48 protein-coding genes (2 of these 48 running past the window's edge) are annotated in these 57,671 nt (G+C 67.5%); 26 read left to right on the forward strand and 22 right to left on the reverse strand.

Annotated features, from left to right (window positions below; genetic code table 11):
* The 5 genes from FBR43_RS06165 to coxB all read right to left on the reverse strand — a co-directional run.
* Positions 1 to 106, reverse strand: partial view of a cytochrome c oxidase assembly protein gene (locus FBR43_RS06165; protein ID WP_136942333.1) — the start only. It extends 434 nt beyond the left edge of the window; the window shows 106 of its 540 coding nt (coding positions 1-106); it begins with the start codon at positions 104 to 106; its stop codon lies off the left edge, out of view.
* 4 nt (positions 107 to 110) lie between these two features.
* Positions 111 to 239, reverse strand: a complete 129-nt coding sequence (locus FBR43_RS16540; RefSeq protein ID WP_262708679.1) for a hypothetical protein — start codon at positions 237 to 239, stop codon at positions 111 to 113.
* The gene (locus FBR43_RS06170; RefSeq protein WP_136942334.1) at positions 236 to 1,147 is read right to left on the reverse strand and encodes a heme o synthase; all 912 of its coding nucleotides are present in this window, start codon (positions 1,145 to 1,147) and stop codon (positions 236 to 238) included. Before FBR43_RS06170 ends, FBR43_RS16540 begins: the two co-directional genes overlap by 4 nt.
* Before the next feature lie 124 nt (positions 1,148 to 1,271).
* Entirely contained in the window at positions 1,272 to 2,939 is a 1,668-nt protein-coding gene (gene ctaD, locus FBR43_RS06175) for a cytochrome c oxidase subunit I (RefSeq protein ID WP_136942335.1), read from the reverse strand.
* A 4-nt stretch (positions 2,940 to 2,943) separates the two neighbouring features.
* Positions 2,944 to 4,131, reverse strand: coding sequence for a cytochrome c oxidase subunit II (gene coxB, locus FBR43_RS06180; protein WP_136942336.1), 1,188 nt, complete (start codon positions 4,129 to 4,131; stop codon positions 2,944 to 2,946).
* Positions 4,132 to 4,316: 185 nt separating this feature from the next.
* Here coxB and pyrE point away from each other — a divergent pair, with 185 nt between their 5' ends.
* Genes pyrE through maiA form a run of 5 tightly spaced genes read left to right on the forward strand, consistent with a single transcriptional unit; the run spans position 4,317 to position 7,546 of the window.
* The gene (gene pyrE / locus FBR43_RS06185; protein WP_136942337.1) at positions 4,317 to 4,901 is read left to right on the forward strand and encodes an orotate phosphoribosyltransferase; all 585 of its coding nucleotides are present in this window, start codon (positions 4,317 to 4,319) and stop codon (positions 4,899 to 4,901) included.
* Positions 4,898 to 5,626: a pyridoxine 5'-phosphate synthase gene (locus FBR43_RS06190; protein ID WP_136942338.1), complete on the forward strand. Its 729-nt coding sequence runs from the start codon at positions 4,898 to 4,900 to the stop codon at positions 5,624 to 5,626. The genes pyrE and FBR43_RS06190 overlap by 4 nt, the downstream gene beginning before the upstream one ends.
* On the forward strand, positions 5,623 to 6,036 hold the full coding sequence (gene acpS / locus FBR43_RS06195; protein WP_136942339.1) for a holo-ACP synthase: 414 nt from the start codon (positions 5,623 to 5,625) through the stop codon (positions 6,034 to 6,036). The genes FBR43_RS06190 and acpS overlap by 4 nt, the downstream gene beginning before the upstream one ends.
* On the forward strand, positions 6,036 to 6,899 hold the full coding sequence (lepB, locus tag FBR43_RS06200) for a signal peptidase I (RefSeq protein ID WP_136942340.1): 864 nt from the start codon (positions 6,036 to 6,038) through the stop codon (positions 6,897 to 6,899). Before acpS ends, lepB begins: the two co-directional genes overlap by 1 nt.
* Entirely contained in the window at positions 6,896 to 7,546 is a 651-nt protein-coding gene (maiA, locus tag FBR43_RS06205) for a maleylacetoacetate isomerase (RefSeq protein ID WP_249276478.1), read from the forward strand. The genes lepB and maiA overlap by 4 nt, the downstream gene beginning before the upstream one ends.
* Here the strand turns inward: maiA and FBR43_RS06210 are convergent.
* A complete protein-coding gene (locus FBR43_RS06210; RefSeq protein WP_249276479.1) occupies positions 7,512 to 8,588 on the reverse strand; it encodes a glycosyltransferase in 1,077 nt (358 codons plus the stop codon). The genes maiA and FBR43_RS06210 overlap by 35 nt on opposite strands.
* A 184-nt stretch (positions 8,589 to 8,772) precedes the next feature.
* On the opposite strand from FBR43_RS06210, the gene FBR43_RS06215 reads away from it, so the two are divergent.
* From FBR43_RS06215 to FBR43_RS06225, 3 genes are read left to right on the forward strand one after another with little or no spacing between them, the layout of a single operon-like run.
* Positions 8,773 to 9,735 (forward strand): hypothetical protein, encoded by a 963-nt coding sequence (locus FBR43_RS06215; protein ID WP_317128315.1) that lies wholly within the window; start codon positions 8,773 to 8,775, stop codon positions 9,733 to 9,735.
* Positions 9,735 to 10,253, forward strand: coding sequence for a DUF2141 domain-containing protein (locus FBR43_RS06220; RefSeq protein ID WP_136942341.1), 519 nt, complete (start codon positions 9,735 to 9,737; stop codon positions 10,251 to 10,253). Before FBR43_RS06215 ends, FBR43_RS06220 begins: the two co-directional genes overlap by 1 nt.
* Positions 10,254 to 10,259: 6 nt before the next feature.
* The gene (locus FBR43_RS06225; protein ID WP_136942342.1) at positions 10,260 to 11,441 is read left to right on the forward strand and encodes a glycosyltransferase; all 1,182 of its coding nucleotides are present in this window, start codon (positions 10,260 to 10,262) and stop codon (positions 11,439 to 11,441) included.
* Here the strand turns inward: FBR43_RS06225 and FBR43_RS06230 are convergent.
* Together FBR43_RS06230 and FBR43_RS06235 are read right to left on the reverse strand one after the other, a co-directional pair.
* Positions 11,438 to 13,957, reverse strand: a complete 2,520-nt coding sequence (locus tag FBR43_RS06230) for an ABC transporter permease (RefSeq protein WP_136942343.1) — start codon at positions 13,955 to 13,957, stop codon at positions 11,438 to 11,440. The two genes, FBR43_RS06225 and FBR43_RS06230, sit on opposite strands and share 4 nt — an antisense overlap.
* Complete coding sequence (locus FBR43_RS06235) at positions 13,954 to 14,673, reverse strand: ABC transporter ATP-binding protein (protein ID WP_136942344.1); 720 nt, start codon at positions 14,671 to 14,673, stop codon at positions 13,954 to 13,956. Before FBR43_RS06235 ends, FBR43_RS06230 begins: the two co-directional genes overlap by 4 nt.
* Before the next feature lie 2 nt (positions 14,674 to 14,675).
* Here FBR43_RS06235 and FBR43_RS06240 point away from each other — a divergent pair, with 2 nt between their 5' ends.
* From FBR43_RS06240 to FBR43_RS06255, 4 genes are all read left to right on the forward strand, one after another.
* The gene (locus FBR43_RS06240) at positions 14,676 to 15,410 is read left to right on the forward strand and encodes an arylesterase (protein ID WP_136942345.1); all 735 of its coding nucleotides are present in this window, start codon (positions 14,676 to 14,678) and stop codon (positions 15,408 to 15,410) included.
* A gap of 369 nt (positions 15,411 to 15,779) precedes the next feature.
* Positions 15,780 to 17,030, forward strand: coding sequence for a lipoprotein-releasing ABC transporter permease subunit (locus FBR43_RS06245; RefSeq protein ID WP_136942346.1), 1,251 nt, complete (start codon positions 15,780 to 15,782; stop codon positions 17,028 to 17,030).
* Complete coding sequence (locus FBR43_RS06250; protein ID WP_136942347.1) at positions 17,023 to 17,697, forward strand: ABC transporter ATP-binding protein; 675 nt, start codon at positions 17,023 to 17,025, stop codon at positions 17,695 to 17,697. The genes FBR43_RS06245 and FBR43_RS06250 overlap by 8 nt, the downstream gene beginning before the upstream one ends.
* Positions 17,694 to 18,173: a glutathione peroxidase gene (locus FBR43_RS06255; protein ID WP_136942348.1), complete on the forward strand. Its 480-nt coding sequence runs from the start codon at positions 17,694 to 17,696 to the stop codon at positions 18,171 to 18,173. The genes FBR43_RS06250 and FBR43_RS06255 overlap by 4 nt, the downstream gene beginning before the upstream one ends.
* A gap of 73 nt (positions 18,174 to 18,246) precedes the next feature.
* Here FBR43_RS06255 and FBR43_RS06260 read toward each other — a convergent pair whose 3' ends face one another.
* The 3 genes from FBR43_RS06260 to FBR43_RS06270 form a co-directional block, all read right to left on the reverse strand.
* The gene (locus FBR43_RS06260; protein ID WP_212611899.1) at positions 18,247 to 21,234 is read right to left on the reverse strand and encodes a TonB-dependent receptor plug domain-containing protein; all 2,988 of its coding nucleotides are present in this window, start codon (positions 21,232 to 21,234) and stop codon (positions 18,247 to 18,249) included.
* A 242-nt stretch (positions 21,235 to 21,476) separates the two neighbouring features.
* The gene (ahcY, locus tag FBR43_RS06265) at positions 21,477 to 22,898 is read right to left on the reverse strand and encodes an adenosylhomocysteinase (RefSeq protein WP_136942350.1); all 1,422 of its coding nucleotides are present in this window, start codon (positions 22,896 to 22,898) and stop codon (positions 21,477 to 21,479) included.
* Between the two features lie 112 nt (positions 22,899 to 23,010).
* Positions 23,011 to 23,571 carry a YqgE/AlgH family protein gene (locus FBR43_RS06270; RefSeq protein ID WP_136942351.1) on the reverse strand — a complete coding sequence of 187 codons (561 nt, stop codon included), beginning with the start codon at positions 23,569 to 23,571 and terminating at the stop codon, positions 23,011 to 23,013.
* A 104-nt stretch (positions 23,572 to 23,675) separates the two neighbouring features.
* Between FBR43_RS06270 and FBR43_RS06275 the strand changes: the two genes are divergently transcribed.
* The 3 genes from FBR43_RS06275 (at position 23,676) to trxA (ending at position 25,001) form a co-directional block, all read left to right on the forward strand.
* A complete protein-coding gene (locus FBR43_RS06275) occupies positions 23,676 to 24,158 on the forward strand; it encodes a peroxiredoxin (RefSeq protein ID WP_136942352.1) in 483 nt (160 codons plus the stop codon).
* 73 nt (positions 24,159 to 24,231) lie between these two features.
* On the forward strand, positions 24,232 to 24,582 hold the full coding sequence (locus FBR43_RS06280) for a hypothetical protein (protein WP_136942353.1): 351 nt from the start codon (positions 24,232 to 24,234) through the stop codon (positions 24,580 to 24,582).
* 98 nt (positions 24,583 to 24,680) lie between these two features.
* The gene (gene trxA / locus FBR43_RS06285; RefSeq protein WP_136942354.1) at positions 24,681 to 25,001 is read left to right on the forward strand and encodes a thioredoxin TrxA; all 321 of its coding nucleotides are present in this window, start codon (positions 24,681 to 24,683) and stop codon (positions 24,999 to 25,001) included.
* Positions 25,002 to 25,071: 70 nt separating this feature from the next.
* Here trxA and argJ read toward each other — a convergent pair whose 3' ends face one another.
* From argJ to FBR43_RS06300, 3 genes are read right to left on the reverse strand one after another with little or no spacing between them, the layout of a single operon-like run.
* Positions 25,072 to 26,301, reverse strand: a complete 1,230-nt coding sequence (gene argJ / locus FBR43_RS06290; RefSeq protein WP_136942355.1) for a bifunctional glutamate N-acetyltransferase/amino-acid acetyltransferase ArgJ — start codon at positions 26,299 to 26,301, stop codon at positions 25,072 to 25,074.
* Between the two features lie 47 nt (positions 26,302 to 26,348).
* Positions 26,349 to 27,647: a hemolysin family protein gene (locus FBR43_RS06295; RefSeq protein WP_136942356.1), complete on the reverse strand. Its 1,299-nt coding sequence runs from the start codon at positions 27,645 to 27,647 to the stop codon at positions 26,349 to 26,351.
* Positions 27,644 to 28,927, reverse strand: coding sequence for a hemolysin family protein (locus FBR43_RS06300; protein ID WP_136942357.1), 1,284 nt, complete (start codon positions 28,925 to 28,927; stop codon positions 27,644 to 27,646). Before FBR43_RS06300 ends, FBR43_RS06295 begins: the two co-directional genes overlap by 4 nt.
* 180 nt (positions 28,928 to 29,107) lie before the next feature.
* Between FBR43_RS06300 and FBR43_RS06305 the strand changes: the two genes are divergently transcribed.
* On the forward strand, positions 29,108 to 30,268 hold the full coding sequence (locus tag FBR43_RS06305) for an acetyl-CoA C-acetyltransferase (protein WP_136942358.1): 1,161 nt from the start codon (positions 29,108 to 29,110) through the stop codon (positions 30,266 to 30,268).
* Positions 30,265 to 30,912: a hypothetical protein gene (locus tag FBR43_RS06310; protein WP_136942359.1), complete on the forward strand. Its 648-nt coding sequence runs from the start codon at positions 30,265 to 30,267 to the stop codon at positions 30,910 to 30,912. Before FBR43_RS06305 ends, FBR43_RS06310 begins: the two co-directional genes overlap by 4 nt.
* Here the strand turns inward: FBR43_RS06310 and FBR43_RS06315 are convergent.
* Complete coding sequence (locus FBR43_RS06315; RefSeq protein ID WP_136942360.1) at positions 30,909 to 31,319, reverse strand: DUF1810 domain-containing protein; 411 nt, start codon at positions 31,317 to 31,319, stop codon at positions 30,909 to 30,911. The genes FBR43_RS06310 and FBR43_RS06315 overlap by 4 nt on opposite strands.
* 91 nt (positions 31,320 to 31,410) lie before the next feature.
* Between FBR43_RS06315 and FBR43_RS06320 the strand changes: the two genes are divergently transcribed.
* Positions 31,411 to 34,749: an amidohydrolase family protein gene (locus tag FBR43_RS06320; RefSeq protein WP_136942361.1), complete on the forward strand. Its 3,339-nt coding sequence runs from the start codon at positions 31,411 to 31,413 to the stop codon at positions 34,747 to 34,749.
* 148 nt (positions 34,750 to 34,897) lie between these two features.
* A complete protein-coding gene (locus FBR43_RS06325; RefSeq protein ID WP_136942362.1) occupies positions 34,898 to 39,748 on the forward strand; it encodes an Ig-like domain-containing protein in 4,851 nt (1,616 codons plus the stop codon).
* 28 nt (positions 39,749 to 39,776) lie between these two features.
* Here FBR43_RS06325 and FBR43_RS06330 read toward each other — a convergent pair whose 3' ends face one another.
* Both FBR43_RS06330 and pepN read right to left on the reverse strand, forming a co-directional pair.
* Entirely contained in the window at positions 39,777 to 41,210 is a 1,434-nt protein-coding gene (locus tag FBR43_RS06330; RefSeq protein WP_136942363.1) for a DUF2029 domain-containing protein, read from the reverse strand.
* Positions 41,211 to 41,247: 37 nt separating this feature from the next.
* Positions 41,248 to 43,839: an aminopeptidase N gene (pepN, locus tag FBR43_RS06335; protein WP_136942364.1), complete on the reverse strand. Its 2,592-nt coding sequence runs from the start codon at positions 43,837 to 43,839 to the stop codon at positions 41,248 to 41,250.
* Positions 43,840 to 43,967: 128 nt separating this feature from the next.
* Here pepN and FBR43_RS06340 point away from each other — a divergent pair, with 128 nt between their 5' ends.
* From FBR43_RS06340 to FBR43_RS06350, 3 genes are read left to right on the forward strand one after another with little or no spacing between them, the layout of a single operon-like run.
* On the forward strand, positions 43,968 to 45,608 hold the full coding sequence (locus FBR43_RS06340; RefSeq protein WP_249276480.1) for a M28 family metallopeptidase: 1,641 nt from the start codon (positions 43,968 to 43,970) through the stop codon (positions 45,606 to 45,608).
* Entirely contained in the window at positions 45,605 to 47,194 is a 1,590-nt protein-coding gene (locus FBR43_RS06345; protein WP_249276481.1) for a M20/M25/M40 family metallo-hydrolase, read from the forward strand. The genes FBR43_RS06340 and FBR43_RS06345 overlap by 4 nt, the downstream gene beginning before the upstream one ends.
* Positions 47,195 to 47,206: 12 nt before the next feature.
* Positions 47,207 to 48,043 (forward strand): Rossmann-fold NAD(P)-binding domain-containing protein, encoded by an 837-nt coding sequence (locus FBR43_RS06350; protein WP_136942366.1) that lies wholly within the window; start codon positions 47,207 to 47,209, stop codon positions 48,041 to 48,043.
* On the opposite strand, the gene FBR43_RS06355 is transcribed toward FBR43_RS06350, so the two are convergent.
* The 4 genes from FBR43_RS06355 to FBR43_RS06370 form a co-directional block, all read right to left on the reverse strand.
* Positions 47,953 to 48,861, reverse strand: coding sequence for a DMT family transporter (locus tag FBR43_RS06355; RefSeq protein WP_249276482.1), 909 nt, complete (start codon positions 48,859 to 48,861; stop codon positions 47,953 to 47,955). The genes FBR43_RS06350 and FBR43_RS06355 overlap by 91 nt on opposite strands.
* Positions 48,862 to 49,007: 146 nt before the next feature.
* Complete coding sequence (locus FBR43_RS06360) at positions 49,008 to 50,009, reverse strand: threonine aldolase family protein (RefSeq protein WP_136942368.1); 1,002 nt, start codon at positions 50,007 to 50,009, stop codon at positions 49,008 to 49,010.
* 40 nt (positions 50,010 to 50,049) lie between these two features.
* Positions 50,050 to 52,143, reverse strand: a complete 2,094-nt coding sequence (locus tag FBR43_RS06365) for a transglycosylase domain-containing protein (protein WP_136942369.1) — start codon at positions 52,141 to 52,143, stop codon at positions 50,050 to 50,052.
* Between the two features lie 92 nt (positions 52,144 to 52,235).
* On the reverse strand, positions 52,236 to 53,132 hold the full coding sequence (locus FBR43_RS06370; RefSeq protein WP_136942370.1) for an MBL fold metallo-hydrolase: 897 nt from the start codon (positions 53,130 to 53,132) through the stop codon (positions 52,236 to 52,238).
* Positions 53,133 to 53,203: 71 nt separating this feature from the next.
* On the opposite strand from FBR43_RS06370, the gene FBR43_RS06375 reads away from it, so the two are divergent.
* From FBR43_RS06375 to FBR43_RS06385, 3 genes are read left to right on the forward strand one after another with little or no spacing between them, the layout of a single operon-like run.
* Positions 53,204 to 53,515, forward strand: a complete 312-nt coding sequence (locus FBR43_RS06375) for an ArsR/SmtB family transcription factor (protein ID WP_136942371.1) — start codon at positions 53,204 to 53,206, stop codon at positions 53,513 to 53,515.
* 4 nt (positions 53,516 to 53,519) lie between these two features.
* Complete coding sequence (locus FBR43_RS06380; protein ID WP_136942372.1) at positions 53,520 to 54,038, forward strand: rhodanese-like domain-containing protein; 519 nt, start codon at positions 53,520 to 53,522, stop codon at positions 54,036 to 54,038.
* Positions 54,039 to 54,045: 7 nt separating this feature from the next.
* Positions 54,046 to 54,825 (forward strand): sulfite exporter TauE/SafE family protein, encoded by a 780-nt coding sequence (locus FBR43_RS06385; protein WP_136942373.1) that lies wholly within the window; start codon positions 54,046 to 54,048, stop codon positions 54,823 to 54,825.
* A 28-nt stretch (positions 54,826 to 54,853) separates the two neighbouring features.
* On the opposite strand, the gene topA is transcribed toward FBR43_RS06385, so the two are convergent.
* Positions 54,854 to 57,394 carry a type I DNA topoisomerase gene (gene topA / locus FBR43_RS06390; protein ID WP_136942374.1) on the reverse strand — a complete coding sequence of 847 codons (2,541 nt, stop codon included), beginning with the start codon at positions 57,392 to 57,394 and terminating at the stop codon, positions 54,854 to 54,856.
* Positions 57,395 to 57,559: 165 nt separating this feature from the next.
* Between topA and FBR43_RS06395 the strand changes: the two genes are divergently transcribed.
* On the forward strand, positions 57,560 to 57,671 hold the 5' portion of the coding sequence (locus tag FBR43_RS06395; RefSeq protein WP_136942375.1) for a hemerythrin domain-containing protein. The gene runs 332 nt beyond the window's last position; 112 of the gene's 444 nt are visible here — the first part of the coding sequence; its start codon is at positions 57,560 to 57,562; the stop codon falls past the right edge of the window.

The following is a 57,671-nucleotide window of genomic DNA, read 5'->3' on the forward strand; positions in this document are numbered from 1 at the left end:
GACAGAACACGCGGTAGAGCGGCACGCTGGCGAAGCCGACGCCGGTCATGCCGAACACGGCGGCCGTGGCGAACAAGGCGGTGCGGACGTTGCGATCGATCGCCACGGCGTCAGTCTCCCGTCATCTTGATGATGCTGATCGCGTACATGAGCACGACGAACCCGCCGAGCAGCAGCGCAAGCACCAGCGCGCGGCTACGCTGCCGCTGTCGGACGATGCGCTCTTCCTCGGGCGTCATGCGAGCAGCATCCGATCGACAACGAGCGCGCCGAACAGCGCGAAGAGATAGAGGATCGAGAAAGCGAAGAGCCGCTTTTCGGGCTGCATGGCGTCGTCGGTGCCGGTCGTGCGCGTCGATACGCGCAGTGCGAGCCACGCGAACCACGCACTCGCCCCTACGGCGGTCAGACCGTAGATCCATCCCGCAAAGCCGAGCGGCCAGGGGGCGATGGCACAAGCCGCCATCGGCAGCGTGTACAGGCCGATCTGCTGGCGCGTGACACGTTCGCCGGCGACGACGGGCAGCATCGGCACGCCGGCATTGGCGTAATCGGTCTTCACGAACAGTGCGAGCGCCCAGAAGTGCGGCGGCGTCCACAGGAAGATCAGCGTGAACAGCAGTACGGGCATCAGCGTGACGTCGCCCGTCGCGGCGGCCCAGCCGATCATCGGTGGAAACGCACCGGCAGCGCCGCCGATGACGATGTTCTGCGGCGTACGGCGCTTGAGCCAGATCGTGTAGACGACGACGTAGAACAGGATCGACACCGCGAGGATGGCCGCGGCCACGAGGTTCACCGCCAGCCCCATCAGGATGACCGAGAACACGCCGAGGCCGACGCCGAACTGGAACGCGGTATCGCGATCCATGCGGCCGGCGGGGAGCGGGCGCTTGGCCGTGCGCTTCATCCGCGCGTCGAGATCGCTTTCATACCATTGATTGAGCGCGCCCGCGGCACCTGCCGCCATCGCGATGCAAAGGATCGCGGTGAAGCCGATGACGGGATGCACGCCGACGGGCGCAGCGAGCAGGCCGCATAGTCCCGTGAACACGACGAGCGTCAGGACGCGCGGCTTGGTTAGCGCGAGGAAGTCGCGCCAGTCGGCGGGGATGGCGGCGGGGGTGCCGATCGTCGTCGTGTTCATCACATCTAATCCAGCAGGGTTCGCGAACCCGATTGCGAGAGGGCGGCCCACCGCGTCGTCCGCGGCTGCCGCCCCCTTGTGGATGCTGCTGCCCCCTTCTGGCGGAGGGCTGGCTGCCCGGCGGTCAGTCGACCTTGGGCAGCGTCTCGAACTGGTGGAAGGGCGGGGGGCTCGACAAGGTCCATTCGAGCGTGGTGGCGCCTTCGCCCCAGGGGTTGTCCTCCGCGCGCCGACCGGCGGCAAGGCTAACGAACAGGTTGATGAAGAAGATCACCATGCCGGCGGCCATGATGACATAGCCGAAGCTCGCGATCTCGTTCCAGTGCGCATAGGCATCGGGATAATCGGGATAGCGGCGCGGCATGCCCTGCAGGCCCAGGAAGTGCATCGGGAAGAACAGGATGTTCACGCCGATGAAGAAGACCCAGAAGTGCAGCTGGCCGAGCAGCTCGTTGTACATCCGCCCCGACATCTTGGGGAACCAGTAATAGAAGCCGGCGAACAGGCCGAACACCGCACCCAGCGACAGCACGTAATGGAAGTGCGCCACGACGTAATAGGTGTCGTGCATATAGTCGTCGACGCCGCCATTGGCGAGCACCACACCCGTCACGCCGCCCACGGTAAACATGAAGATGAAGCCCAGCGCCCACACCATCGGCGTCTTGAAGCTCATCGATCCGCCCCACATCGTCGCGATCCACGAGAAGATCTTGATGCCCGTGGGCACCGCGATCACCATCGTCGCGGCGGTGAAGTACATCTTGGTGTTCACCGAGAGGCCCGTCGTGAACATGTGGTGCGCCCACACGACGAAGCCGACGACGCCTATCGCGACCATGGCATAGGCCATGCCGAGATAGCCGAACACCGGCTTGCGGCTGAACGTCGCGACGATCTGGCTGACGATGCCGAAGCCCGGCAGGATCATGATGTACACTTCGGGATGGCCGAAGAACCAGAACAAGTGCTGGTACAGCACCGGATCGCCGCCACCGGCGGGATCGTAGAAGGTGGTGCCGAAGTTACGGTCGGTCAGCAGCATCGTGATCGCCGCGGCGAGCACCGGCAGCGCCAGCAGCAGCAGGAACGCAGTGACCAGCACCGACCACACGAACAGCGGCATCTTGTGCAGCGTCATGCCCGGCGCGCGCATGTTGAAGATGGTGGTGATGAAGTTGATCGCACCGAGGATCGATGAGGCGCCGGCGATGTGCAGCGACAGGATCGCCATGTCGACCGCCGGACCTTGCGAGCCGTAGGTCGAAAGCGGGGCATAGACCGTCCAGCCGGTGCCCGCGCCCGATCCGAAGAAGGGCGAGGCGAGCAGCAGCGCGAAGGCGGGAATGAGCAGCCAGAACGACACGTTGTTCATGCGCGGGAACGCCATGTCGGGCGCGCCGATCATGATCGGCACGAACCAGTTTCCGAAGCCGCCGATCATCGCCGGCATCACCATGAAGAACACCATGATGAGGCCGTGCGCGGTGATGAGCACGTTCCAGAGATTCAGGCCCGCATCGAAGTTCTGCGGGCTGCCAGCCAGCCAGCTTGCCCAGGCAGGCAGATACTGGATGCCCGGTTCGGCCAGCTCCATGCGCATCAGCCCCGAGATCGCGCCGCCGATGATGCCGGCGACGATCGCGAAGATCAGATAGAGCGTGCCGATATCCTTGTGGTTGGTCGACATGAACCAACGCGCGAAGAATGCGGGCTTGTGATCGGCATCATGATGATGCGCGTGATCCGAATGGGCCTGGAAGGCGCTGGGATTGAGGGCTGTATCGGTCATGGCTTTACTGGCTCACCTGGCCAAGGCCGCCGTCGTTGCCGGTGGCGCCCTGGGTGGTCGTGGACGACTGGGTGGTGGCGGGCACGGTCGCGCCCGCGGTGGCGTTTGCGGGCGTCGCGGTGTCGTCGGCTGCATCGTCGCCCGGCTGCGTGGGCACGCTGCCCGATGCGCCGGCGGGCACGCCGGCGGCGGGCGTCGCGCCTTCGCCGGGCATCGTGCCGCCCTTCGAGCGGACCCACTGCGCGAACACTTCGGGCGCAACGGCCTCGATCGCGATCGGCATATAGGCGTGGCGCACGCCGCACAGTTCCGAGCACTGGCCGAAATAGACGCCCGGCTCGCGGATGGTGAAGCTCGTCTCGTTCAGCCGTCCGGGCACCGCGTCGAGCTTGGTCCAGAAGGCGGGCATCGCCCAGCTGTGGATCACGTCGTTGGCGGTGGTGATGAGACGGATCGGCGTGCCGACGGGCAGCACGATGCGGTTGTCGACCGCGAGCAGGCGCGGGCCATCGGCATCGGTACGCGCACGCTGGCCGGGTGCGAGCGAGGGATCGTCGGCGTCTTTGAGCATGTTCGACGTGATCGAGATGCCGCCGTGATCGGGATATTCGTGCGTCCAGTACCACTGGTTGCCGATCGCCTTGAGCGTGACGGCATTGTCGGGCGCGGGATCATATTGCTGCGCGAGCAGGCGGATCGAGGGGATCGCGATCAGCGCCAGGATGATGACGGGCGCCGCGGTCCAGATGATTTCGATCATCGTGTTGTGGCTGGTCTTGGACGGCGTTGGATTGGCGGCGCGGCGATAGCGGACCACCACCCACACCAGCAGCCCGAGCACGAACAACGAGATGAGCGTGATGACCGGCAGCAGGATGACGTTGTGGAACCACGCCGCCTGATCGCCGAGGTCGGTAGCCTGATACTGCACGCCCAGCGCGCGATCGGTGGGCTGGCCGACGCCATCGCGCGCCAGCAGTCGGCGGCTGCCGTCGGGGTTGAGTGTCGGATCGGCGACGGCGGGCGCAGCGGGTTGCGCGGCCGATGCTTCGGCCGCGGCGGGAGCTGCCGCCGGTGCTGGCGCCGCTTCGGCTGCCACCTGCGGCGCGGGCGCCGCCGTCTGAGCGATCGCCGGCGCGGCCAGTGCCAGGCCGGCGACGAGAACCAATGATTTCAACCCGTTGATCCGCATCTTGTCACGTCACCTTCGAGATTCGCGCACCGCGCGAACGCGCACCGACCGGCGCAATTGCAGCGGCCTATACGCAGGGATAGCCCAAGCCTCAAGCACCGCGACACCCGGTTTTTCGTCCGTGGTTGCCGTGAGGGCGCTGCGGCCATAAGCAGAACGGCGACAAGCATGGGCCTTACCACACGATGACCGACGACGAGATACTGGCGGAGTTCCGCGCCGCCGACGCGCTGCTGGAAGGGCATTTCATCCTGTCATCGGGGCTGCGCAGCCCGCGCTATCTGCAATGCGCGCGCGTGCTGATGAACCCCGAGCGCGGCGCGCGACTCGCTACCGCTCTGGTGTCCAAGCTGCCCGGCGAGGTGCGTGACGCCATCGACATCGTGGTCTCGCCGGCGATGGGCGGCGTGATCGCGGGCCATGAGATGGGCCGCGCGCTCGGCGTCGACGCGCTGTTCCTCGAGCGACCCGAGGGCGTGTTCGAACTGCGCCGCGGCTTTCGCCTCGAACCCGGCCAGCGGGTGCTGATGATGGAGGACGTGGTGACGACGGGGCTGTCGAGCCGCGAGGCGATCGCGGCGATCGGGCGGGCAGGGGGCGAGGTAGTGGCCGCCGCCAGCCTCGTCGATCGCTCGGGCGGGACTGCCGATCTCGGCGTCCCATTCTATCCGCTGATCCGCATCGACGTGCCGAGCTACGCCGCCGACGCGCTGCCGCCCGCACTTGCTGCGATCCCGGCGGTGAAGCCGGGCAGCCGGGCGGTCGCATGAGCCCGTATCTGCGCCTCGGCGTCAATATCGATCACGTGGCGACGGTGCGCAACGCGCGCGGATCGGGCTATCCCGATCCGGTGCGCGCGGCGCTGCTGGCGGCCGAAGCGGGGGCCGACGGCATCACCGCGCATCTGCGCGAGGACCGCCGCCACATCACCGACGACGATATCGCGCGGCTGGTGGCCGAACTGACGGTGCCGCTCAATCTGGAGATGGCGGCGACCGACGAGATGCTGGGCATCGCGCTCAGGCATCGTCCGCACGCCGTATGCATCGTGCCCGAAAAGCGCGAGGAACGCACGACCGAAGGTGGGCTCGATGCCGCCGGGCTCCACAATGTGCTGGCGCCGATGGTCGCGGCGCTGAGCGCCAACGGATCGCGCGTGTCGCTGTTCATCGAACCCGAGGCGCGGCAGATCGAGGCGGCGGTCCGCCTGCGCGCACCCGTCGTGGAACTGCATACCGGTCGCTATTGCGAGCTGGAAGGCGAAGCGCAGGCAGCCGAATTGAGGCGCATCGCCGATGCCGCGGCGCTTGCCGCCAAGAACGGTCTGGAGCCGCACGCCGGGCATGGCCTGACCTTCGACAATGTCGTGCCAATCGCCGCGATCCCGCAGCTTGCCGAACTCAATATCGGGCATTTCCTGGTGGGCGAGGCGATCTTCGACGGGCTGGGGCCGGTAGTGCGGCATATGCGCGCGTTGATGGACGAAGCGCGTTGATCGTCGGTCTCGGTTCGGACCTGTGCAACATCGAGCGCATCGAAGCGTCGATCGAGCGATTCGGGCAGCGCTTTCTCGATCGCTGCTTCACGCCCGTCGAGCAGGCCAAGGCGGCGCGGCGCCCGCTGTCGCGCGCCGGCACGCTCGCGAAACGATTCGCCGCCAAGGAGGCGTTCTCGAAGGCGGTGGGCACGGGCTTCAAGGCCGGCGTGTTCCTGCGCGACATCGGCGTGGTCAACGCGCCCTCGGGCGCGCCGACGCTGGCACTGACGGGAGGCGCCGCGGCGAGGCTTGACGCCATCACGCCCAAGGGCCACGTCGCGCGGGTACATCTGACGCTGACCGACGACCATCCCTGGGCACAGGCTTTCGTGGTGATCGAGGCGGTGCCCCTGGAGACGACCGACTGATGCCGGCCGACGACCTGACGCTTCGCAACCTGAACGCCGAACCCGCCGAGAAGAAGAAGGGCACCGATTGGTGGGCCGAGGCACGGGGCATCCTGTGGCTCGTGCTCGCGGTGATCGGCGTGCACAGCCTGATCGCCAAGCCCTTCTATATCCCGTCCGAATCGATGCTGCCGGCACTGCGCGTGGGCGACCGGCTGATCGTGAGCAAGTTTCCCTATGGCTGGTCGTTCATCAGCCCGACTTTCCATATCCTGCCGCCGATGAAGGGCCGGCTGATGGGATCGATGCCCGAGCGCGGCGACATCGTCATCCTCGTGCCCGACGGGCAGCGCGTCGACTGGATCAAGCGCGTCATCGGCCTGCCGGGCGACACCGTGGCGATGGACGACGGGCAGCTGGTGCTCAACGGTACGCCGGTGCCCAAGGTGTCGCTGGGCGAGCGGCTGATCCCGGTCGACGCCAATACGCGCTGCGATGCCATGCACTATCCCGGCATGTTCGTGCGTGCCGCCGATGGCAGCGCGGCGTGCCGCGTGCCGACGTTCCGCGAGACGTTGCCCGGCGGCGCAAGCTACGACGTACTCGACGTGCGCTATTCGGCGGGGATCGACGATTTTGGGCCGGTGCGCGTGCCCAAAGGCCATGTCTTCCTGATGGGCGACAATCGCGACAATTCGGCCGACAGCCGTATGCCCGCCAGCATGGGTGGCCTTGGCGGCCCGGTGGCATGGGAGAATATCGGCGGGCGCGCCGAGTTCATCACCTTCTCGCTCGACGGCACCGCCACGCTCAATCCGGTGACATGGTTCGGCTCGCTGCGCGGCGAGCGCACCGGCATGTCGCTGCATCCCGAGCGCCCATGATGGCGGGCCCCGTGGTGCCAGGCTATGTGCTGCACGACTATTTCCGTTCGTCAGCAAGCTACCGGGTGCGGATTGCGCTCAACCTGAAGCAGGTCGACTATCGGCGGCACGCGGTGTCACTCGTCGACAACGAGCAGCGCGCGCCCGAGCATCTCGCGCGTAATGCCCAGGGCTTCGTTCCCGCGCTCGAGCTGCCGGACGGCACGGTGCTGGGGCAGAGCCTTGCGATCATCGACTGGCTCGATCACGCGCATCCCGAGCCGCGGCTGATGCCCACCGAGCCGCTGGCGCGCGCGCGGGCGATGGAACGCGCGTTGCTGATTGCCTGCGACATTCATCCGCTCAATAATCTGCGCGTGCTGCGGCGGCTGGGCAGCCAGTTCGCGGCACCGCAGGAGGCGCGCGACGACTGGTATCGGCACTGGGTGGCCGAGGGGTTCGCCGCGCTCGAGGCGATGGCGCCGGAGGGCCCTTATCTGGGCGGCGAGGCGCCCGACGTCTCGGACGTGTGCCTTGTGCCGCAGATGTACAACGCGCGCCGCTTCGACTTCGACCTCGCGCCCTATCCGCGCCTCGTCGCCGCCGATGCGGCGATGCAGGCGCTCGACGCCGTCAAGGCTGCGCACCCCGACGCGGCGAAGCCGTAAGCCGCTCGAACAGCGCCAGATAGTCTGAGGCGGGATCGCCGGTCGGGCGAATAGGCGTCGGGCATCGGGCGTCGGGCGCCAGCCAGGCGGCGAGCGCGGCGACGAGACCCTCTGAGTCCTCGCGGCGGACGATCGTGCCGGCGGCGGGATCGGCCAGCAACTCGGCGATCGCGACGCTCGAATCGGTCGAGACGACGGGGGTGCCTTCGCCCAGAGCCTCGCGGATGACGCCGGGCACGCCTTCATGGTCCGAGGTCAGCGCGACGAGCGCGGCGCGGCGCATCGCCGGCAGCGGATCGGCGGCATGGCCCGGCAGATGCACTCTCGCCGCAATACCCAGAGCCCGCGCGTGCGCCTCGATCGCCACGCGCTCGGGGCCCTCGCCGAGGATCACGAGCGAAAGTGCGGGGTCGGGCAGGCGCGCGAATGCCGCGACGAGCCGGTCCCAGCGCTTCTGCGGCGCGAGCCGTCCGACGCCCAGCACGAAGCGGCCGGGCGGAAGCGCGACATCCGGCGCATCCGCGATGCTGCGAGCGGGCGGATTGGCGATCACGCTGATTCGCGACAACGGCATCCGCATGGCCCTTGCGGCCTCGGCTCCCATTGCCGGGCTCATCGCCACCAGATGATCGAGAAAGCGGGGGTGCAGTCGCAGCCAGGCGGCGTAGCCGAGGCCCGCGAGTCCGCGATGGACGCCCGAAAGCGCATTCGACAATTTGCCGACGATCGGCGCGGTCGTGCCTCCACGCGCTGCTAAACCGAGCGCCGAATAGTGATTGCCCGGCACGAAGACGATATCGGGCGCTCGGCGGGCGATGTCGCGCGCCGCGCCGAGCAGCGTGCGATAGCGACGATCGCCGAGCGGCACGAGCGCGATCCGCGTATCGCACTCGGACGCCAGCGGCCCGGCGGCATCGCCGAGCAGCAGCGTCACCTGCGCGCCGCGATCGAGCCAGCCGGCCGCCAGGCGCAACATCGCGCGCTCGACGCCGCCGCCGTCGAACGACTGCGCGAACGTGACGATATGCAGCGGCCTCGCCACGGCTCAGTCCCTTCGCAAACGGTACGATCTTGCACCTTGCCCCGGTGCATCCCAGATCGCGTCATCAAGAAACCGCATTTCGCTCCTCTAGAGGACGCGATAAGAGGCCGGCAATGTCTGCACGGCCCGCTAGCCCCCGCGACCTGCCCGGCAGGGTCGCCCGTTGGACCGGAACCCTCCTCTCGTGAAGCAACCAGATAACGGCATGTCGGTGAATGCGCGCGCGGTCGAAGCGCCGCCGCTCGCCGCGCTTCCGCGGCTTCCCGACATCGAGGCGCTCGAACCGATCGAGCGCATCAAGCGGCGGTGGCCGGCGGTGCTGGGCGCGCTGCTCAGCATCGCGATGGTGGTGGGCCTTGGGTTCGAGCTGTTCGGCGAGGGGCTGGCCGCGCTCGAGCAGTCGGCGCCGGTGCATCCGGGCTATTATATCGCGATCTTCCTGCTGTATCTCTCGCCCCCGACCTTCGACTTCGTCATCTTCCGCCGGCTGTGGGGCATTCCCTTCGAGGGGATGATCGCGCTGCACAAGAAGCGCATCGCGAACGAGGTGGTGTTCGGCTATTCGGGCGAGGCCTATTTCTACGCTTGGGCGCGCGAGCGGATGAAGCTGGTGGCCGCCCCCTTCGGTGCGGTGAAGGACGTGTCGATCCTGTCGGCGATCGCCGGCAACGCGATCACGCTGGCGATGATCGCGCTCGCGCTGCCCTTTGCCGCCACGCTGCTGCGCCCCGACGATTTCGAGGCGCTGGCATGGTCGACGGGTGCGATCCTCGCCCTGTCGCTGCCCTTCCTCATCTTCTCGCGGCGAGTGTTCTCGCTCGAACGTTCGACCTTGTGGTGGGTGTTCGGCGTGCACTGCCTGCGCCTGACCGTGGGTTCGACGCTGATCGCGCTCGCCTGGCATTTCGCGATGCCCGACGTGTCGATCGGCATGTGGCTTTTCCTGGCCGCCGGGCGGCTGCTGGTGTCGCGTCTGCCGCTGGTGCCGAACAAGGACCTTCTTTTCGCCAACTTCGCGATTATTCTTATCGGGCAGGGCGAGGCGCTTTCGGAACTGGTGGCATTCACCGCGGCGATCGCGCTGCTGCTGCACGTCGTGCTGATCGTCATTTTCGGGGCGCATGCATTGTTGAGGAAATCGGGTTGATGATTGCCAAGCTGCTGACGGCGGCGACGCTGGGCGCGATGGGCGGACTGCCCGCGCCGGCGCAGGCCGAGATACTGGGAAGCGACGCGCAGGCCTGTGCGGGCGGGCAGGGGCCGGCGATCCGCGTCAACGTGGCGGGACTGAAGGATCGCACCGGCCGCCTCAAGCTCGAGCTCTATCCCGCGAACGACGAGGATTTTCTGAAGGACGATCGCGATCTGGTGAAGGAGGGAAAGTTCTTCCGTCGCGTCTGGGCCGACATGCCGGCGAACGGCGCGGTGAGCCTTTGCATCAAGGCGCCGCGCGCGGGCCGCTATGCGCTGCTGTTCACGCATGATCGCGACGGCAAGAACAAGTTCAACTTCTGGCGCGACGGCGCGGGCTTTCCGAGCAACGAGAAGCTCGGGCGCAGCCGGCCCAAGCTGGCGCAGGCGGTGATCGCCGTGGGCGGCGGCGTGACGACGACCACGATCCGTGCGCAATATATGCGCGGGTTGAACGGCTTCGGTCCGGTCTGAACCGCGATGCGTATCGTCGACGTCAACGAATTCTATTCGCCGACGGGCGGCGGCGTGCGGACCTATATCGACCGCAAGATGAGCATCATGGCCGATCTCGGCCACGAATTGATCGTCATCGCCGCGACGACTGAGCCCGACTGGGTCGAGGAGCGGCCGGGCGGCGGGCGTATCCATTGGGTCAAGGCGCTGCCGCTCGTCGTCGACAAGAACTATTGCCTGTTCTGGGAAGCCGAGCCGATTACGCGGCTGCTCGACGAACTGGCGCCCGACGTGGTCGAGACGAGCTCGCCGTGGCGCCCCGCGTTCATCGTGGGCGAATGGCAGGGCGATGCGGTGAAGGTGTTCTTCGCGCACAACGACAACATGGCGGCCTATCCGCTGCGCTGGTTCGAGGGGCTGGCCAAGCCGCAGACGATCGAGCAGGCGTTCGGCTGGTACACGCGGCGCTACGAGCGCTTTCTGCCGATGTACGACGCCTTCGTCACCAACGGTCCGGCGCTGGCCAAGCGCAACGCCGCGCGCGGGCTGACGGTGCACGCATCGATGCCGCTCGGCATCCAGCGTGGCACCTTCTCGCCCGACCTGCGCGACGAGACGCTGCGTGCGGCACTGTTGGCGCAATGCGGCCTGCCGCCCGAGGGGCATCTGCTGCTGGGGCTGGGGCGGCATCATGGCGAAAAGCGCTGGCCGGTTGTGATCGACGCGGTTGAGCGCGCGGGCGCCGATCTTCCCGTTGGGCTCATTCTGCTGGGCGACGGGATCGAGCGGCGCGCGCTGCTCAAACGCGTCGAGGGCAGCCCGCATATCCGGCTGTTCCGCCCGGTCTATGATCGCGATCGCTTCACGCGCATCCTTGCGAGCGCCGACGCGCTGATCCACGGATCGGACGTCGAGCCGTTCGGACTGGTCGCTTCCGAGGCGCTGGCATCGGGCTTGCCGCTGATCGTGCCCGACGAGGGCGGTTGCTTCGAGATCGCCGAGCCCGCATTCGCCGAGACCTATCGCGCACGCGACGCTCGCTCGGCGGCCGAGGCGATCCGCCGCCTGTTCGCGCGCGAGCCGCGCATCCTGCGCGCGGCAACGCTGCATGCCGCCGCGCGCGTGCGCACCGATGTCGATCATGCGCGCGACATGATCGCCTATTACCAGACGCTGATCGACGCCCGAAGGGCGCGGGCGGCCTAGACGCGCCGCAGCGCCTGGGCGGGCCGCACCGAAAGGATCGGCCACGATCCGGCAAGACCGATGCCGAGCGTGAGCAGCGCGCCGCCCGCGAGCGTCGCCAGCACGATCCCCCAATCGGGCGCCCAGCCGAACTCGAACACCTGCGTGATGACGTACCACGCCGCACCGCCGCCAAGCGCCAGCGCGATTGCGGCGAGCAGCAGCGCCAGCAGCGCGTACTCGATCGCCTGCGCGCCGAGGATCTGCGTGCGCGTGGCGCCCAGCGTCTTGAGGATCACGCTGTCATAGGCGCGTGCCTGCCGGCTGGCGGCGATCGCCCCTACCAGCACCGCGATGCCGGCGAGGATCGCAACCGATGCCGCGAGCACGATCGCGGTCGCCATCTGGTCGAGAATGGTGCGCACCTGGCCGATCACCTCGTCGACGGCTATGATCGAGGCCGAGGGGAAGGCGGCGAGCAGCGCGCGCGCGACCGCGCCCTCGTTCGCCTTGTCGATCTGGATCGTCGCGGTGAGGCTATGCGGCGCGCTTTCGAGCGCGCTGGGCGAGAACACCATGATGTAGTTGAAGCCCAGCGTCTCCCAATGGATCTCGCGCAGCGATGCGATGCGCGCCGGAATCTCGCGGCCGAGGATGCTGACGGTCAGCGTGTCTCCCACCCCGACGCCCATGGCCACGGCCGCCTCGCGATCGAGCGAGACGAGCGGCGGGCCGGCGTAATCGGCGGGCCACCACGCGCCGTCGGTCAGGTCGCTGCCCTCTGGAAGCGTGGGCGAATAGGTGACGCCGCGCTCGCCGCGCAGGAACCAGGCGCCGTCGGGCAATTCCTCGAGATCGGCGACGCGCGTATCGCCGAACGCGACGATCGTGCCGCGCAGCGACGGCACGACGTTCATCTCGGCCTCGGGCGCGGCGCCGCGGACCACCGTATCGAAGCGCGCGCGCTGATCGGAGGGCACGTCGAGCACGAACTGGTTGGGCGCGCGATCAGGCACGGTGGTGCGGATCTCTTCGGCGAGGCTCGTCTGGATCGCCGCCAGGGTCACGAACAGCGTGAGCGCCAGACCGAGCGCGATCACCAGCGCGGCGGTCTGGGCGCCGGGGCGATGCAGATTGGCAATCGCCAACCGCCAGAGCGGGCGGCGCGGGCGGGGGACGTGCGCGGCGAACCGGCGTACGGCGCCGCCGAGCAACAGCAGCAGGGCCAGCGTCAGCGCGACGGCGCCGAGCACTGCGGCGGCGAACAGCGGATCGCGCGCGGTGGCGATCGCCAATACCAGTACCGCAATCGCGGCCACCGCGACGGCGATGACGGTACGCCGATCGGGCCGCGCGGCGCCTGCGACCAGCCCGCGAAACAGCGTTGCTGCCGGCAGCATCCGCGCGCGCGCCAAGGGCGGAAGCGCGAAGGCGATGGCGATGAGCAGGCCATAGGCGGCGCTTGTGGCTAGCGGGAGCGGATAGAGCGCGAAGCCGGGTCGGACGGGGAGCAGATCGCCAAGCGCTGCGACGATGGCAGGCGGCAGCAGCGCGCCGATCGCCAGCGCGAGTACAACGGCCAGCAACGCCACCGCGCCGATCTGAAGCAGATAAATGCGCGCAATATCGCGCGAGGATGCGCCGAGTACCTTGAGCGTGGCGATGCCGTCGCGCTTGCCCGCAAGATACGAGCCGACGCCGTTGCCGACGCCGATGCCGGCGATCACCAGCGCGGCGAGACCGATGAGTTGCAGGAATTGCCCCATGCGCTGGAAGAAGCGATCGGCGCCCGGCGCGGCGCGATCGCGCGTCTTGTATTCGAAGCTGCCGGCGGGAAAGCGCGCCTCGATGGCATCGACCGCCGCCTGGGGCTCGATGCCCGGCGGCAGCGCGACCCGCAGCTTGGTCTCGAACAGCGCGCCCGGCTGGATGAGCCCGGTACGCGCGAAGCCGGCGTTGGACACGATGGCTACGGGGCCGAGCGTGAAGCCTTCACCGACGCGATCGGGCTCGCTGGCTATCAGGTCGCGAACGGTGAAATCGGCGGTGCCGTAGCGCAGCGTGTCACCCGGCGACAGCAACAGGCGCTCGGCCAGCGCGCGGTCGATCAGCACCTCGCCGGGCGCGAGCGGCGCATAGGCTCGGCCGCTGGCCAGCGTGAGCGTACCGTAGAGCGGATAGGCGGCGTCGACGCCCTTGAGTTCGGTAAGCACCGCGCCAGGCGAATCCGCGCGCGCATCGGCCTGCGCCATGGCGCGCGTGCGGACGGTGTCGGACAGCGTGCCGAGCTGTGCGAGCACGCCGGTTTCGGCGGCGTCGGCGCGGCGCTGCATCATCGCGACTTCGATATCGCCGCCCAGGATGACGCGTCCGCGCGCGGCGAGTTCGGCGCTGATGCCCGCCGTCAGGCTGCCGATCGTCGCGAGCGTGGCGACGCCCAGCAACAGGCAGATGAACAGCAGCCGCAGGCCATGGAAGCCGCGATGCAGATCACGCCGCGCGATCCGCCAACTCGCTGCCCATCCGAGATCGCTCACGCGCGCACCGCCAGCGAATCGGAGGCGATGCGCCCGTCGCGCATCCTGAGCACGCGGTCGCAACGCTCGGCAAGCGACGGATCATGCGTGATGATGACGAGCGTCGCGCCCGCCGCGGCGCGGCGCTGGAACAACAGGTCGACGATGCCGGCGCTGGTGGTCTCGTCGAGATTGCCGGTGGGTTCGTCGGCGAACAGAATCGCGGGGCCGGGGGCCACGGCGCGCGCGATGGCGACGCGCTGTTGCTCGCCGCCCGAAAGCTGCGCGGGGTAATGCGTAACGCGGTGGCCAAGCCCTACCGCCTCCAACTCGGTACGCGCGCGATCGAACGCTGCGTCGAGTCCGGCGAGTTCGAGCGGCACCGCGACATTCTCGAGCGCGGTCATCGTGGGCAGCAGGTGGAAGGACTGGAGCACGATGCCGATCCGCCCGCGCCGCGCGCGCGCCAAAGCATCCTCGTTGCGTCCGGTATAGACCATGCCGGCGACCTCGACGTCGCCGCCCGTCGCGCGTTCGAGCCCCGACAGGATCGCCATGAGCGAGGACTTGCCCGATCCCGACGGCCCGAGGATCGCCAGCGACTGCCCGGTCGGTACATCGAGATCGATGCCGTGCAGGATTTCGGTCGGGGCAGCATCGGTGCCCAGCGTCAGCGTGACATTGCGCGCACGGATTGCGATATCGTCGATCGTCGTCGGTCGTATGGGAGAATGCATTCTTGTCCTCCAGGAGTATCCCCTATGGGGTCGCGCTGCTGCTTTCCCAAGCGCTGGTCGCCTGTTCGCCCGGTGAAAGCGTGCCCGCCAACGTCGCTGGCGTGTCCCCGACGGCTGCGGAGCCGGCGGACAGCGCGACGCCAGCCGCCGACACGCGGCTGGTCGTGGCGTTCGGTGACAGCCTGTACGCGGGCTATGGCGTACTGGCGCAGCAGAGCTTTCCGGCGGTGTTGCAGCGCGCGCTGGCCGACGCCGGCGTGCGCGCCGAAGTCCGCAATGCGGGCGTGTCGGGCGATACCAGCGCGGCGGGTCGCCGCCGCTTGGCGTTCGCGCTCGACGGGCTCGATCGCAAGCCCGATCTGGTAATCGTCGGGCTGGGCGGCAACGACATGCTGCGCGGCCTGCCGCCTGCCGAAACGCGCGCGAACCTGACCGCAATCCTCGACGAGCTGCGCCGCCGCGAGATACCCACGATGCTCACGGGCATGATCGCCGCGCCGAATATGGGTGCCGATTATGCGCGCGACTTCAACGCGATCTTCCCCGAACTCGCCGAGGAATATGGCATTCCGCTCGATCCGTTCTTCCTCGATGGCGTGGTGACCGACACTGCGCTGATGCTGCCCGACCGCATTCATCCCAATCCGCAGGGAATCGAACGCATCGTCGATCGCGTGACCCCGCGCGTGGCGACGGCGCTGCGGGCAAACGAAGGGGCGGGGGCATCGGAACAGTGAGGGGCGGTCCCAAGGCGACGCGCGCATCAGGGAGAGTCGTCCGCGTACGATAGAAAAGCAAACGCCCGGGCTGGTGGTCCAGCCCGGGCGCCTGCGTGACGATCACTCGTCAGCCCCCTAATCAGCTTCCGCCCGCACGCCCGTCGCTTGACGAACGGGGCTTGAAGCCTCCCCGAACCACGGCCATTGCCTGCGCTTCGATGGCCTTCGGTTAAGCGCATCGCGCTGCGATGTCATCGCCAAACCAAGCCGCTGCCACCGAATCGCTTAACCCTGTGTTCATTTGGCAACAGCGCTGATTGCACGCCCCGCCACGCTGTTCTAGGCGAAGGCGGCCATCGTTCCGGTCCCGTTTTTCAAAGGCAATCGATGATCCTTTCCCGTTACGAGCGCATGATCGCCCGGCGCTATCTGTTGCCCGGCCGGGGCGAGGCGTTCATCTTTCTCGTCGCCGGCATCAGCCTGGTGGCGGTGATGCTGGGCGTCGCCGCGCTTGTGATCGTGATGAGCGTGATGAACGGCTTCCGCGCCGAGCTGTTCGACAAGATCGTGGGGCTGAACGGTCATGCCGTGGTGCAGGGCTATGGCGGCCAGTTGCGCGACTGGCGCGATATCGTACGCGAGGCGCAGGCGACGCCGGGCGTGACGGGCGCGACGCCGCTGATCGAGCAGCCGCTGATGGCGGGCTTCAACGGTCGCGTCGAAGGCGTGCTGGTGCGCGGCATGCGCGTCGAGGACATCCGCTCGAACCCCACGATCGCCACCAACGTAGTGATCGGCAGCCTCGACCGGTTGCAGCCGGGAGCAGGCACCGTCGCGATCGGCTCGCGGCTGGCGCAGGCGCTGGGCGCCACGGTAGGTACCGAGATCTCGCTCATCAGTCCGCAAGGCCCCGCCACGCCGTTCGGCACGGTGCCGCGCATCGTCTCGTACCGTATCGGCGCGATCTTCGAGGTCGGCATCTTCGACTATGACAAGGCGTTCATCGTCATGCCGATGGAGGACGCGCAGACGCTGCTGCTGATGGGCGATTCGGTGGGGCTGGTCGAAATCGACACCGTCGATCCCGATCGCGTGGGCGAAATCCTGGCGCCCTTGGAAGCCAAAATAGGGGCATCGGGGGTGCTCGCCGACTGGCGGCGGCTCAATTCGGAGATATTCGAGGCGTTGCAGGTCGATAGGCTGGTGACCTTCACCGTATTGTCGATCCTGATCGTGGTGGCGGTTTTCAACATCCTCTCGTCGCTCATCATGCTGGTGCGCGCCAAGACGCGCGACATCGCGATCCTGCGCACGATGGGCGCCACGCGCGGCGGCCTGATCCGCATCTTCATGACGGTTGGCACGACGATCGGCAGCCTCGGCATTCTGGCGGGGCTGATCCTGGGGTTCGTACTCCTCTACTTCCGCGAGCAAGTGCTGGGCTTCGTGGGGCTGATCTCGGGCCAGCAGATATGGGATCCCTCGATGCGCTATCTCACCGAGTTGCCGGCGAAGACCGACCCGGTCGAGGTGGCGGGCATCGTGCTGATGGCATTCACCTTCAGCGTGCTCGCGACGCTGTACCCGGCCTTCAAGGCGGCGAGCACCGATCCGGTGCAGGTGCTGCGCTATGAGTGAGGCGGTACTTCAGACGACGGCGTTGAAGCGCAGCTTCACGCAGGGCGGCGAGACGATCGAGGTGCTGCGCGGCGTCGATCTGGCGGTGGCGCCGGGCGAGATCGTGGCACTTCTGGGGCCTTCGGGCTCGGGCAAGTCGACGCTGTTGCAGGCGGTGGGATTGCTCGAGGGTGGCTTCGAGGGATCGATCCGCGTCGCCGGCGAGGAAGTGGCGAAGCTGAACGGCGATCGGCGGACCGAGACGCGGCGTGATCGCATGGGGTTCATTTACCAGTTCCATCACCTTCTGCCCGATTTCACCGCGCAGGAGAATGTCGTGCTGCCGCAGCTGATCGGCGGCACTGAGCGCGATGTGGCCGAGGCGCGGGCGGCCGAGCTGCTGGGCGCGCTGGGGCTCGCGCGGCGGCTGACGCACCGGCCCAACCAGCTTTCGGGCGGTGAGCAGCAGCGCGTCGCAGTGGCGCGCGCGCTGGCCAACCGGCCCGCGCTGGTGCTCGCCGACGAGCCCACGGGAAACCTTGACGAGGCGACCGCCGACATCGTGTTCGCCGAGTTCCTGCGGCTAGTGCGCGGCGAGGGATCGGCGGCACTGGTGGCGACGCACAACGAACGGCTCGCAGCACGGATGGACCGCGTGGTGCGGCTGCATGACGGAGTGCTCGAATGACCGATATCCACGCGATCCCCGTGACGGCCGCCGACGGCAGCGCCACCGATCTATCGGCCTATCGCGGGCGAGTGTTGCTGATCGTCAACGTCGCGTCGAAATGCGGCTTCACCCCGCAATATGCCGGGCTCGAGGCGCTGTACCGGCGGCACCGCGATGCGGGCTTCGCGGTGCTGGCATTCCCGTGCAACCAGTTCGGCGCGCAGGAGCCGGGAGACGCTGCGGAGATCGCGCGCTTCTGCGCCACCAGCTATGATGTGAGCTTTCCGGTGTTCGGCAAGATCGACGTCAACGGCGCCGACGCCGCGCCCTTGTGGCAGCACCTGAAGGCGCAGGCGCCCGGCCTGCTGGGCAGCGAGGGCATCAAGTGGAACTTCACCAAGTTCCTGATCGACCGCGACGGCCGCGTCGTCGATCGCTACGCGCCGACGACAACGCCCGAGGCGATCGAGAAGGATATCGTGGCGCTGCTGTAGGCGCGACGGCCACTACGGACGCAAAAAAGGGCGGCGCCGCGAGGCACCGCCCTCTTTTTTTGCGTCACGTCGATCAGAACAGACGATCGATCGACATGCGTGCACCGGCATAGATGTAACGGCCGGTCGCAGCGACGGGATAGAAGGTCGAACCGATGTCGGGCTCCTGATTGAACACGTTGTTCACGCCCATGTAGAAGCTGAACCGATCGTTCGGAGCGATCGCCAGCTGCACATCGTGCGTGAACCGTTCGTCGAAGTACAGGAATTCGGGTGCGACGATATCGGGATCGGCGGCGATCTGCTCGTTGGTGAACCGCGACGTCTTGCTGAAATAGTTCATGCGGTACGTAACGAGATACTTGTCGATCGACCAGTTCACATTGGCGTTGACCTGCCACTCGGGAGCGTTGACGGTGCCCTTCGAGTTGATCGTGTTGCCGCCGGGAACGGCGATGAAGGTCAGGCGATCGAGATAGTTGCCGCGAATGCCGACACCGAACGTGCCGAGAGACGAGGTCGGCAGGCTGTAGGCCACGGTGAAGTCGATGCCGCGCGTCGTGAACTCGGCCACGTTCTGCGGCAGTAGCCGGAAGCCGCTGACGACACCCGGCGCGCTCGGGTTCGTACCGGGGTTGCGATCGATCGCGTCACAGAACTGGTTGTTCAGATCGGGCGCATCGACGCACAACTCGGCGACGCGATCGAGCGCGGGCGTCGAGATCGCGTCTTCGATCCGGACGTCGTAGAAATCGACCGAGACGTTGAGCCGCGGAATGAAGCTGGGCCGCAATACGACGCCGGCCGTCCAGGTCGTTGCCGTTTCCTCGCTCAGATCGGGGTTGCCACCGGCAAGCCCGGGCAGGCTCGAGCTGACGTCACCCGTGAAATCGGCGATCTGCTGCGCGTTGAGGCCGAGCTGCTGGAAGATCGCCTGGCAATTGGCAACGCGCGTGCTCGTGCCGTCGTTGATGTTCTGCGGAGCGCACGGATCCTCGATGAACGAGAAGGTCTGGTTCTGCGGACCGAAAAGCTCGCCGATATTGGGCGCACGGACCGCGCGCGCATAGGTGCCGCGGAAGCGGACGTCGCGGATTGGGGCATAGATACCGCCGATGCTGTACGTCGTTGCGGTGCCGATCGTGCTGTAGTCGGAGATGCGGACCGCGCCGTTGATCGACAGTTCCTCTGCAAAGGGTCGATTGCTGATGATCGGCACGTTGAGCTCGCCGAATGCCTCCCAGACATCGAACGATCCGGTCTCGGGAAACAGCGCGTTGCCGAAGGTGAGGCCGGTCGTGTTGACCGGGTCGGGGAAGGATTCGCTTTTTTCGAAGCGGTATTCACCACCTACCGCGAAGCCGATCGCGTCGCCCCACAAGCGAATATTGTCGCCAATGGTACCCGAGACGAAAGCGTTCACGACATGCTGCTGAATACGCGACGTGTCGACCGCGTCGGTCAGCAGGAAGTCGATGGCGCCGGGCGCCTGTTGATCGCTGAAGAGGTTGAAGGGCACGCAGCCGCTATTCGGACCGGGCGTGAACGACAGCTGCTGAGCGTCGAAATCGAACGGTGCGCTCTGGAAGTTGTAGAAAGGCTGGTTGCTGAGCGATGCCGGCGCGATGTTCGACCGGCATACGATGTTGCCGTTGGGCGTTCCATTGAGAACCTGGCCCTCGTCAACAGCGTCGATAGCCGCGAAGAAGCGATCGTTGAAGCGCGTGCGCGTCTGCAGCAGACGGGCATCCGAACGGCCATAAACGTATGACACGTCGAACTCGACATTGCTGGTGACGTCACCGCGGACGCCAACGACGCTGCGATAGGTCTCGCGCTTGTTGTTCTGGCCACGACGACCGATGTCGAGATTGTCGCGGTTGACCAGAACGCCGAAATTGCCCGCATCGGCGATCGCCTGCGCGCGAATATTGTCGGGCAGGAAGGCGTTGTCGAGCGGCGTGAGAATCGTGAAGTCGAACGTCGGCTGACCTTCCGAATCCGACTCGACCCGGGCATATTTACCCTGAACATAAGCCTTGATGTTCGGCAGCACTTCGTAGCTGAAAAGCAGGTTGCTCACGAAGCGCTCGATACGCGGAAGCAGTTCGCCGCCATAGGTGGCGACGGGCGTGCCGCTGCCGCCGCTCTGAAAGATGCCGCCGGCATAGGTGCCGGGATCGAACACGCTGCCATTGCCGATGAAATCGGGCGTGAAATCCAGATTGGTGTCGATGGCGCCGATGGGGTTCGAATCAAAATAGCGCACGTCATAATAGGGAATCTGGTCGGGGACGTTGGGATCGTCGTCCGGATCGTTCACGTTGTCGCTGAAGGTGGCGAAGTTCTCGGGACGCAGGCGCCGGCGCTGTTCGCGCAGGAAGCGGCTTTCCTGGCTGTACTCGAGCGACACGGCGATGTTGCCGCGCCCTCCGGCGAAGTTTTGACCGGCGGTGACGGCGAGGAACTGGTTGCCCGTATCACCTTCATCCGAGATGCCGCTCTGCACGCGTGCGGTAATGCCCTCGAAATCCTGGCGCAGCACGAAGTTCACGACGCCGCTGACCGCATCCGCGCCATAGATCGACGATGCGCCGCCGGTGACGATATCGGTGCGGACGACGAGATCGAGCGGGATCGTGTTGGTGTCGATCGATGCCGAACCCGGCACCGAGGACACGTGCCGCCGGCCATCCACGAGAACGAGCGTACGCTGCGTGCCGAGATTGCGCAGGTCGAGCAGATTGAGACCGACGCCGCCGATGCCGGCGTTCGAACCCGAGTTGTCGTTCGAATCCGACGAACCCGTCAGTGCAGGAAAGTCGGCGAGAAAGCCGGTGATGTTGGTGGCGCCCGTATTCTGGATCAGGTCGCCTGACACCGACACGACGGGATTGGGCTGATCGAACTGCTGCGAGCGGATACGCGTACCTGTAACGATGATCTGATCGGCGCTATCGGTTTCGGACAGTTCCTCGGGCGTCAGGATAGGAGACGAGGCCTGGTTGTCCTGCGCGCCCGCTGGCGGCACGTCCTGCGCCATCGCCGGTGCGGACAGCAAAGTCGCAAGAACGAGCGAGGACGCCCCAAAAATGCTGGTTCGAGCCATCTCATATTCCCCTTTTGTCTCTCAACGCCCAAAAGCGTGCAAATCACGTATGATTGCACGCCCTTAACAACGCGTGGGCTTGGAGTATCCCGAAACGGCACGCTGCCGAGAAATCTTGGGAAACTGTCGCAAAAAAGACACAAAAGGGCGTCGGCAGCGCCGACGCCCTTCAGGCTGTTGCAGTTTCGCAACAATCAGTAGCGGTAGTGATCGGGCTTGAACGGACCTTCGACCGCCACGCCGATATAGCCGGCCTGCTTGGGGGTGAGCTTCGACAGCTTCACGCCGAGCTTCTCGAGGTGCAATGCCGCGACCTTCTCGTCGAGATGCTTGGGCAGGACATAGACCTGGTTCTGATAGGCATCGCCATTGGTCCACAGCTCGATCTGCGCGAGTACCTGGTTGGTGAAGCTCGACGACATGACGAAGCTCGGGTGGCCGGTGGCGCAGCCGAGATTCACCAAGCGGCCCTTGGCGAGCACGATGATCTGCTTGCCGTCGGGGAACTCGACGAGATCGGTGCCGGGCTTGACCTCGGTCCACTTGTAGTTCGAGAGCGCGGCGATCTGGATCTCGCTGTCGAAATGGCCGATGTTGCACACGATCGACATCGGCTTCATCGCCTTCATGTGATCGGCGGTGATGACGTCGGCATTGCCCGTCGCGGTGCAGAAGATGTCTGCGCGGGTGACGGCTTCCTCCATCGTCACGACCTCGAAGCCTTCCATCGCCGCCTGCAGCGCGCAGATGGGATCGATCTCGGTAACCAGCACGCGCGCGCCGCCGTTGCGCAGCGACTGCGCCGAACCCTTGCCGACGTCACCGAAGCCCGCGACCACGGCGACCTTGCCGGCGAGCATCACGTCGGTGGCGCGGCGGATGGCGTCGACCAGCGATTCCTTGCAGCCATAGAGATTGTCGAACTTCGACTTGGTGACGCTGTCGTTGACGTTGATCGCGGGGAAGGGGAGCTCGCCCTTCTTGGCGATCTCGTACAGGCGGTGCACGCCGGTGGTGGTTTCCTCCGACACGCCCTTCAAGTTCTTGACGGTCTGCGTGAGATAGCCGGGCTTCTTGGCGATGAATGCCTTGAGCGCGCGCTGGAACTCGACTTCCTCGTCATTCTCGGGCTCGGGCAGCGTGGCGCCGGCTTCGAGCTTGGCGCCCCACAGCGCGAACATCGTGGCGTCGCCGCCATCGTCGAGGATGATGTTGGCGGTCTGGCCCTCGGCTTCATGGTCCCAGGTGAAGATGTCGCCGACATAGTCCCAATAGTCGGCAAGGCTCTCGCCCTTCACGGCGAACACCGGCACGCCGGTCGCGGCGATGGCGGCGGCGGCGTGGTCCTGCGTCGAGAAGATGTTGCACGTCGCCCAGCGGACGTCGGCGCCGAGCGCGGTAAGCGTCTCGATGAGCACCGCAGTCTGGATCGTCATGTGCAGCGAACCGGTAATGCGCGCGCCCTTGAGCGGCTGCCCGGCGCCATATTCGTCGCGCAGCGCCATCAGGCCGGGCATCTCGGTCTCGGCGATGCGAATCTCGGCGCGGCCGAAATCGGCGAGGCCGATATCCTTGATGACGTAATCGCTGCGGTCGAGCACGGGGGCGGTGGCCAAGTCTGGTCTCCTGAAACTGCATGGGGCGCGCACGGCAACAGCCGCTCGCAATCGCGCGCTCCCTACCGTGCCGATGACGCGAACGCAAATATAAAGATATCTTTATATGTCGTCAGGCAGTGCCGGCGCCGGTTGCCAGCATGGTGGGATCGATACCCGCCTCGGCGAATCCCGCGCGCCAGCGTGCTTCGGCCGTCGTGTCGAACAGCAGGTGCGTGCCGGCAGCGACGTTGAGCCACCCATGCTTCGTCATCTCGGCATCGAGCTGGCCTTCGCCCCAGCCGGCATAGCCGAGCGCCACGAGCCATCGCGACGGGCCGCTGCCATCGGCGATGGCGCGCAGGATATCGATCGTGCCCGACAACGCCCAGCGACCCGCCACGTCGATCGTGTCCTGACCGCCCCAGTCGGGCGTATGCAGCACGAACCCGCGCTGCGGCTCGACCGGGCCTCCGAAATGGACCGGCGTGTCGGCTACCGCGGCGCCTTCGATGTCGAACTGGCCGAGCACATCGCCCAGGGTAAGTCCCTCGATCGTCGCGCCGACACCGATGCCCAGCGCGCCATTCTCGTCATGCGCGCACATCGCGATGACGGCGCGCGAAAAGCGGGGATCGCCGATGCCGGGCATCGCGAGCAGATACTGGCCGGTGAGAAAGGGGGAAGCGTCCATCACGCCCTAACCATAAGTGGCGCCTATTCGATCCGCCACCGGTTGAAATCCGGGTGTCGGCCACGCACGTCGCGCCTGTCATCCACCCAGCCTAAGGATACAAAATGAGCATCAACGTTGGCGACCGCCTGCCCGAAGCCAGTTTCGTGAAGGCAACGGAGAACGGCCCCGAACAGATATCGGCTGCCGATTATTTCAAGGGCCGGCGCGTGGCGCTGTTCTCGGTGCCCGGCGCCTTCACGCCGACCTGTTCGGTCAAGCACCTGCCGGGCTATGTCGAGCGTGCCGACGAGTTGAAGGCCAAGGGCGTCGACGAGATCGCCTGCACCGCGGTGAACGACGCTTTCGTGCTCGGTGCCTGGAGCAAGGCCAACAACGCCGGCGAGACGGTGACGATGCTCGCCGACGGCAATGGCGAGTTCGCCCGCGCAATCGGGCTCGAGATGGATGGCAGCGCCTATGGCATGGGCCAGCGCAGCCAGCGTTATGCGATGATCGTCAACGACGGCGTGGTCGAGCAGCTGCATGTCGAGGCGCCGGGCGAGTTCAAGGTCAGCTCGGCCGACCACCTGATCGAGACGCTCTGAGGGCTGCGATCGTTACGGCTGCGGGAACAGACAGCGGCCGTAACGGTTTGCACTTGCGAAGGGAGTTTTCGACATGACCGCAGAAACGATCGACAAGACCGCATCCGATGCCGCTGACACCGCGGCCACCAAGCTGTCCAAGGCTGGCGATGCTGCCGCTCAGAAGCTGACCAAGGCGCGTGAAAGCACGTCGAAGGCGGCGTCGAAGGCGAAGGCCAAGATCGATGCTGCTACCGAAACGACGGTCGATTCGGCCAAGAAGCATCCAGTGGCGGCTGCTGCAATCGCGGCAGGCGCTGCTGCTGCCGTCGCCGGCGCGGCGTTCGGCGTGACCAAGCTGGTCGAGAAACGCAAGGCCGCGCCCAAGAAGCCGGCAGCGCGCAAGGCCGGCACGACCGGCGCGGGGACGACGACCAAGGCCTGACCCGACAAGCGCCGCTTCGCCTGCATAAAGGCGGAGCGGCGCTTGCGCTTCGATGTCGGCCGCATAGATTGCGGGCTGACATATCAGGAGATTATCGAATGGCTACCAAAGCCGTCACCGATGCCAGCTTCGCTTCCGACGTGCTGGGCGCCGACAAGCCCGTGCTCGTCGATTTCTGGGCGGAGTGGTGCGGTCCGTGCAAGATGATCGGCCCGAGCCTCGAGGAGCTGTCCGAGGAACTGGGTGAGCAGGTGACGATCACCAAGCTCAATATCGACGAGAATCCCGAGGCGCCGGGCAAGTACGGCGTGCGCGGCATCCCGACGATGATCCTGTTCAAGAACGGCCAACCCGCCGCCACCAAGGTTGGCGCCGAGCCGAAGGGCCGGTTGAAGGCGTGGCTCGAAGGCGAGCTCTGACCATTGATCGGCCGGCGCTTTCTCCGAGAAGGCGCCGGTCTCCTCTATCCTTGACTATTTGCTCGCCGCTTCAGCTTCGATAGTCGGCGTTGATTTCGATGTAGCCGTGCGTCAGGTCGCACGTCCAGACGGTCGCGCGGCCTTCGTCCAGGCCCAGATCGACCCCGATGTCGATCTCGCTGCCTTTGAGATGCGCGGCGACGGGCGCCTCGTCATAGCCTTCGACCACCAGGCCTTCGCGCGCGACCTCGATGCCGCCGAAGCTGATCGACAGTCGATCGCGCTCGGCGGGTTCGCCGGCCTTGCCGACTGCCATCACGACGCGCCCCCAATTGGCGTCCTCGCCGGCGATCGCGGTCTTCACCAGCGGCGAGTTGGCGATGCTCATTGCGATGCGGCGGGCGCTCGTGTCGCTTTCGGCGCCCGTCACGTCGATGCGGATGAACTTGCTGGCACCTTCGCCATCGCGCACCACGAGATGCGCGAGTTCGCGGCAGACATCGGCCAGGGCGGCGCGAAAGGCGTCGGCACCCGGATCGTCGGTTTCGGCAAGCGTGCGGTTGCCCGCCTTGCCGGTGGCGAAGGCGAGCACGGTATCGCTGGTCGATGTGTCGCCATCCACCGTGATGCACGAGAAGGTCTGCGCATTGGCGTCGTCGAGCGCCGCTTGCAGAAAGGCCGGGTCGACGGCGGCGTCGGTGAAGACGAAGCCGAGCATCGTCGCCATGTCGGGCGCGATCATGCCCGAGCCCTTGATGATGCCGGTGATGGTGATCGTTCGCCCGTCAACGATCGCGGTCGCCGTTGCGCCTTTTGTGAAGGTGTCGGTGGTCGCGATCGCGGCGGCGGCTTCCTCCCAGCCTGCGGCAGGCGCGGCGATGGCGGCGTCGAGCCCGGCTTCGGCGCGGTCGATCGGCAGCGGCACGCCGATGACGCCGGTGGAGGCCACGAACACGTCGGACGGCTGGCAGGCCAAATGGCCGGCAATGCGTGCGGCGATCGCTTCGACGGCGGCGCGGCCGCGATTGCCGGTGAAGGCGTTTGCGTTGCCGGCATTCACCACCAGCGCCCGCGCCTTGCCTAGAACGAGGGCCTTTCGGCACCACTCGACCTCGGGCGAGGGGCAGCGGCTGCGCGTGGTCACCCCGGCAACGGCAGTCCCCTCGTCGAGCAGGGCAAGCGTCAGGTCCGCCCTGTCCCAATCCTTGTAGCGCGCACGGGCGACGCGCAGCTCCAGTCCGGCGATCGGGGGCATTTCGGGAAAGCCGGCGGGCGCGAGCGGAGAGCGGACAGCGTGCATCGTTCAGGTCCTCAGAGAAACAGCATCACAGGCAATGGCGGCAAGGATCAGTCGCTGTCCTGACGTCGCAGCCGGACGCGCGTGATCTTGCGGCCCTGCATCTCCTCGGCAACGAGGCGCAGCTTGCCAAACGTCAACGTTTCGCCCTGTTCGGGCACGGTACCCGATTGCGCGAGGAACAGCCCCGCGACGGTCGTGACTTCGTCATTTGCGATGACGATATCGTGGTCCTCGGCGAGCTCGGTCAGCGTGACTTCGCCGTCGAGCAGGAGCGAACCATCGGGAAGCTTCCGGATCCAGTCGGGCGAGGGTCGTGCTTCGTCGTCGATCAGATCCTCGACGAGGTCGTCCATCGTGACGATACCGAGCGTGCCGCCGAACTCGTCGACTACCAGCGCGGCGTGCACGCGCTGCTTCTTGAACAGCGCCATCAACTCGATCGCCGACATGGTGGCCGCGACACGCGGCAGCGGACGGACGATCCGCTCGAGCGAAGTCAACCCGCCGCCCAGACGCGCGCGCACGAAATCCTTGACGTGCAGCACGCCGGCAATGTCATCGAGCGATGTACGATAGACGGGATAGCGCGCCTGCGTGCTCGTCGCGATCAGCCCGCTCACGTCATCGGGTGCCGCGTCGAGCGCCACGGCCTGCATCCGCGCGCGCGAGGTCATCAGCTCCTCGGCGGTGCGATCCTCCATCTCGAAGATATTGTCGATGAGGCGGCGCTGCGCAGCGTCGAGCTGACCGCTTTCGGCCACCTCCTCGGTCGCGATCTCGAGCTCCTTGGAGGTGTAGAGCATCGCCGTCTTGTCGGGATCGGGAATGCCGAGCAGGCGCATCAGCGCGAAGGCGATCTGGTTGAGCACGAACACCATCGGCCTGAACACGAAGCCGAAGACCCGCATGACCGGATTGATCGTGACGCTGACCGCTTCGGGCACCTGAAGCGCAAGCGCCTTGGGGATCATCTCGCCGAACACGACGTGCAGATAGGTGATGCCGCCAAGCGCGATGACGAAGCCCACTGCGTGGCTCTGCTCGTAGGTCAGCCCGGCGTCTTCGAGCGGCCCGTAGAGCCACGCCGCGACGGCGGGTTCGCCGTACATGCCAAGGCCGATGCTGGCGAGCGTGATGCCGAGCTGCGCGATCGCGATATAGGCGTCTTTCCCCGCATCGCGATCGAAGACGCGCAGCAGCCACCGTGCGGCGCCGCTGCCGTCGCGGGCCATCGCCTCGATCCGCGCGCGCCGGGCACCGACAAGCGCGAACTCGGCCGCCACGAACACGCCGTTCGCCACGATCAGTGCCGCGATCACCGCGATGGGAAAGAGGACCGCGCTCACAGCTCGCTCTCGGCTTCGTCGGGGGCGGTCGGCGTGTCGATCAGGCGGACGCGGCGCACCGCATAGCCTTCCATCGCCTCGATCCGCATGCGCCACTGCGTACCGGCGATGGGCCTCTCGTCGCCCACCAGCGGGAGCCTGCCGAATTCATGCCAGGCAAGGCCGCTGATCGTGTCGGCGCGGTCATCGGGCAGGACTACCGCATGGCGGTCCGCAAGCATCGATAGCGTCACGTCGCCGCGGACGCTGAGCTCGCCGTCCTGTTCGATGACGAGTTCCTCCTCGTCGTCGAACTCGTCCTGCACCTCGCCGAACACTTCCTCGAGCGCGTCCTCGAGCGTGACCAGGCCGGCGAAACTGCCATATTCGTTGATGACCATTGCGCTGCGCCGACCCTTGGCGCGCAGCGTTTCCCACAGCCGCGGCACCGACATGACGTCGGCAACGATCAGCGGCGCGCGCTGGATCGCCGCGACGAGCGTGGCGGGATCCTTCTCATAGGCCGCGAACAACGAACGCAGATGGACCACGCCGACCACATCGTCGCGGTTCTCGCCGGTCACGGGAAATCGCGAATAGGGCGTTTCGGCGACGCGCAGGATGGCGTCGCCCACCGTTTCGGAGGCTGCGACGGTCACCATTCGCGTCCGTGGCGTCATGATCGCGCGCACCAGCCGCTCGTCGACGTGCAGCGCGCCCGAGAGCATGTCGCGCTCGTCGGCGTCGATCAGGCCGCCGGCCGCGCTATCGCGGTACAGCGCTTCGAGCTCCTGCGGCGAATGGACGTGCATGTGGCTGTGATCGCCATTGAGGCGGAACAGCCGCATCAATGCGAATGCCGTGCCGTTGAACAGCCAGATCAGCGGCTTGAACACGACAAGGCTCGCGCGCATCGGCAGCATCGTGCCCATGGCGAGCCGCTCGGGATAGCGCAGCGCGATGGTCTTGGGCAGCAGTTCGCCGAACACCACCTGCACGACCGTGACGAAGATCAGCACGGCGACGACTGCCGCCGCCTGTCCGCCGATCGGGCCGAGCACGGGTGTCAGCAGCGGCGTGAGCGCGGCCTGGCCATAGGCGCCGGCTACCAGGCTGCTGACGGTGATGCCGATCTGGCAACCCGCGACATAATTGTCGAGCCGCTTGGGATCGCGCAGGATCGCGAGCAGCTTGGCGGCTGCGCGGTTGCCGCCTTCGGCGCTTTCCTGGACGCGCGACTTTCGCGAGCCGACCGTCGCGAACTCGGCCGCGACATATAGTGCATTCGCGGCGACCATCATCGCGATGACGGCGAGCGGTAGCAGGACGGTAAGAATGACGGGGCCGATCGCTGAGGGCGGGAGGCTGTCGCCACTATCACCGCATCCGATCGCGCACAATCGCCGGCGTTCGCGGTCGATTGACCGGGCAGGCGGGCGCGGTACAACCGTAGCAAAGAGCAACCGTTCAGGAGAGTTTGCATGGCCGAGGCCTATATCGTCGAAGCGGCGCGCACGCCGGGTGGCCGGCGCAAGGGTGGCCTCGCCAGCGTGCATCCTGCCGATCTGGGGGCGGTGGTACTGAACGCGCTGGTCGAGCGCAGCGGCGTCGATCCGGCTGCGATCGACGACGTGATCGTCGGCTGCGTCAGCCAGGTGGGCGAGCAGGCCTTTGCCTTTGGGCGCAACATGGTACTTGCCTCGAAGCTGCCGCAGACCGTGCCGGCAGTGACGATCGACCGGCAGTGCGGCTCATCGCAGCAGGCGCTCCATTTTGCCGCGCAAGCCGTCATGTCGGGCACGCAGGACCTGGTGATCGCGGCGGGTGCCGAACACATGACGCGCGTGCCGATGGGTTCCAATGTGCATCTGGCGCAGGCTGCGGGGCTGGGGGAGGGGCCGTTCAGCCGCGCCATTCTCGATCGCTTCGGCGTGAAGGGATTCAGCCAGTTCCACGGCGCGCAGGCGATCTCCGACAAATATGGGTTCAGCCGCGCGGAGATGGACGCCTTTGCGCTCGAAAGCCATCGCAAGGCGCGCGCGGCGATCGAGAGTGGGGCGTTTGCTGCTGAGATCGTGCCGGTGGAGACCGCCGACGGCGTCGTGTCGCAGGACGAAGGCGTGCGCTTCGATGCGTCGATCGAAGCGATCGGCGGCGTGCGCACGATCGCCGAAGGGGGCAGCATCACCGCCGCCAATGCCAGCCAGATCACCGATGGTGCGTCGGGCGTGCTGATCGCCAGCGAGACGGCGATCAAGCGCTTCGGGCTCAAACCGCTGGCACGGATCGTCAACCTCACCGTCACGGCGGGCGACCCCGTTATCATGCTCGAGGAACCCATTCCCGCCACCGCGCGCGCGCTCGAGCGGTCGGGGCTCAAGATCGACGATATCGACCTGTTCGAGGTCAACGAGGCGTTCGCATCGGTGCCGATGGCCTGGCTGAAGGCAACGGGCGCCGACGCCGCGAAGCTCAACGTCAATGGCGGCGCGATCGCGCTGGGGCATCCGCTGGGGGGAACGGGCACCAAGCTGATGACGACGCTGGTCCACGCGCTTCGCGCGCGCGGCGGGCGCTATGGGCTCCAGACGATGTGCGAAGGCGGCGGCATCGCCAATGTCACGATCGTGGAGGCGGTATGAGCACGCTCGCGGCAGCCTTGCTGCTGGCGGCGGCGCAAGCAGGGCCGACGCTTGCCGAAGTCGAGCGCATGGCGCCAGTCGATGCCGGTCGCGCGGTGCTGGCCGGTCGCGACCATCGCCCGATCGCGGCGATCGAAATCCTGCCGCCGGGTGGCCTGCAACCGCCCGCGACGATCGACGTCGATCTGCACGAGCGCCCGGTAAGGGTCGCCGGCGGATGCGAGCGGGGGACGTGGCGCGCGCTTTTCGCGCACCCGAACCAGCCGCGCGCGCAGGCGCGGCCGCAGCAGGTCTATCGCATGACGCGGGTCACGCTGGTGGCGGAAGGAGGCTGTCCCGATACGGGCTATGTGCACGTCAATCCGGGTCTCGATGCCGCGGCTGCGCTACGCGCGCTCTCGCGGCTGCCGGCGCTGGGCCAGACGCGTATCGCCTGTATCGACCGGACCGCGTCGGGTTTCTGCGATAGCGGCGACGACGCGCTTCGCGCCAAGTTGCTCGCGCTTGAGCCGCGCGTCGTCACGGCAAGCGGCGGCGATGTTCTCGTCTGGCTTGGCGAGGGCGCGACCTTTACTGAGGTTCGGTTGCCGCCCGATGCCGCGGGTGTCGTGCAGGTCGAGCGGCGGATACCGGCTCCGGCCTAGAGAAGGCGAAGCGTCGCCGCGTCGGGCGTGGCGAAGAAGCGATCGATCGCCTGCGCGAAGAGCGGGTCGTCGCTGGCAGCGTGAAACAGCGTCAGCGACGAGCGGAGCTTCATCGCGTCGACCGCGCCGAGGATCGCCTTGGCATCGGTCGTATCGAGCGCCAGCAGCGCTGCGACCGCCGCTCGATACCGCCCGCCGAGCAATGGGCGCGCCAGATAGGCGGCGGCCTCCTCGCGCGATGCGAGCGCGTAGCGGACGGCCATCGGGCTTCGGCCGAGACCGGCGATCTGCGGGAACACGAACCACATCCAGTGGCTGCGCTTGCGGCCGGCGCGCAGTTCGGCAAGCGCCTGCGGCCAGACACCTTCCTGCGCGGTGACGAAGCGGTCGAGATCGAAGGACGGCATCCGGGCTGAACGGGCGGGCTGTGGCTTTGCTCCGTTGTGCGGGCGCTTGGGGGCGCTTAGGGTCGCCGCAAATCGTATCAGGGGACACCATATGCTGCGCACCACCGCCTCGCTTGCCGCCATCGCGTTCCTGCTCGGCACTGCCCATGCGCAGCAGCAGAACCAGCCGCCGGTCGAAGCGACCGAAGCGCCCGAGGACCTGGCGCGTGACGCCGAGCAGCCCGATCCGCTGCCGCAGCCGCAGCCGCAGCCGCAGCCCACACCTGCTACCACACCGCCGGTGCCCGCTGCCGCTGTCGACAAGAAGGCCAAATGGGACGTGAATGCGCCCGCCGGAGCGGCCATCCGGCAGGTAAACATCGACGTCGACGAAGGCAGCTGGATGGACCTCGACGTCAGCCCCGACGGGCGGACGCTCGCTTTCACGCTGCTGGGCGACATCTACACGATGCCGATTACCGGCGGCACGCCGACGCGCATCGCCGAGGGGCTGGCATGGGAAGTCCATCCGCGTTTCTCGCCTGACGGCCGGCGCATCGCCTTCACCTCCGATCGTGCGGGCGGCGACAATATCTGGGTGATGAACGCCGACGGCAGCGACAAAAGGCAGGTGACGAAGGAGGATTTCCGCCTGCTCAACCAGCCGACCTGGTCGCCCGACGGGCGCTTCATCGTCGCCAAGAAGCATTTCACCACCGGCCGCAGCCTGGGTACGGGCGAGGTGTGGCTGTATCACGTCTCGGGCGGCACTGGCGTCAAGCTGGTCAAGCGCCCCAATGAGCAGCACCAGAAGGAACTGGGCGAGCCGATCTTCGCGCCCGATGGCCGCTACGTCTATTTCACGCGCAACGTCACGCCCGGCCCGATCTTCGAATATGCGCAGGATTCGAACACCAATCTGTTCAATATCGAGCGCTACGATCTGGAGACGGGCGAGACGACGACGGCGGTGTCGGGCAATGGCGGATCGGTGCGGCCTACGCCGTCACGCGACGGCAGCAAGATCGCCTTCGTACGGCGCGAGGCGACGCGATCGAAGCTCTATGTCCGCGATCTGGCGAGCGGGGTCGAGCGCAAGGTCTATGACGATCTCGACCAGGACGTGCAGGAAACCTGGGCTGTCACCGGGCTGTATCCCAACATGGCGTGGATGCCGGGCGATCGCGAAATCGTGCTGTGGGCCGGCGGCAAGCTTCGTCGCGTGGATGTCGAGAGCGGCGCGGCGACCGACATTCCGTTCCGCGTGCGCGACACGCGCGGCGTGGCGGCGGCACCGCATCCGCAGATCGCCGTGGCGCCCGAGCGGTTTGCCACGAAGATGCCGCGCTTCGCCAGTGTGTCGCCCGATGGCCGGCAGGTGGTGTTCGAGAGCCTGGGCAAGCTCTACGTCAAGCCTGCCGCGGGCGGCGCAGCGCGGCGGCTGACGCGGGGCGGGGAAGGGCGCGAACTGTTTCCGGCTTGGTCGCGCGATGGGCGCAGCATCGCCTATGTCGACTGGACCGACGCGGCTGCCGGACGCATCATGACGGTGCCGGCAAGCGGTGGAAATGCACAGGCGGTGACGCAGCGCGCCGGCCATTATGCCCGCCCGGCATGGTCGCCCGACGGGCGCACGATTGCCTTCGAGGCGCGCAGAAGCAGGGGAATCGTCACCCGCGCCTACGGCATGGACCCCGGCATCTACCGCGTGGCAACATCGGGCGGTGTGCCAACTTTGGTGATGCGCGGCGCGGGCAACCCCCAGTTCGGTGCGGCGAGCGACCGGCTGTTCATGACGACGCGCGCCGACGACAAGATGCAGCTCGTCAGCACCGATCTGGCGGGCGGCGCCAAGCGCACGCATTTCGCGGGCGAGCTGGTGAGCGGCTATGCGGTGGCGCCCGATGGGCGCAACTCCGCGTTCATCCAGAATTACGAGGCGCATGTGCTGCCGCTGATGCCGGGCGACCAGGCGCTCGACATCGACGCGACGGGCAAGGTGCTGCCGATCACGCGGGTGAGCGCCAGCGGCGCGAGCTACGTCAACTGGTCGATGGACGGTGCGCGGCTGCACTGGTCGATGGGGCCGACGCTGTACACCGCCGAGCGCGACCGCCTGTTTCCGTCCGCGCCGATGGACGAGAATGCTCCCAAGTTCGTGCCGCCCGCCACCGGCCTCGACCTGTCGATGCCCGTCGAGGCGGCGCAGCATGACGGCACCTATGCGCTGACGGGCGGGCGCATCGTGACGATGGCGGGCGCCGGGGGCGGCATCATCGACGATGGCGTGATCGTGGTGCGGGGCAACCGGATCGCTTCGGTCGGCGCGCGCGCGGCGACGACGCTGCCGGCGGGCATCCGCACGATCGACATGGCGGGCAAGACGATCGTGCCCGGCTATATCGACGCGCACGCGCACGGCCCGCAGGGCGAGGACGAGCTGGTACCGCAGCAGAACTGGTCGCTGCTCCAGAACCTCGCGCTGGGCACGACGACGATCCACGACCCGTCGTCGAGCGCGAGCGAGATCTTCGTTGCGGCCGAGATGCAGCGCGCGGGGCTGCTGACCGGCCCGCGCATCTTCTCGACCGGCGAGATCATCTACGGCGCGCGCGCCGCCGATGTGTATGCGAAGATCGACAGCTACGAGGATGCGCTGGCGCATGTCCGCCGGCTGAAGGCGCAGGGCGCGCATTCGGTGAAGAATTACAACCAGCCGCGCCGCGAGCAGCGCCAGATGGTGGTCGCCGCCGCGCGTGCCGAGAACATGCAGGTCGTGGCCGAGGGCGGATCGCTCTACGGCATGGACATGAACCTGATCGCCGACGGCAATTCGACGCTCGAGCACAATATCCCGCTCGAGACCTTCTACGCCGATGTGGTGCAGATGTTCGGCCAGTCGGACACCAACTACACGCCGACGTTGGTGGTGAGCTATGGCGGGCTGGCGGGCGATCCCTATTGGCGGCAGGCGACCAATGTTTGGGAGCATCCGCTGCTGGTCCACACGCCGACCGACACGCTGCTGGCGGCCACCGCACGCGTGACCAAGGCCCCCGAGAGCAACTTCGTCGACGACGACAATGCGCGCGAGGCGAAGAAGATAGCCGATGCGGGCAAGCTGGTGGCGATCGGCGCGCATGGCCAGCAGGCGGGCATCGGCACGCATTGGGAGCTGTGGAGCTTCGCGCGCGGCGGCATGAGCCCGGTGGAGGCGCTTGCCAAGGGCACGATCGACGCGGCGCGATCGCTGGGCATGGAACGCGACATCGGCTCGATCGAGCCGGGCAAGCTCGCCGATCTGGTCGTGCTCGACGCCGATCCCACGGCCGACATCCGCAATTCGGACAAGATCGCGCGCGTGGTGCTGGGCGGGCGCATGTACGACGCGCGCACGATGAACGAGGTCGAGACGGGCGACGCACGGCGGATGCCCTATTGGTGGCAATAGCTTGGTACGGTGGCGGCGCGATGGCGGCTTGTCATCGCGCCGTCATGCACGGTCCATAGGCCGGCCGCGTCTACTTGATTCGCTATCCGCTCCGCTCGCGCATCGGGCGCGGGCGCCGGGTTAGCGCGTGCTTATTGGGGAAGCGTCGATGGCCATCACGTATCACTCGCTCGCGTCGGGCAATTTCTTTCAGGACTGGTCGAACAGCGAGTTGCTGGTGACCGACGACGACTGGTCGCTGGTGCCTTCGATCATGGGATATCGCGGCGACGCGTTGACCGGCGGCACCGGCGTCGATCCGCGCACGGTGATCGGCAGCAGCGACGTGGTCGACATCAATGTCGACGAGACCAACCCCGACACGTTCACGAGCGGCGGACTGAGCGAGTTCAGCGGCCTTGCCGATCCGGTGGTGGCGTTCCAGGGATCGGGCACGGCGCGCGCGCCCTATCTGGTGATCCATGTCGATGCGACGGGCCGCGAGAACATCGTATTCACGACGCGGCTGCGCGACATCGACGGCGCGAGCACCGCCGTGCAGCCGGTGGCGATCCAGTATCGCGTGGGCGATACGGGTGACTGGATCAACATCGCCTATGTCGAGAACGCCAATGTGGGTGGCGACACGACGGTGAACGCCGAGCTTCCCGCCGAGGCCAATGGTCAGGCGCAGCTCCAGATCCGCGTACTCACCACCGACGCGGCGGGCTCCGACGCGCTGATCGGCATCGACGATATCGGCGTGACCAGCGACGCCGCCGCGCCGGTGCTGCCGTGGATCAACGAGTTTCATTACGACAATGTCGGCACCGACGTGGGCGAGGCGATCGAGATCGCGGGCGTCGCGGGCACCGACCTGAGCGGCTGGACGCTCGTGCTGTACAATGGCAGCAACGGGCAGAGCTACGGCACGATCGCGCTTTCGGGCGTGATCGCCGACCAGGCCGATGGCTATGGCGCGCTGTCGTTCGCTGCGCCGAACCTGCAGAATGGTGCTCCCGACGGCTTCGCGCTGATCGATCCCGACGGCATCGTCGTCGAGTTCCTGTCGTATGAAGGCGCGATGACCGCCACCAATGGACCGGCGGCAGGGCTGACGAGCACCGATGTCGGCGTCGAGCAGGGTAACGCCACCGAAGTCGGCACCTCGTTGCAGCGCAAGGGCACGGGCACCGAGGGCAGTGATTTCACCTGGGCCGAATCGAGCGACGACAGTTTCGGCGCGATCAACGACGGCCAGAGCTTCGGCACCGCGCCGCCGGCAGGCGCGGGCGAGCTTTCGATCGCCGATGTCAGCATGGCCGAGGGCAACGCGGGCGCGACCAACTTCATGTTCGCCGTATCGCGCAGCGGCGGCACTGCCGGCGCGGTATCGGCGACGTGGACGATCACACTCGATACCGCGAGCGCCGACGACCTCGGGATCACCGAGCTGACCGGCACGGTCGAGTTTGCCGACGGTGCGGACAGCGCGAGCATCCTCATCCCGGTGTTCGGCGACCTGGATTTCGAAGCCGACGAAACCTTCACCGTTACGCTGAGCGCGCCCACCGGCGGCGCGACCATCGGTGACGGCGTTGCGACGGGCACGATCCTCAACGACGATGCGGCGCCGCCCGCTGCCGACACCAATGTGTTCATCAACGAGCTGCACTATGACAATGGCGGCGTCGACGTGGGCGAGGCGGTGGAAGTGGCGGCAGCGGCCGGCACCGATCTCACCGGCTGGTCGCTAGTGCTCTACAATGGCGGCAACGGCGCTTCCTATGGCACCATTGCGCTTTCGGGCGTGGTGGCCGATCAGTCGAACGGGTTCGGCACGCTCTCATTCCTGACGCCGGGCCTTCAGAACGGCGCGCCCGACGGCATCGCGCTGGTCGATGCGAGCGGCAGCGTGGTGCAGTTCCTGTCGTACGAAGGCAGCTTCGTCGCGACGAACGGCCCCGCGGCGGGTATGACGAGCACCGATATCGGCGCGGCGCAGGAGCCGCCCGCCGGCGTCGGCCAGTCGCTTCAGCTGAAGGGCGTGGGTTCGACTGCCGACGATTTCGAATGGACCAGTTCGACTGCCGACAGCTTCGGCAGCGTCAATGACGGGCAGACCTTCATTGCGCCCACGGGCACCGGCCAGGTTTCGATCCGCGACGTGCGCGAGGCCGAGGGCGATGCGGGCACCACCGACTTCACCTTCGTGGTCCGCCGCGCGGGCGGCACGGGTACGGCGGCATCGGTCGACTACAATGTCGTGCTCGACGGCAATGCCGATCTCGCCGACTTCGCGTCGGGCGCGGTATTCGCCGGCACGGTGAATTTCGCGGTCGGCCAGTCGCAGGCGACGATCACCGTGGCGGTGCAGGGCGATACCGTGGGCGAGGGCAACGAGACGTTCAGCGTCGTGCTGTCGAACGCGCAGGGCAATATCGACCTGTTCGACGCCGAAGCGACAGGCACGATCGTCAACGACGATGTGGTGACGGTTTCGATCGGCGCGATCCAGGGCGAGGGCCATGTCTCGGCCTATGTCGACCAGCCGGTGCGCACGACGGGCATCGTCACCGCGGTCGATTCGAACGGCTATTACCTTCAGGACGCGGTGGGCGACGGCAATGCGCGCACCTCGGACGGCATCTTCGTGTTCACCGGCGGGGCGCCGACGGTGGCGGTGGGCGACGCACTCGAGGTGACGGGCACCGTTTCCGAGTTTCAGGCGGCGACTGCGGCGCTTTCGGTCACGCAGATCGAGCCGACATCGGTGACGCTGCTGTCGCAGAACAACGCGCTGCCCACGGCGGTGCGCATCGGCGAGGGCGGCGTGCTGCCGCCCAATGCGACGATCGATGACGACGGGCTGACGAGCTACGATCCCGAGAGCGACGGCATCGACTTCTGGGAATCGCTCGAAGGGATGCGGGTGACGATCGACGCGCCGATCGCGGTCGACAATACCAACGACTTCGGCGAGACCTTTGTCGTTGCCTCGGGCGGCAATGGCGCCACGGGCATCAACGATCGTGGCGGCATCACCATCGCCGATGGCGACTTCAATCCCGAGCGCATCCAGATCGATGACGATGCCGCGATCTTCGCCGGGTTCAACCCCAACTACAATACCGGCGACCGGCTGAGCGACGTCACCGGGGTGCTTAACTATGCCTTCAACTATTATGAGGTGCTCGTCACCGAAGCGGTGACGCTGGTCGAGGACACGACGCTGACGCGCGAAACCGCCGACTTCGCCGGCGATGCAGACAATCTGACGATCGCCAGCTACAATATCGAGGCGCTGGGCCCGAATTCGAGCGACTTCAACCTGTTCGCGCAGGACATCGTCTACAGCCTGCGCGCGCCCGACATCATCGGCGTGCAGGAGATCACCGGCGGCAGCGGTGACGTGCTGGCGACGAGCACCGCCGCGCTGCTGATCGCGGCGATCGAGGCCGAGGGCGGTCCGACCTATGCCTATGTCGAGGCGGCGAGCCAGTCGACCGGCGGATCGATCCGCAACGGCTTCTTCTACCGCGTCGATCGTGTCGACTATGTCGAGGGCAGCGCCTTCGCGCTCGAGGGCACGGCCTATCAGGGATCGCGCCAGCCGCAGATCGCCGACTTCGTGTTCAACGGCGAGATCGTGACGACGATCAACATTCACTCGACCTCGCGCATCGGCAGCGAGCCGCTGTTCGGCAATTCGCAGCCGCCGGTGAATGCGGGCGAGGCGGCACGCGCGGCACAGGCGGCGACCGTACTTGCTTATGTGAACGAACAGCTTGCGGGCGATCCTTCGAAGAACTTCGCACTGCTTGGCGACTTCAACGGCTTCTATTTCGAGCCCGAGCAGACGCAGCTGACCGATGGCGGTGTGTTCACCAATCTGGCGACGCTGCTGCCCGAGGAGGAGCGCTACAGCTATGTGTTCGAGGGCAACAGCCAGCTGCTCGACAACATTCTGGTGACGGGCGGACTGACGCTCAACGCGCGCTACGATTCGGTGCATATCAACGCCGAGTTCCGGCCCGCCGAGCGCAATTCGGACCATGATCCGCAGGTCGCCTCGCTGTTCATTCCGGGTGCGAACGTCGCGCCGGTCGCGAACGACGACGGGTTTACGATCGACGAGGGCGAAACGACGGGCAATCTGGTACCGACGCTGCTCGCCAACGACAGCGACGCCGACGGCAATGTGCTGACGATCGTCGCCGTCGATACGAGCGCCACGCGTGGCGACGTGTTCTTCGATGCCGAGACGCAGCAGCTGGTCTATGTCGCCGACGGCGATATCGACATCGACACGGGCGAGGTGTTGGCGGACAGCTTCAGCTATACCGTGAGCGACGGGCGCGGCGGTACGAGCACGGCGAGCGTGCTGATCGACGTGAACGGCATCGACGAGACGCCCGTCGCGGTGCCGGGCGGCAATCGCGACGATGTGGTGGTGGGCGGTGGCGCCGACGATCGCCTGAACGGCGGCAATGGCGACGATCAGGTGTTCGGCGGGCGCGGCGACGATCGGCTCGACGGCGGCAACGGTGACGACCGGCTTGATGGCGGCAGCGGCAACGACATCCTGTTCGGCGGCAACGGCAGCGACACGCTGTCGGGCGGCAGCGGCAACGACCAGCTGCTGGGCGGCAACGGCGATGACGTGCTGAACGGCGGCGCCGGCGACGACCGGCTGACCGGCGGGTTCGGCAACGACCGTTTCGTGTTCACCGAGACGGGCGGCGTCGACACGATCGTCGACCTCAACCGCGGCGGAGTCGAGACGATCGACCTGTCGGCGATCGATGCCAATACGGGCGTCGCGGGCGAGCAGGACTTCACCTGGGTGGGTGATGCGGCGTTCAGCGGCACAGCCGGCGAGTTGCGCTCGGCGTTCGAGAATGGCCGCTGGGAGCTGACCGGCGATGTCGATGGCGACGGGGTCGCCGATTTCACCATCGTCACGAATGTCGAGGTGATCGAGGCGCAGGTGCTGCTGGCGACGCCGGTAGTGATGTGAGGGCGGGCGGGGGCGCCTGCCGCCCCCGTCAGCGCGGCACGTAGAGACGAAAGCGAGGGCTGGTGAGCGCGACGCGCCGCCAGCCCTCTTTTTGTGCCCATGCCTCTAGTGGCCGGTCGAGCGCGGGGTCGCCCGCCGACCATTCGGCCTCGCCGCCGATGAGGATGGCAGCCGGCCCCCAGATGCCGCGCGGGCCGAACTGCGCCGCCAGCGTCGGCGGTGTCACGATCCGCCGCGCCTGCTGGTCGCGCGGAGACAGCAGCGCGGGACTGCGCCATGCGAACGGCCCGGCTGCGAAACGGCGATCGGGCGGGCGCCCCGAGGCGGCGAGATATTGCGGCGCGAGGCTGGCGACGGGGCCGCGCACGCCGGCGTCGTCGAGCGCGCGGGCGATGGCCGCACTGTCGCGCATCGCCCGCGGCATGGCAGGGCGCGAGCTCAGCATCGCCTCGATCGAGGGGGCCAGCCCGGCACAAGCGAAGACGATCGCGGCGATCCGCGCGCCGCGGCCGGGCGGGCGGTGCGTCCATGCGAGCGCCAGCCGCGCGAACAAGGGCGGCAGCGCGGGCAGCAGATATTGGCGCCATGTCGGCGTCGGCAGCAGCGCGGCGATCAGCCCGGCGACGACGAGCAGGTCGAGCAGCCGTGCCGCCGGTGTCGTCGTGCGATGCCGCGCGGCGAGGAGGATCGCGAGCAGCGCGGGGCCGAGCGCGAGGAACTTGACGGCATCGATCGCCTTTGCCGCGAGCGAGAGCTTCCACGGCCGCGCCACATAGAAATCGGCAGGCGCGCGCGCGGGGAAGTCGAACACGCCGAACGTGAAGCCCGCCGGCGACAGCGTCCAGGCGAAGGCGACGAGCAGTGTGGGGAGCAGCGCACCGAGCGCGATCCATCCGGGTGAGTGGCGGCGCGCGAACAGCGCGTGGATACCGAAGGCGATCGCCGGGAGCGCGAAGCTGACCTTGGCGGCGGCGGCGGCGGCGAACAGAAGTCCCGCGCCGAATGCGCTGCCTGCCGAAGCTCTGGGCGCGAGTGCCAGCGCGATGCCACCAGCGAGTAGCGCGCCGGGCAGCGCATCGTTGCGCGCCATCGCGCCGCTGAACAGCAGCGCATCGCAGCAGGCCAGCAGCGCGGCAGCGGCAAGAGCGGCGGGCCGGCTGGCACCTGCATGGATGGCGGCGAGCCAGGTGCATGCAACGGTCGCCGCGGCGAGCAGCGCGTTGACCAGCCGCAGCCCCGGCCATGCCCATTCGCCGAACAGGGCCGCGAGCGGCGCGAACAGCCAGGGCTGCAGCGGCGGCTGAAGGTACGCGAAGTCGCGATAGGGCAGCCAGTCGCGCGCGAGGATCGCGGCGGCGACATACTGGCTTTCGTCATGATCGACCGGCCGCGCCATCGCCAGCGCGGCGAACAGCGCGAAGAGGACGAGCAATGCGGGGAGGGGGCGCAAGCGGACGGCCATCGACGCGCTGTATCGAACGCCGTGCTCTCTCGCGATGCTATTCGAGGCTTTTCGACACCTGTTCGAACATGTCGCGGCTGATACCGGGTACCGCAAGGATGCGCTCGAGCGCGCCACGCATCGCCTGCGCCCGCTCGGCATCGAAGCGCCGCCAGCGGCCGAGTGCGGGAACCAGCTTGGCGGCGGTCTGTGGGTTGAGCTTGTCGAGCGCGATCAGCTGATCGGCAACGAAGGCATAGCCGCCGCCGCCCGCTGTGTGGAAGGCGCGCTGGTTGACGCTGAAAGCGCCTACGAGCGCGCGTGCGCGATTGGGGTTGGCGAGCGTGAAGTCACGATGCTGCGCCAGCTCGATCACGCGGTCGAGCGTGCCGTCGCGCGTGGCCAGCGCCTGAGTGGAGAACCATTTGTCGAGCACCAGCGCATTGTCCGAATAGCGATGGTAGAAGATGTCGAGCGCGGCCTCGCGGCAATCGGCATCCGAATTTACGAGCGCGGTGAGCGCGCCCTGCCGATCGGTCATGTTGTCGGCGGCTTCGAACTGGGCGAACGCGATCTCGGGTGCGTCGGGCGCGCCCGATGCCATGACATAGCCGAGCGACACGGTGCGCAGCCGTCGCGCACCCTTGGCGGCGGGCGAATATTCGAAGCGGTTCGCGTGCGCGCCTTCATAGGCGGCGCGCCAGTCGGCGGCAAGGCTCTGCGCCAGATCGCGCCGCAGCGCCTCGCGCACGCGATGGATCGCTTCGGGGTCGACCATGGCCATCTGGTCGCCGATGAAGCTTTCGGACGGCAGCAGCACCGCCTCGGCGATGAACGCGGCATCGAGCGCGCGGTCGCGCAGCGTGGCGCGCACCGCCGCGATGACCGCACCATGATCGGCGCGGCCCTGCGTGACGCCGAGCACCAGCGTATCGAGCATCAGCTGCTGGATCGCCTCGTAGCGCGCGAACGGATCGTCGTCATGCGCCGACAGGAATGCGAGGTCGGCGGCGGGGCGATTGGCATCCACGATCACCGGCGCCGAGAAGCCCCGGTTGATCGACAGCACGGGCCGCTCGCTCACGCCTTCGAACACGATCTCGGCGGTTTCGTCACGCAACTCGACGAGCTGCTCGGCGGCGAGCGGCGCGGCGGTTTCGGCGCCGAAGAGCTTGATGCGCAGCGGCAGCGCCATCGGTTGCTTGACGGGCTGGCCGGGCGTTGGCGGTACGCTCTGGCGCAGCGAGAGGCGCGCGCGGCCATCGCCGGGTTCATGCGACAGCAGCGCCTGCACGCGCGGCGTGCCCGCCTGGCTGTACCACAGGCGGAACTGGGCGAGATCGGCGCCCGAGGCATCTTCCATCGCGCGCACGAAATCCTCGACGGTGGCGGCAGTGCCGTCATGCCGGTCGAAATAGAGGTCGGCGCCCTGCCGGAAGCGCTCGGCCCCCAGCATTGTGTGCATCATGCGGATGACCTCGGCGCCCTTGTTGTAGATCGTCGCGGTGTAGAAGTTCGAGATTTCCTGATATTCGTCGGGGCGGACGGGATGCGCGAGCGGCCCGGCATCCTCGGGAAACTGCGCCGCGCGCAAGGAGCGCACGTCCTCGATCCGCTTGACCGCCGGCGATCCCTGATCGGCGGAGAATTGCTGGTCGCGCAGCACGGTGAAGCCCTCCTTGAGGCTCAGCTGGAACCAGTCGCGGCAGGTGACGCGGTTGCCCGACCAGTTGTGGAAATACTCGTGCGCGACGACGGCGGCGACGGCGTCGTAATCGTAATCGGTGGCGGTATCGGGGTCGGCGAGGATGTAGCGGCTGTTGAAGATGTTCAGCCCCTTGTTCTCCATCGCGCCGAAGTTGAAATCGTCGACCGCGACGATGTTGAATACGTCGAGGTCGTATTCGCGGCCATAGACCTGCTCGTCCCAGCGCATCGCGGTTTCGAGCGCGTGGAGCGCGTGGTCGGTCTTGGCGAGATCGGGGGCGCGCACCCAGATGGCGAGCGATACCTCGCGTCCCGAGCGCGTGACGAAGCCGGTGCGGTTGGCGACGAGATCGCCCGCCACCAGCGCGAACAGATAGGACGGCTTGGGGAAGGGATCGTGCCACTCGGCGAAATGGCGACCGCCGGCGAGGTCGCCCGAGGCCACAGGGTCGCCGTTCGACAGCAGGATGGGATAGCGCGCCTTGTCGGCCTCGAGGCGGACGCGGTAGCGCGTGAGGATGTCGGGCCGGTCGGGGAACCAGGTGATGCGGCGGAAGCCCTCGGCCTCGCATTGCGTGCACAGCAGTCCACCCGAGGCGTAGAGCCCCATGAGCTGCGTATTGCGCTCGGGCGCCAGCGCGACTTCGGTCTCGATCTCGTGCGCGTCGCCCGCGAGCGCGATCGAAAGCTGCTCGCCGGCAAATACGGGGTCGACCGCAGCACCATCGACCCGCAGGGCGAGAAGCTCGAGCCCGTCGCCATCGAGCAGCAGCGGGAGGTCGTGCGCGCCGTTGCGCTCGACCTTCAGCGTCGCGCGGACGATGGTGCGCGCGGGATCGAGCGTGAAATGCAGCGCGAGATCGGGCACCAGCCAGGCGGGCGGCGCATAATCGCCACGCCGGACGACACGGGGCTGGGCGGAGGCGGAAAGTGCATCGAGCATGGCTAGCGAGGTAGGCGGTATGGCGCCGCGCGGCAATGGCGCAGACGCGCGGTTGGCGGACGCGGCAAGCGATGCTAGGCCGGGTGGTGACACCTGATACGAAGAGGCGCCCGATGGTTCGCAAGTCGATGTTGTTGCTCGCAATTTCCTGCTCGTCGATGGCGCTGGCGCAGCAGGCGCCGCAACCGGCTGCGGTCGAGGCGACGGCGTTGCCACCCGAGCAGGCGGCGATGAAGGCGCATGTGATGTTCCTCGCCTCCGACGCGATGCAGGGACGCGAGGCCGGGACGTCGAGCTACGACGTCGCGGCGCAGTATGTGGCGTCGCAATTTTATTCGGCCGGACTGAAGCCGGCAGGCACCGATGGCAGCTATCTGCAGGACGTGCCGCTGCTGCGCTACAAGCCGGCGAGCGAGGGCAGTTTTGCCTATGCGCCGCGCGGCGGCGCGCCGACGGCGCTGCGCTTCGGCGCCGACTATATCCCCGGCGCCGATCCGACGCGCGCCGAGACGGTGGTCGATGCGCCGGTGGTGTTCGTCGGCTACGGGGTCGATGCGCCGCAGTTCAAGCGCGACGATTATGCGGGCGTCGACGTGAGGGGCAAGATCGTGGCGTTCTTCGCAGGGGCGCCGGCGAACCTGCCGGGCGAGGAGCGCGCGCATTTCGGCAATACCGCGAACAAGGCGGTTACGGCGCAGGCGAAGGGCGCGGTCGGCTATGTCGTGCTCGAATCGCCGACGAGCGCGAAGGTGCGTCCGTTCGCGCGGCAGGCCGAGAGCTATGCCGATGCGCGGATGACGTGGGCGCGGCCCGACGGCAGCGGCTTCTTCGCGGCGCCTGACACGCCGGGGCTGGGCAGCCTGAGCATGACGGGTGCCGAAAAGCTGTTCGCCGGTGCGCGCACGCCCTGGGCCGAGGTGGTGAAGACCGCCGAGAGCCCGCAGGCCGCGTTCCGCGCGGTCGAACTGCCGGGACGGCTTTCGGTGAAGCTCGCGACGACGACCGAGCCGGTGACGAGCTACAATGTCGCGGGGATGCTCGAAGGCAGCGATCCCAGGCTCAAGAACGAAGTCGTCGTGCTCACCGCGCATCTCGACCATGTCGGCGTCGGCACGCCAAAGGACGGCGATGCGATCTACAACGGCGCGATGGACAATGCTGTCGGCATCGCCGCGATGATCGAGGAAGCCAAGCGCTTCAAGGCATCGGGCCAGCCGCCGAAGCGCAGCATCCTGTTCCTGGCGGTCACCGCCGAGGAGAAGGGGCTGGTGGGCGCCGATTATTTCGCGCGCAATCCCTCGATCGCCAAGGAACGGCTGGTCGCCAACGTCAATCTCGACATGCCGATCATCACCTACAAGTTCGAGGACGTCATCGCCTTCGGCGCGCAGCGATCGACGCTGGGGCAATATGTGATGAACGCGGCGCAGAAGCTGGGCGTGACCTTCTCGCCCGATCCGATGCCCGAACAGGGGCTGTTCACGCGCAGCGACCATTATCGCTTCGTGCAGCAGGGCATCCCCTCGGTATTCCTGTGGCCGGGCACCAAGGGGCCGGGCAAGGCGGCGGTCGATGCGTTCTTCGCGCAGCATTATCACCAGCCCTCGGACGCGCTGGGGCAGAACCCGGCGATCGACTGGGAATCGGGCGCGCGCTTTATCGAGGCGAACTACATGATCGCGCGCGAGATCGCCGATGCGCCCGAGCGGCCGCGCTGGAACAAGGGCGACTTCTTCGGCACGCTGTATAACGGCCACGGCGCGCGGTGATCGCGCGCGCGATCGCCGGGCTCGCCGCGGCGGCGCTGCTCGCGGCGGGTGCGCGCGCCGACGACCGGCCGCTCGGCGCCGATGCGGCGGCGGTGCGCGCGCATGTGGCTGTGCTGGCCGACGACGCGCTGAAGGGCCGCGCGGCGGGCACGCCCGAATATGAGAAGGCCGCCGACTATGTGATCGCGCAGATGGCGGCGGCGGGTCTTTCGCCTGCCGGGACGAATGGCGACTGGCGCCAGCCGGTGACGCTGGTGGCGGCGCGAGCCACCGGCGGCGAGGGGTCGCTGCTGCGCGGCTCGCGTGCGACGCGCCTTGTTCCGGGCCACGACGTTGCGCTGCTGCCCCACTGGGAGATGGCCGAGCGCAAGACCGAGGGCGAGGTGGTGTTCGCCGGCCATGGCGTGATCGACCCGGCGCGCGGGGTCGACGACTATCGCGGGCTCGACGTGAAAGGGCGGATCGTCGCGATCCTGCTTGGCACGCCCAACGGGCTCGAGGACGATGTTGCGGCGCATTACGGCAATCGCGACGTCAGGGCCGAGCTGGCGGCGCGCAACGGTGCTGTGGGTATCCTATTCATCGAAGATGCGGGGCGCGAGGCGTTCGCCGCGACGGCGCGGGCAGCCACGGGACCGCGCGTGCGCTGGGCGCCGCCGGCGGGGGGAGGCGCCGCACCGATCCCGCAACTGGCGGTGCTGGGCGAGGCGGGGGCGGCAAAGCTGTTCGCCGGATCGCCGATCGCATGGGCGAAGGTCCGCGCCGCCGAGCGTGCGCGCACCGCGCTGCCGACGGGCGCGCTTGGAAGGACGGCGCGCTTCCGGCAGCTGAGCGAGCAGGCGCGCATCGCCAGCAACAATGTGGTGGGGCGGCTGGCGGGGAGCGATCCGGCGCTGGCCGGCGAGCATGTGGTGCTGACCGCGCATCTCGACCATGTCGGCGTCGGCGAACCGGTGGCGGGCGACGCGATCCACAACGGCGCGGTCGACAATGCGATCGGCGTCGGCGCGATGATCGAGGTGGCGCGCCGCTTCCAGCGCGAGGGCCGGCGCCCGCGCCGCAGCCTGTTGTTCGTCGCGCTCACCGCCGAGGAAGCGGGGCTGCTGGGGTCGGACTATTTCGCCAACCACCCGACGGTGCCGCGTGAGGGGCTGGTGGCGAACGTCAATATCGACATGCCGATCCTGACCTATGCCTTTCAGGACATCGTGGCGTTCGGCGCGGGGCGATCGAGCATCGGGCCGGTGCTGGCGCGCGTGGCGAAGGCGCAGGGCATCGCCGTCACTGCCGATCCGCAGCCCGAGGAAGCGTTCTTCGTGCGCAGCGACCATTACAGCTTCGTGCGCGCCGGCATCCCCTCGGTCGCGATCGACACCGGGCCGGCGGGGCCGGGGGCGGCGGCGACGGCAGTGTTTCTCGAGCGGCACTATCACCAGCCGTCGGACGAGATCGGCCTGCCGATCGACTGGGATGCTGCCGACCGCTTCGTCATGCTGCATCACGCGCTGGTGGCCGAGCTTGCCGACGGGCCGCGGCCGAAATGGAATGCGGGCGATTACTTCGGGACGGTCTATGGGCGGCAGTGAGGCCGGCGGACGATGCGGCTGCTGATCCTGGGCCTCGGCTACACCACCAGCCGCCTGTGCGAGCGGCTGCGCCCGCATGGCTGGCGCATCGCGGGCACGACGCGCGACGGGCGCGGCGACAGCATCGCCTTTGCCGATAGCGATCGCGTCCGCTTCGAGATCGGCGAGGCGACGCACATTCTCTCGTCGGTGCCGCCTGCCGACGACGACGACCCGGTGCTTGCCGCCTATGCCGATGCACTGGAAGCGAGCGGTGCGCGGCTCGCCTATCTCTCCTCGACCGGCGTCTATGGCGATGCCGGCGGAGCGTGGGTCGACGAGAGCGCGCCGACGGGCGGCGGGCGCCGTAGCGCGCGTGCCGATGCCGATGCGCGCTGGCTCGCGCTGGGTGCGCGGGTATTCCGGCTGCCCGGCATCTATGGCCCTGGCCGCTCACCGCTCGATCGTGTACTTGAGGGCAGGGCGCATCGGGTGGACTTGGCGGGGCAGGTGTTCAGCCGCGTGCATGTCGACGATATCGTCGAAGGCGTGGCCGCGGGGCTCGATGCGCCGGCGGGGGCATACAACCTGTCCGACGACCTGCCGTGCAGCCAGAACGTGGTGATCGAACATGCCGCAAGGCTGCTGGGGATGCCGCCACCGCCCTTAGTGCCGGTGGAGAGCCTGTCACCCATGGCGCGGGGCTTCTATGCCGAGAACCGGCGTGTCGCGAACGGCAAGGCGAAGCGCGTGCTCGGCTGGCGGCCGCGCTATCCCGATTACCGGTTGGGCCTGCGCGCTCTGAGCGCCACGACCAGCCCCGCGAGCACCAGTACGGCGCCGGCAGCGGCGAGCAGCGACCAGCGATAGCCTTCGAACAGCGTCGAAAGGCCCATCGCGATGACGGGGATGATGACGCTCGAATAGGCGGCCTTGGCAGGACCGATGACGCGGATGACGCCGAAATAGAGCGTGAAGGCGACCGCCGACGCCATGACGCCGAGATAGACCAGGCCGGCGATGTAGCTCGCGGTGAGCTCGAAGCGCGGCGGGCCGGCGACGGCGTAGCTAAAGATCGCATCGAACGCCGCGCCGATGAGCATCGCCCAGCCGAGCATCGGCGCCATCGGATAGGCGCGCGCGGTGCTCGTCGCCTGCATGACGTTGGCCGACGAGGCCGACAGCACGCCGAGCGCGGTGAGGCCGATGCCGATCAGCGTGGTGGTGCCGCCCGACGGATCGCGCCGGATCTCGTGCAGGAAGAGAAGCGCGATGCCGGCAATGGCGATCGCCGATCCGACGAGCAGTTGCCGACCCATGCGCTGGCCGAGAAAGATGCGCGCGAAGATCGCATTGGGCACCAGCAGCAGCGCGAACACCACGGCGACCAGCCCCGAGGTGACGTACATCTCGGCGCGGTAGACGAAGTTGAAGTTGAGCACGAACTGCGCAAGCGCCAGCGCCGCCGCGAAGCGCAAGCCCCGCGCGTCGAGGCGCAGCGACTGGCGTTTGTAGAGCGCCCAGCCGAGCATGGTGACGCCGCCCAGCGCGAAGCGATAGGTGACCGACCAGGAAGGCGGAACCTCGCCCAGCTGACCGGTGATGACGATCCATGTCGAGCCCCAGATCAGCGTGACGATGGCGAAGGGAATGAGAATGGCCAGCCGAGTGGATTGAGGGTCAGGCACATCCTCCCCGGCACGGGGAGGGGGACGGCCAGCCGCAGGCTGGTGGTGGAGGGGGGCTGCCGCAAACGATGCCGCCTGCGGCGATCCCCCTCCACCATGCTGCGCATGGTCCCCCTCCCCGTGCCGGGAAGGATGTGCTTCGGCGCTCACAGCGCGGCGATCGCCTGGGCGAGCGGCCGAACGGCCTCCTCGCCCTGATCCCATGCGGTGACGAAGCGCGCCTGCCCCTCGCCCCAGTCGTAAAAATCGAACCCCGCCGCGCGCAGCCGTGCCGCTTCGTCGGAGGTGAGGCGGACGAACACCTCGTTCGCCTCAACGGGCTCGACCAGCCGGTGCGGCGCGGCGGCGGCGATCAGCGCGGCGCCGGCGTTCGCCGCGCGCGCATTGTCGAGCCAGCGGTCGCCTTCGAGCATCGCGAGGATCTGGGCTGCGAGATAGCGGCCCTTCGATTGCAGATGCCCCGCGCGCTTGCGGCGATAGCGCGTGGCGGCGGCAAGGCCGGGGCGGAAGAATACCAGCGCCTCGGCCGACATGCCGCCATTCTTGACGAAGCCGAAGCTGAGCGCATCGACGCCGGCGCGCCAAGTGACATCGGCGGGCGCGCAGCCGAGCGCGGCGACGGCGTTGGCGAAGCGCGCGCCATCCATGTGCAGCGCGAGCCCGCGCCGCCGCGCGACCGCGCCGATCGCGGCTACCTCGTCGGGCGCATAGACGCGGCCGGCTTCGGTGGCGTTGGTGATCGAGATGGCGTGCGGCTGCACCTGATGCACATCGTCGCGGATCGCGGCGGCGGCGGCGTCGATCGTGTCGGGGGCGAGCTTGGCGCCTTCACCCTCGAGCAGCAACAGCTTGGCACCGTGCGTGTAGAATTCGGGCGCGCCGCCCTCGTCGCACTGGATATGCGCCTCGCGGTGGCAGAATATCGCGCCATGTGGCGGGCACAATGCGGCGAGCGCCAGCGCGTTGGCGGCGGTGCCGGTTGGCACCCACAGCGCCTCGACCGGGGTCTCGAACAGGTCGGAAAGCGCGCCGTCGAGCGTCTGCGACCAGCGATCGCCGTCATAGGCGGTGTCCTGCGCGTTGGCGGCGACGAGCGCCTCGATGACGGCGGGGCAGGCGGGGGCGGCGTTGTCGGAGAAGAAGCGCATGGTCCACGCCCTTGCGAGGCGCGGAAGGTGGCGTCAACGCCTAGAATTCGTCGCCCTCGGGGGGCATGTCGTCGGGCGCTTCTTCGCGCCGGCGCGCCGCGTCGGCATCGCGCGTACGCGTGCCGGGGCCGATCTCGATACCGCCATCGGGGCCGACGCGCAGGTTGATGCCCAGCCCCTCGAACTCGCCTTCGAAATCGACGGGCGGGATCGCGGGGACTGCGCCGTTGGCGAAATCGTCGATGATGTTGCCCGAGTCCTCGACGGCCTCGATCACGGCGGGCTCGGCGCGCGCAGCAGTCTGCGCGCCCGTCGCGCGCGTCATATAGTCGCGCCAGATGCGCGCGGGCACCCCGCCGCCCGACAGGCCGGCATTGGGGGTATTGTCGTCGTTGCCGACCCATACGCCGGTGACGATGCCGTCGGCATAGCCGACGAACAGCGCGTCGCGATTGTCCTGCGTGGTGCCCGTCTTGCCGAAGGCGGGGATCGACAGTGCCGCCTGGCGGCCGGTGCCGCGCTCGATCGAACCGGCGAGCATCGCGCGCATCGCGTCGAGCTGATCGGCCGGGATGGCGCTGCGATCGAGCCCGAGGCGATCGAGCCAGCTGCCCTCGACGGGCTGCGCCAGCCCGCGCGCGCGCACGGGCGCTTCGCCCGCGGCGATCGCGGCATAGGCGGCGGTGAGTTCGAGCAGCGAGACCGACGAGGTGCCGAGCGCGATCGTCGCTTCGGAGGGGATGGGCGTCGAGATGCCCAGATCGCGTGCGGCGCGGATCACTGCGCGCGGGCCGACCTGCTGCGTCAGCCGCGCGGCGGCGACGTTGCTCGACTGCGCGAAGGCCTGCGCGAGCGTGATCTCGCCGCGATAACGGCCGTCGGAGTTCTTCGGGCTCCAGTCGGCGATGGTGACGGGGCTGTCGTCCACCAGATCGTCGGGGTCCATGCCGGCGCGCAGTGCTGCCAGATAGACGAACAGCTTGAAGGTGGAGCCCGGCTGGCGTCGCGCCTGGGTGGCGCGGTTGAAGGGGCTCTTGGCGTAGTCCTTTCCACCGACCATCGCGATGATGCGCCCGTCGGGCCGCATCGAGACGATCGCGACCTGCGCCTGGCGGAGGCCCGCAGCGCGCACCGCGCGTTCGGCGGCGCGCTGGTGGCGCATCTCGAGCGTCGTCTGCACCGTCTGGTCGGCAGCGATGGCGCCGGCATTGTCGCGCGCTTGCGGCAGTACCCAGTCGGCGAAATAGGTGCCGGTAGGCAATCGCTTGATCCGTGCGACCTTGAGGCGGGCAGGGGCCACGTCGTCGGCCTCGGCGGCGGTGAGATAGCCCGCCGCCTCCATCGCGCCGACGACGACCGCCTGCCGATCGCGCGCGCCCTTGAGGTTCTGCGTCGGTGCGAGGCGGCTGGGCGCCTTGACCAGCCCCGCGAGCATCGCCGCCTGCGACACCGTAAGGTCATCGGCATCGCGGCTGAAATAATGGCGCGCGGCGGCGCTCAGGCCATAGACATTGTCGCCGAAGTAGACGTTCGAGAGATAGCGCGAGAGGATCTCGTCCTTGCTCAGCCATGCCTCGAGCCAGAAGGCGATCATCACTTCGCGCAGCTTGCGCGCCAGCGTGCGATCGGAGCTCAGGAACACATTCTTGGCGAGCTGCTGCGTGATGGTGCTGCCGCCCTGCGCCGAATTGTCGGTGAAGCTGTTGTTCCAGAACGCACGCGCGATGCCGCGCGGATCGATGCCCCAGTGCGAGCGGAAGCGCCGGTCCTCGATCGCGAGAAAGGCCCCCGTGACATGATCGGGCAGGCGCGTCGCGTCGACCGGGTCGCCGATCACGGCACCGTGCCGCGCGATCGGATCGCCTTCCGCCGACAACAGCGTGATCGAGGGCGGTACCGGCGGCTCGAGCGACTTTGAAAGCGGCGCGGTCACGGCAAGCCAGGCGACGAGGAGCACGAGCAGCACGATTGCCGCCGCCGCGCCCCGCGCCAGCCAGCGCATCGGGCTCGGACGCCATGCAGGCGGCAGCGGCTCCGGCACAGGCGCAGGAGGCGGCGCGGCAGGCGGATCGACGACGGCGGGGCCGCTGTCGGCAGGCGGCACGCGCCATGGGTCGAAGCTGTCGATACGCATGATGCTGGTTGCTGTATTACCGCGCTAATACGCAGGGGGCAAGCGAAGGATACTCCTGTCAGCGGGCGCGGTGCAAGCGGTGCCCGGTTACATCAGTCGGCGTGCGCTTCGCTCGATACCGGCCGATCGCGCCATTTCACCGGAATGCGTAGATAGGTGACGCCGTTCGCTTCGGCCTGATCGAAATGGCCTGCGCGGATGTTGACCTGGATCGACGGGAGCAGCAGCCTGGGTACCGACAGCCCGGCGTCGCGCTGCTCGCGCATGGCGACGAATTCGTCCTCGCTCACACCGTCATGCACGTGGACGCTCGACCGGCGCTGCTCGCCCACGGTGGTTTCCCAGCGATACTCGTCGCGGCCCGGCGCCTTGTAGTCGTGGCACAGGAACAGCCGCGTCGCGTCGGGCAGCGCGAGCAGACGGCGGATCGAACGGTAGAGCGTGCGCGCATCGCCGCCGGGGAAATCGGCGCGGGCAGTGCCATAGTCGGGCATGAACAGCGTATCGCCGACGAACGCGGCGTCGCCAATCAGATAGGCGATATCGGCTGGCGTATGCCCGGGAACGTGCAGCACCGCGACCTCCAGCACGCCGATCGCGAAGCGGTCGCCGTCGTCGAAAAGGCGGTCGAAATCCGAACCGTCGGTTTTCAGGTCGTCCATGGCGAATACGGGGCGGAAAATCTTCTGCACGTCGCGGATATGCGCGCCTATGCCGATCCATGCGCCGGTATGCGCCTTGATGAATGGCGCGGCCGAGAGGTGATCGGCATGGGCGTGGGTCTCGAGTACCATCGCGATCCGCCAGTCCTGCTCACGCGCGAACGCAACGATCCGCTCGGCCGAGCGCGTATCGGCGACGCCGCTCGCCATATCAAAATCGAGCACCGGATCGATCACCGCTGCCGTGCGCGTCGCGGGATCGCCGACGAGATAGCTGATCGTGTTCGTCGGCTCGTCGAAGAAGGCTTCGATGAAGGGCTGGGTCATGAATTCCTCCGTTAGCGCTTGCTAATATATTAGGTGATGCTACATAAGCAATACCTAATGGAGCGGTGTTGATGCTCAAGCCTATGGATTTGGCCACCTTCGAGGCGAAGGCCGGGCAGGTTGCCGACACGCTGAAGGCGATCGGCAACGCGCGCCGGCTGATGCTGCTGTGCAAGCTGGTCGAACACGGCGAAGTGACGGTCGGCGATCTGGCGCGCGATGTCGGCCTGTCGCAGTCCGCCTGTTCGCAGCACCTGGCGAAGATGCGTGACGAAGGCCTCGTCACCTACCGGCGCGAGAGCCAGACGCTCTGGTACGCCATTGCCGATGCGCGTGTCGAAACGCTGCTCGCCACCCTCTACCAGCTCTACTGCAAGGATTGATACGATGACGCTTGCAACGCTTTCCCCCGCCGAAGCCCGCGCCGCGATCGACGCCGGTGCGCGCCTGATCGATATTCGCGGCGCCGACGAACATGCCCGCGAGCGGATTCCCGGCGCAGTGAACGTGCCGCTCGACCAAATCGGCGAACTGCCGCGCGGCGATCGCCCGCTGGTGTTCCATTGCCGATCGGGTGCGCGCACGACTGCGCATGCCGCAAGGCTTCGCGACGTGGCGGGGAGCAGTCCCGCCTATGTTCTGGGCGGCGGCATCGATGCGTGGCGGCAGGCAGGACAGCCGGTGGTAGCCGACCGCTCGCAGCCATTGGAGATCATGCGGCAGGTGCAGATCGCCGCTGGCGCACTCGTGCTGACGGGCGTACTGCTCGGGCTGTTCGTCGCGCCCGGTTTCTTCGGATTGTCGGCATTCGTGGGCGCAGGACTGATGTTCGCGGGTACGACGGGCTGGTGCGGCATGGCCAGGCTGTTGCGCGTCATGCCGTGGAACCGGCGCGCGCTGGCCTGAAACTTCGATGGACGCGCACACGCTATTCGCGGCGCTTGCTTCGGGCGGTGCGGTCGGACTGATCCTCGGCCTGGTCGGCGGAGGCGGATCGATCCTCGCCGTGCCGCTGCTCGTCTATTTCGTCGGCGTCGGCTCGCCGCATGCCGCGATCGGCACCGCGGCGGTAGCGGTGACGATCAACGCGCTGGCGAGCCTCATCGGCCACGCGCGCGCCGGCCAGGTAAAGTGGCGCTGCGCGGGCGTGTTCGCGGTCTCGGGCATGATCGGCGCGGCGCTGGGAGCCGAGCTGGGCAAGGCGTTCGACGGCGCGAAGCTGCTCGGCCTTTTCGGGCTGTTGATGATCGGCGTCGGGCTGTCGATGCTGCGCAAGCGGCGGACGATCGAGGCGCCCGATGTCCGCCTTACGCGCGAGAGTGCGGCGGCGCTGTTGCCGCGGCTGGTGCCGATTGGCCTCGGCGTCGGCCTGGCGGCGGGATTTTTCGGCATCGGCGGAGGCTTTCTGATCGTGCCGGGCCTGATCGCCGCGACAGCAATGCCGTTGTCGGTTGCGGTCGGCACATCGCTTGTCGTCGTCACCGCGTTGGGGTTGACCACCGCCACCTCCTACGCGGTGTCGGGGCTGGTCGACTGGCGTTTAACGGCGCTGCTGGTCATGGGCGGGATCGCGGGCGCAGCGCTCGGCATCGTTGCGGGCCGATCGATCGCGGGCAGCAAGCGAGTGCTCGAGCGCGGCTTCGCCGCACTCGTGATCGCGATTGGCGTCTATGTCGTAGCGACCGCGTTCTGACGCCGTTGCACCCCAGCGGACCTGATGGTCAGTCGGCCGCCCCCTTCTTCCTGACAGGTGCCGCCTTCTTCTTCACGGACGCCTTCTTCTTCGGCGCGGTCTTTTTCTTCCCCTTGGCCGGCGCCGCTGCCGCACGCGCGTCGATAAGCGCCACGGCCTCATCGAGCGTCAGCGCGTCCTTGTCCGCGGTCTTGGGTAGCGTGGCGTTGGTCGTGCCGTCGGTCACATACGCGCCGTAGCGGCCTTCCATCAGCCGCACGTCCTCGCCCGAGACGGGATGCTTGCCGAAGACCTTGAGCGGTTCGCGTGCCGCGCCGCGCTGCGGCCGCCCGCCGCCCGCGGCTGCCTCTGCCAGCTTGACGACGGCGGCGTTCATGCCTGTCTCGAACACCTCGGCGGTCGAGCCGAGCCGCGCATATTTGCCGTTATGCGCCAGATAGGGGCCATAGCGGCCGATCGAGGCGGTGATCGGCTCGCCGCTTTCGGGATGCGCGCCGATGGTGCGCGGCAGGCTCAGCAGCTTTAGCGCCATCTCCAGATCGAGCTCGCCGATGTCCTTGGGGATCGACGCGCGCTTGGCCTCCTTGCCCTCGCCGAGCTGGATATAGGGGCCGAAGCGCCCCGACTTGCGCTCGACGGGCAGGCCGCTTTCGGGATCGGTGCCGAGCGTCTCGGGGCCCGTATCGTCGCCTTCGCCGCCCGGCTGTGCGAAGCGACGCGTATATTTGCACTCGGGATAGTTCGAGCACGCCACGAACGCGCCGAACCGCCCGCCGCGCAGCGCCAGCCGGCCTTCGCCGCAATTGGGGCACAGCCGCGGATCGCTGCCGTCGGCTTTCTTGGGAAACAGATAGGGCTCGAGGAACTTGTCGAGCTCAGCGGTCACTTCCGAAGGCTTCTGCTCCATCACCTCGTCGGTGCGCGGGCGGAAATCGCGCCAGAAGGCGTCGAGCACGCTCTGCCACTGCGCGCGGCCGCCCGATACGTCGTCCAGCTCCTCCTCGAGCCCGGCGGTGAAGTCGTAGCTAACATATTTCTCGAAGAAGCGCTCGAGAAACGCCGTGAGCAACCGGCCGCTTTCCTCTGCGAAGAAACGGTTCTTGTCCATGCGCACATAGGCGCGATCGCGCAGCACCTGGATGATCGAGGCGTAGGTCGAAGGACGGCCGATGCCGAGCTCCTCGAGCCGCTTGACGAGCGATGCTTCCGAAAAGCGCGGCGGCGGCTGGGTGAAATGCTGCTCGGCGGCGACGCCGAGCTTGGCGGGCGCATCGCCTTCGCGCAGCAGCGGCAGGCGGCGGCCGTCCTCGTCGTCCGAATCGTCGCGGCCTTCCTCGTACAGGGCGAGATAGCCGGGAAAGAGCACGACCTGCCCGGTGGCGCGCAGTGCGGTCTGGCCCGTCGCGTCCTCGAGCTCGACGGCGGTGCGCTCCATCCGCGCCGAGGCCATCTGGCTGGCGAGCGCGCGCTTGAACACGAGGTCGTAGAGCTTGGCGTGATCGCCCGATCCGGCGCGGTCCTTGCCGAAATCGGTGGGGCGGATCGCCTCGTGCGCCTCCTGCGCGTTCTTCGCCTTGGTCTGGTACTGGCGCGGCTTGTCGGGGACGTAGCTGCCGTCATAGCGCTGGGCGATGGCACGGCGCGCATCGGCGATCGCCGATCCGTCCATCTGCACGCCGTCGGTGCGCATATAGGTGATCGCGCCGTCCTCGTAGAGCGCCTGCGCGATGCGCATCGTGTGGCTGGCCGAGAAGCCGAGCTTGCGCGCGGCTTCCTGTTGCAGCGTCGAGGTGGTGAAGGGCGGCGGTGGATTGCGCGTGGCGGGCTTGGTTTCGACCGACGCGACCGAGAAGCGGCCGTCCTCCACTGCCTTTTTCGCGCGATCGGCGGTGCCCTGCTCGCCGATCGACAGGCGATCGAGCTTCGCGCCCTCGAAGCGCGCGAGCCGCGCCTGGAAGCGCGTGCCGTCGGCCTCCATGTCGGCGACGACCGACCAGTATTCCTGCGGCACGAACGCCTCGATCTCGCGCTCGCGCTCGACGATCAGGCGCAGCGCGACCGATTGCACGCGCCCCGCCGACTTGGCGCCGGGCAGCTTGCGCCACAGCACTGGCGACAGCGTGAATCCGACGAGGTAGTCGAGCGCGCGGCGGGCGCGATAGGCGTCGATCAGATCGGTATCGAGCGCGCGGGGGCGCTCCATCGCACTGGTGACGGCGGCCTTGGTGATGGCGTTGAAAGTCACGCGATCGACCGTGGCAGGCAGCGCCTTGCGCTTCGCCAACACTTCCTGGACGTGCCACGAAATCGCCTCGCCCTCGCGATCGGGGTCGGTCGCGAGGATCAGGCGATCGGCCTTCTTCGCCTCGTCGGTGATCGCCTTGAGCTGCTTGGCCTTGTCGGCGTAATTTTCCCAGTCCATCGCGAAGCCTTCGTCGGGCTTCACCGACCCGTCCTTGGGAGGCAGATCGCGGACATGACCGTAGCTGGCGAGGACGCGATAGTCCTTGCCCAGATATTTCTCGATGGTCTTCGCCTTGGCGGGCGATTCGACGATTACTAGCTGCATGCGAAGCCGCGGTGCCCCTTGTTCGTGTACGCACGCGAGGATGGGGAGCCGCCCCGGCGCGCGTCAAGGCTGCGCGCTGTGACAGGTTGGGGCGCCGCCGTCACCCCATGACGTTCACGCTTTCTTATCCTGCATCAAGCAATCGAGGCGGTGGAGGTACGCGACATGCAGCACGCCTATCTGTCGTTCGAACGGCTCATCCGCGAACATCGCGCCATCGCCGAACTCGCGACCGTACTGCGCGCGACGATTGCAGACGACGCGGCGCCCGACGTGA

Source organism: Sphingomonas baiyangensis (assembly GCF_005144715.1).
GTDB classification, from domain to species: Bacteria; Pseudomonadota; Alphaproteobacteria; order Sphingomonadales; family Sphingomonadaceae; genus Sphingomonas; species Sphingomonas baiyangensis.

What these genes read in the sequence shown, in the direction of transcription:
- FBR43_RS16540 (WP_262708679.1), bottom strand. Translation starts at nt 239, where the DNA reads ATGACGCCCGAGGAAGAGCGCATCGTCCGACAGCGGCAGCGTAGCCGC.
- FBR43_RS06170 (WP_136942334.1), bottom strand. Translation starts at nt 1,147, where the DNA reads ATGAACACGACGACGATCGGCACCCCCGCCGCCATCCCCGCCGACTGG.
- ctaD (WP_136942335.1), bottom strand. Translation starts at nt 2,939, where the DNA reads ATGACCGATACAGCCCTCAATCCCAGCGCCTTCCAGGCCCATTCGGAT.
- coxB (WP_136942336.1), bottom strand. Translation starts at nt 4,131, where the DNA reads ATGCGGATCAACGGGTTGAAATCATTGGTTCTCGTCGCCGGCCTGGCA.
- pyrE (WP_136942337.1), top strand. Translation starts at nt 4,317, where the DNA reads ATGACCGACGACGAGATACTGGCGGAGTTCCGCGCCGCCGACGCGCTG.
- FBR43_RS06190 (WP_136942338.1), top strand. Translation starts at nt 4,898, where the DNA reads ATGAGCCCGTATCTGCGCCTCGGCGTCAATATCGATCACGTGGCGACG.
- lepB (WP_136942340.1), top strand. Translation starts at nt 6,036, where the DNA reads ATGCCGGCCGACGACCTGACGCTTCGCAACCTGAACGCCGAACCCGCC.
- maiA (WP_249276478.1), top strand. Translation starts at nt 6,896, where the DNA reads ATGATGGCGGGCCCCGTGGTGCCAGGCTATGTGCTGCACGACTATTTC.
- FBR43_RS06220 (WP_136942341.1), top strand. Translation starts at nt 9,735, where the DNA reads ATGATTGCCAAGCTGCTGACGGCGGCGACGCTGGGCGCGATGGGCGGA.
- FBR43_RS06225 (WP_136942342.1), top strand. Translation starts at nt 10,260, where the DNA reads ATGCGTATCGTCGACGTCAACGAATTCTATTCGCCGACGGGCGGCGGC.
- FBR43_RS06235 (WP_136942344.1), bottom strand. Translation starts at nt 14,673, where the DNA reads ATGCATTCTCCCATACGACCGACGACGATCGACGATATCGCAATCCGT.
- FBR43_RS06245 (WP_136942346.1), top strand. Translation starts at nt 15,780, where the DNA reads ATGATCCTTTCCCGTTACGAGCGCATGATCGCCCGGCGCTATCTGTTG.
- FBR43_RS06250 (WP_136942347.1), top strand. Translation starts at nt 17,023, where the DNA reads ATGAGTGAGGCGGTACTTCAGACGACGGCGTTGAAGCGCAGCTTCACG.
- FBR43_RS06255 (WP_136942348.1), top strand. Translation starts at nt 17,694, where the DNA reads ATGACCGATATCCACGCGATCCCCGTGACGGCCGCCGACGGCAGCGCC.
- FBR43_RS06270 (WP_136942351.1), bottom strand. Translation starts at nt 23,571, where the DNA reads ATGGACGCTTCCCCCTTTCTCACCGGCCAGTATCTGCTCGCGATGCCC.
- FBR43_RS06275 (WP_136942352.1), top strand. Translation starts at nt 23,676, where the DNA reads ATGAGCATCAACGTTGGCGACCGCCTGCCCGAAGCCAGTTTCGTGAAG.
- FBR43_RS06280 (WP_136942353.1), top strand. Translation starts at nt 24,232, where the DNA reads ATGACCGCAGAAACGATCGACAAGACCGCATCCGATGCCGCTGACACC.
- trxA (WP_136942354.1), top strand. Translation starts at nt 24,681, where the DNA reads ATGGCTACCAAAGCCGTCACCGATGCCAGCTTCGCTTCCGACGTGCTG.
- argJ (WP_136942355.1), bottom strand. Translation starts at nt 26,301, where the DNA reads ATGCACGCTGTCCGCTCTCCGCTCGCGCCCGCCGGCTTTCCCGAAATG.
- FBR43_RS06300 (WP_136942357.1), bottom strand. Translation starts at nt 28,927, where the DNA reads ATGATGGTCGCCGCGAATGCACTATATGTCGCGGCCGAGTTCGCGACG.
- FBR43_RS06305 (WP_136942358.1), top strand. Translation starts at nt 29,108, where the DNA reads ATGGCCGAGGCCTATATCGTCGAAGCGGCGCGCACGCCGGGTGGCCGG.
- FBR43_RS06310 (WP_136942359.1), top strand. Translation starts at nt 30,265, where the DNA reads ATGAGCACGCTCGCGGCAGCCTTGCTGCTGGCGGCGGCGCAAGCAGGG.
- FBR43_RS06315 (WP_136942360.1), bottom strand. Translation starts at nt 31,319, where the DNA reads ATGCCGTCCTTCGATCTCGACCGCTTCGTCACCGCGCAGGAAGGTGTC.
- FBR43_RS06320 (WP_136942361.1), top strand. Translation starts at nt 31,411, where the DNA reads ATGCTGCGCACCACCGCCTCGCTTGCCGCCATCGCGTTCCTGCTCGGC.
- FBR43_RS06325 (WP_136942362.1), top strand. Translation starts at nt 34,898, where the DNA reads ATGGCCATCACGTATCACTCGCTCGCGTCGGGCAATTTCTTTCAGGAC.
- FBR43_RS06330 (WP_136942363.1), bottom strand. Translation starts at nt 41,210, where the DNA reads ATGGCCGTCCGCTTGCGCCCCCTCCCCGCATTGCTCGTCCTCTTCGCG.
- pepN (WP_136942364.1), bottom strand. Translation starts at nt 43,839, where the DNA reads ATGCTCGATGCACTTTCCGCCTCCGCCCAGCCCCGTGTCGTCCGGCGT.
- FBR43_RS06340 (WP_249276480.1), top strand. Translation starts at nt 43,968, where the DNA reads ATGTTGTTGCTCGCAATTTCCTGCTCGTCGATGGCGCTGGCGCAGCAG.
- FBR43_RS06350 (WP_136942366.1), top strand. Translation starts at nt 47,207, where the DNA reads ATGCGGCTGCTGATCCTGGGCCTCGGCTACACCACCAGCCGCCTGTGC.
- FBR43_RS06360 (WP_136942368.1), bottom strand. Translation starts at nt 50,009, where the DNA reads ATGCGCTTCTTCTCCGACAACGCCGCCCCCGCCTGCCCCGCCGTCATC.
- FBR43_RS06365 (WP_136942369.1), bottom strand. Translation starts at nt 52,143, where the DNA reads ATGCGTATCGACAGCTTCGACCCATGGCGCGTGCCGCCTGCCGACAGC.
- FBR43_RS06370 (WP_136942370.1), bottom strand. Translation starts at nt 53,132, where the DNA reads ATGACCCAGCCCTTCATCGAAGCCTTCTTCGACGAGCCGACGAACACG.
- FBR43_RS06375 (WP_136942371.1), top strand. Translation starts at nt 53,204, where the DNA reads ATGCTCAAGCCTATGGATTTGGCCACCTTCGAGGCGAAGGCCGGGCAG.
- FBR43_RS06380 (WP_136942372.1), top strand. Translation starts at nt 53,520, where the DNA reads ATGACGCTTGCAACGCTTTCCCCCGCCGAAGCCCGCGCCGCGATCGAC.
- FBR43_RS06385 (WP_136942373.1), top strand. Translation starts at nt 54,046, where the DNA reads ATGGACGCGCACACGCTATTCGCGGCGCTTGCTTCGGGCGGTGCGGTC.
- topA (WP_136942374.1), bottom strand. Translation starts at nt 57,394, where the DNA reads ATGCAGCTAGTAATCGTCGAATCGCCCGCCAAGGCGAAGACCATCGAG.